Origin of the sequence: Sphingomonas zeae (assembly GCF_014197135.1) — a bacterium.
Classification (GTDB): domain Bacteria; phylum Pseudomonadota; class Alphaproteobacteria; order Sphingomonadales; family Sphingomonadaceae; genus Sphingomonas; species Sphingomonas zeae.
Map to the genome: position 1 here is coordinate 225909 of NZ_JACIFA010000001.1, position 56394 is coordinate 282302.

50 protein-coding genes (1 of these 50 cut by a window edge) are annotated in these 56394 nt (G+C 66.7%); 27 read left to right on the plus strand and 23 right to left on the minus strand.

Annotated features, from left to right (window positions below; genetic code table 11):
- The first annotated feature begins 24 nt into the window (after positions 1–24).
- Genes GGR45_RS01070 through GGR45_RS01080 form a run of 3 tightly spaced genes read left to right on the plus strand, consistent with a single transcriptional unit; the run spans position 25 to position 3315 of the window.
- Positions 25–489 (plus strand): hypothetical protein, encoded by a 465-nt coding sequence (locus tag GGR45_RS01070; RefSeq protein WP_175313532.1) that lies wholly within the window; start codon positions 25–27, stop codon positions 487–489.
- Entirely contained in the window at positions 486–1904 is a 1419-nt protein-coding gene (locus tag GGR45_RS01075; protein WP_246357975.1) for a polysaccharide deacetylase family protein, read from the plus strand. The genes GGR45_RS01070 and GGR45_RS01075 overlap by 4 nt, the downstream gene beginning before the upstream one ends.
- Before the next feature lie 46 nt (positions 1905–1950).
- Positions 1951–3315, plus strand: coding sequence for an O-antigen ligase family protein (locus tag GGR45_RS01080; RefSeq protein ID WP_183988936.1), 1365 nt, complete (start codon positions 1951–1953; stop codon positions 3313–3315).
- Here the strand turns inward: GGR45_RS01080 and GGR45_RS01085 are convergent.
- The 6 genes from GGR45_RS01085 to GGR45_RS01110 form a co-directional block, all read right to left on the minus strand.
- Positions 3240–3905 carry a hypothetical protein gene (locus GGR45_RS01085; protein WP_175313536.1) on the minus strand — a complete coding sequence of 222 codons (666 nt, stop codon included), beginning with the start codon at positions 3903–3905 and terminating at the stop codon, positions 3240–3242. The genes GGR45_RS01080 and GGR45_RS01085 overlap by 76 nt on opposite strands.
- Positions 3883–6027, minus strand: coding sequence for a GumC family protein (locus tag GGR45_RS01090; RefSeq protein WP_175313537.1), 2145 nt, complete (start codon positions 6025–6027; stop codon positions 3883–3885). The genes GGR45_RS01085 and GGR45_RS01090 overlap by 23 nt, the downstream gene beginning before the upstream one ends.
- A 12-nt stretch (positions 6028–6039) precedes the next feature.
- On the minus strand, positions 6040–7329 hold the full coding sequence (locus GGR45_RS01095) for an outer membrane beta-barrel protein (protein ID WP_175313539.1): 1290 nt from the start codon (positions 7327–7329) through the stop codon (positions 6040–6042).
- Positions 7330–7380: 51 nt separating this feature from the next.
- Positions 7381–7854: a hypothetical protein gene (locus GGR45_RS01100; RefSeq protein ID WP_175313541.1), complete on the minus strand. Its 474-nt coding sequence runs from the start codon at positions 7852–7854 to the stop codon at positions 7381–7383.
- Positions 7855–7888: 34 nt separating this feature from the next.
- Positions 7889–8443 (minus strand): polysaccharide biosynthesis/export family protein, encoded by a 555-nt coding sequence (locus GGR45_RS01105; protein ID WP_246357976.1) that lies wholly within the window; start codon positions 8441–8443, stop codon positions 7889–7891.
- Between the two features lie 166 nt (positions 8444–8609).
- Entirely contained in the window at positions 8610–9827 is a 1218-nt protein-coding gene (locus GGR45_RS01110; RefSeq protein ID WP_175313545.1) for a glycosyltransferase family 4 protein, read from the minus strand.
- Between the two features lie 275 nt (positions 9828–10102).
- Between GGR45_RS01110 and GGR45_RS01115 the strand changes: the two genes are divergently transcribed.
- From GGR45_RS01115 to GGR45_RS01130, 4 genes are all read left to right on the plus strand, one after another.
- Entirely contained in the window at positions 10103–11125 is a 1023-nt protein-coding gene (locus tag GGR45_RS01115; RefSeq protein ID WP_246357977.1) for an acyltransferase family protein, read from the plus strand.
- Positions 11122–11646: a serine O-acetyltransferase gene (locus tag GGR45_RS01120; protein ID WP_175313549.1), complete on the plus strand. Its 525-nt coding sequence runs from the start codon at positions 11122–11124 to the stop codon at positions 11644–11646. Before GGR45_RS01115 ends, GGR45_RS01120 begins: the two co-directional genes overlap by 4 nt.
- Before the next feature lie 489 nt (positions 11647–12135).
- Complete coding sequence (locus GGR45_RS01125; protein ID WP_175313551.1) at positions 12136–13662, plus strand: L,D-transpeptidase family protein; 1527 nt, start codon at positions 12136–12138, stop codon at positions 13660–13662.
- A gap of 12 nt (positions 13663–13674) precedes the next feature.
- Positions 13675–14019 (plus strand): hypothetical protein, encoded by a 345-nt coding sequence (locus tag GGR45_RS01130; RefSeq protein WP_246357978.1) that lies wholly within the window; start codon positions 13675–13677, stop codon positions 14017–14019.
- A 134-nt stretch (positions 14020–14153) separates the two neighbouring features.
- Here the strand turns inward: GGR45_RS01130 and GGR45_RS01135 are convergent, their stop codons facing one another.
- From GGR45_RS01135 to uxuA, 3 genes are read right to left on the minus strand one after another with little or no spacing between them, the layout of a single operon-like run.
- On the minus strand, positions 14154–15530 hold the full coding sequence (locus GGR45_RS01135; protein WP_285138708.1) for a mannitol dehydrogenase family protein: 1377 nt from the start codon (positions 15528–15530) through the stop codon (positions 14154–14156).
- Complete coding sequence (gene uxaC / locus GGR45_RS01140; RefSeq protein WP_175313553.1) at positions 15527–16939, minus strand: glucuronate isomerase; 1413 nt, start codon at positions 16937–16939, stop codon at positions 15527–15529. Before uxaC ends, GGR45_RS01135 begins: the two co-directional genes overlap by 4 nt.
- On the minus strand, positions 16936–18138 hold the full coding sequence (gene uxuA / locus GGR45_RS01145; RefSeq protein ID WP_246357979.1) for a mannonate dehydratase: 1203 nt from the start codon (positions 18136–18138) through the stop codon (positions 16936–16938). Before uxuA ends, uxaC begins: the two co-directional genes overlap by 4 nt.
- A gap of 137 nt (positions 18139–18275) precedes the next feature.
- Here uxuA and GGR45_RS01150 point away from each other — a divergent pair, with 137 nt between their 5' ends.
- The gene (locus tag GGR45_RS01150) at positions 18276–19175 is read left to right on the plus strand and encodes a sugar kinase (protein WP_175313555.1); all 900 of its coding nucleotides are present in this window, start codon (positions 18276–18278) and stop codon (positions 19173–19175) included.
- A gap of 366 nt (positions 19176–19541) precedes the next feature.
- On the opposite strand, the gene rplA is transcribed toward GGR45_RS01150, so the two are convergent.
- Both rplA and rplK read right to left on the minus strand, forming a co-directional pair.
- Positions 19542–20234 carry a 50S ribosomal protein L1 gene (gene rplA, locus GGR45_RS01155; RefSeq protein WP_175313557.1) on the minus strand — a complete coding sequence of 231 codons (693 nt, stop codon included), beginning with the start codon at positions 20232–20234 and terminating at the stop codon, positions 19542–19544.
- 4 nt (positions 20235–20238) lie between these two features.
- Complete coding sequence (rplK, locus tag GGR45_RS01160) at positions 20239–20670, minus strand: 50S ribosomal protein L11 (RefSeq protein WP_007407063.1); 432 nt, start codon at positions 20668–20670, stop codon at positions 20239–20241.
- A gap of 242 nt (positions 20671–20912) precedes the next feature.
- On the opposite strand from rplK, the gene GGR45_RS01165 reads away from it, so the two are divergent.
- Genes GGR45_RS01165 through GGR45_RS01175 form a run of 3 tightly spaced genes read left to right on the plus strand, consistent with a single transcriptional unit; the run spans position 20913 to position 23462 of the window.
- Positions 20913–21677 (plus strand): hypothetical protein, encoded by a 765-nt coding sequence (locus GGR45_RS01165; protein ID WP_246357980.1) that lies wholly within the window; start codon positions 20913–20915, stop codon positions 21675–21677.
- A 13-nt stretch (positions 21678–21690) separates the two neighbouring features.
- Positions 21691–22854 carry a M48 family metallopeptidase gene (locus GGR45_RS01170; protein ID WP_246357981.1) on the plus strand — a complete coding sequence of 388 codons (1164 nt, stop codon included), beginning with the start codon at positions 21691–21693 and terminating at the stop codon, positions 22852–22854.
- On the plus strand, positions 22851–23462 hold the full coding sequence (locus GGR45_RS01175; RefSeq protein ID WP_246357982.1) for a hypothetical protein: 612 nt from the start codon (positions 22851–22853) through the stop codon (positions 23460–23462). The genes GGR45_RS01170 and GGR45_RS01175 overlap by 4 nt, the downstream gene beginning before the upstream one ends.
- 56 nt (positions 23463–23518) lie before the next feature.
- On the opposite strand, the gene treF is transcribed toward GGR45_RS01175, so the two are convergent.
- The 3 genes from treF to GGR45_RS01190 are packed head-to-tail and all read right to left on the minus strand — an operon-like array spanning position 23519 to position 27121.
- Positions 23519–25087, minus strand: a complete 1569-nt coding sequence (gene treF / locus GGR45_RS01180) for an alpha,alpha-trehalase TreF (protein WP_175313559.1) — start codon at positions 25085–25087, stop codon at positions 23519–23521.
- A gap of 13 nt (positions 25088–25100) precedes the next feature.
- Positions 25101–26426, minus strand: coding sequence for a sensor histidine kinase (locus tag GGR45_RS01185; RefSeq protein ID WP_175313561.1), 1326 nt, complete (start codon positions 26424–26426; stop codon positions 25101–25103).
- A gap of 26 nt (positions 26427–26452) precedes the next feature.
- Positions 26453–27121 carry a response regulator gene (locus tag GGR45_RS01190; RefSeq protein ID WP_175313562.1) on the minus strand — a complete coding sequence of 223 codons (669 nt, stop codon included), beginning with the start codon at positions 27119–27121 and terminating at the stop codon, positions 26453–26455.
- A gap of 134 nt (positions 27122–27255) precedes the next feature.
- Here GGR45_RS01190 and GGR45_RS01195 point away from each other — a divergent pair, with 134 nt between their 5' ends.
- Together GGR45_RS01195 and GGR45_RS01200 are read left to right on the plus strand one after the other, a co-directional pair.
- A complete protein-coding gene (locus tag GGR45_RS01195; RefSeq protein ID WP_175313565.1) occupies positions 27256–27924 on the plus strand; it encodes a hypothetical protein in 669 nt (222 codons plus the stop codon).
- Between the two features lie 124 nt (positions 27925–28048).
- Positions 28049–29176 (plus strand): mechanosensitive ion channel family protein, encoded by a 1128-nt coding sequence (locus tag GGR45_RS01200; RefSeq protein WP_175313567.1) that lies wholly within the window; start codon positions 28049–28051, stop codon positions 29174–29176.
- A 54-nt stretch (positions 29177–29230) separates the two neighbouring features.
- Here GGR45_RS01200 and GGR45_RS01205 read toward each other — a convergent pair whose 3' ends face one another.
- The 6 genes from GGR45_RS01205 to sdhC form a co-directional block, all read right to left on the minus strand.
- Positions 29231–30646 carry an alpha,alpha-trehalose-phosphate synthase (UDP-forming) gene (locus GGR45_RS01205; RefSeq protein ID WP_246357983.1) on the minus strand — a complete coding sequence of 472 codons (1416 nt, stop codon included), beginning with the start codon at positions 30644–30646 and terminating at the stop codon, positions 29231–29233.
- Positions 30643–32421, minus strand: coding sequence for a glycoside hydrolase family 15 protein (locus GGR45_RS01210; protein ID WP_175313571.1), 1779 nt, complete (start codon positions 32419–32421; stop codon positions 30643–30645). The genes GGR45_RS01205 and GGR45_RS01210 overlap by 4 nt, the downstream gene beginning before the upstream one ends.
- Positions 32421–33167, minus strand: coding sequence for a trehalose-phosphatase (gene otsB / locus GGR45_RS01215; RefSeq protein WP_246357984.1), 747 nt, complete (start codon positions 33165–33167; stop codon positions 32421–32423). The genes GGR45_RS01210 and otsB overlap by 1 nt, the downstream gene beginning before the upstream one ends.
- Positions 33168–33598: 431 nt before the next feature.
- On the minus strand, positions 33599–35407 hold the full coding sequence (gene sdhA, locus GGR45_RS01220; RefSeq protein ID WP_175313573.1) for a succinate dehydrogenase flavoprotein subunit: 1809 nt from the start codon (positions 35405–35407) through the stop codon (positions 33599–33601).
- Positions 35407–35790 carry a succinate dehydrogenase, hydrophobic membrane anchor protein gene (gene sdhD / locus GGR45_RS01225; protein WP_175313574.1) on the minus strand — a complete coding sequence of 128 codons (384 nt, stop codon included), beginning with the start codon at positions 35788–35790 and terminating at the stop codon, positions 35407–35409. The genes sdhA and sdhD overlap by 1 nt, the downstream gene beginning before the upstream one ends.
- Positions 35790–36200, minus strand: a complete 411-nt coding sequence (gene sdhC / locus GGR45_RS01230) for a succinate dehydrogenase, cytochrome b556 subunit (protein WP_281394106.1) — start codon at positions 36198–36200, stop codon at positions 35790–35792. The genes sdhD and sdhC overlap by 1 nt, the downstream gene beginning before the upstream one ends.
- Before the next feature lie 216 nt (positions 36201–36416).
- Between sdhC and GGR45_RS01235 the strand changes: the two genes are divergently transcribed.
- The 9 genes from GGR45_RS01235 (at position 36417) to GGR45_RS01275 (ending at position 47947) form a co-directional block, all read left to right on the plus strand.
- Positions 36417–37775, plus strand: a complete 1359-nt coding sequence (locus GGR45_RS01235; RefSeq protein WP_175313576.1) for a methyl-accepting chemotaxis protein — start codon at positions 36417–36419, stop codon at positions 37773–37775.
- Positions 37776–37851: 76 nt separating this feature from the next.
- A complete protein-coding gene (locus GGR45_RS01240; RefSeq protein WP_175313577.1) occupies positions 37852–38547 on the plus strand; it encodes an SDR family NAD(P)-dependent oxidoreductase in 696 nt (231 codons plus the stop codon).
- Positions 38537–39469 carry a 50S ribosomal protein L11 methyltransferase gene (locus GGR45_RS01245; RefSeq protein ID WP_175313579.1) on the plus strand — a complete coding sequence of 311 codons (933 nt, stop codon included), beginning with the start codon at positions 38537–38539 and terminating at the stop codon, positions 39467–39469. Before GGR45_RS01240 ends, GGR45_RS01245 begins: the two co-directional genes overlap by 11 nt.
- Before the next feature lie 156 nt (positions 39470–39625).
- The gene (locus GGR45_RS01250; protein WP_175313581.1) at positions 39626–41152 is read left to right on the plus strand and encodes an acyl-CoA carboxylase subunit beta; all 1527 of its coding nucleotides are present in this window, start codon (positions 39626–39628) and stop codon (positions 41150–41152) included.
- A 156-nt stretch (positions 41153–41308) separates the two neighbouring features.
- The gene (mce, locus tag GGR45_RS01255) at positions 41309–41728 is read left to right on the plus strand and encodes a methylmalonyl-CoA epimerase (RefSeq protein WP_175313583.1); all 420 of its coding nucleotides are present in this window, start codon (positions 41309–41311) and stop codon (positions 41726–41728) included.
- 8 nt (positions 41729–41736) lie between these two features.
- Complete coding sequence (locus GGR45_RS01260) at positions 41737–42495, plus strand: enoyl-CoA hydratase-related protein (RefSeq protein WP_175314158.1); 759 nt, start codon at positions 41737–41739, stop codon at positions 42493–42495.
- A gap of 62 nt (positions 42496–42557) precedes the next feature.
- The gene (gene scpA, locus GGR45_RS01265) at positions 42558–44711 is read left to right on the plus strand and encodes a methylmalonyl-CoA mutase (protein ID WP_175313586.1); all 2154 of its coding nucleotides are present in this window, start codon (positions 42558–42560) and stop codon (positions 44709–44711) included.
- A 13-nt stretch (positions 44712–44724) separates the two neighbouring features.
- Positions 44725–45747 carry a biotin synthase BioB gene (gene bioB, locus GGR45_RS01270; protein WP_175313588.1) on the plus strand — a complete coding sequence of 341 codons (1023 nt, stop codon included), beginning with the start codon at positions 44725–44727 and terminating at the stop codon, positions 45745–45747.
- 202 nt (positions 45748–45949) lie between these two features.
- Positions 45950–47947, plus strand: a complete 1998-nt coding sequence (locus GGR45_RS01275) for an acetyl-CoA carboxylase biotin carboxylase subunit (RefSeq protein ID WP_175313590.1) — start codon at positions 45950–45952, stop codon at positions 47945–47947.
- A gap of 148 nt (positions 47948–48095) precedes the next feature.
- On the opposite strand, the gene GGR45_RS01280 is transcribed toward GGR45_RS01275, so the two are convergent.
- Positions 48096–48929: an HpcH/HpaI aldolase/citrate lyase family protein gene (locus GGR45_RS01280; protein ID WP_175313592.1), complete on the minus strand. Its 834-nt coding sequence runs from the start codon at positions 48927–48929 to the stop codon at positions 48096–48098.
- A 76-nt stretch (positions 48930–49005) separates the two neighbouring features.
- On the opposite strand from GGR45_RS01280, the gene GGR45_RS01285 reads away from it, so the two are divergent.
- From GGR45_RS01285 to cyoD, 5 genes are read left to right on the plus strand one after another with little or no spacing between them, the layout of a single operon-like run.
- Positions 49006–49452 (plus strand): hypothetical protein, encoded by a 447-nt coding sequence (locus GGR45_RS01285; protein WP_175313594.1) that lies wholly within the window; start codon positions 49006–49008, stop codon positions 49450–49452.
- A gap of 50 nt (positions 49453–49502) precedes the next feature.
- On the plus strand, positions 49503–50390 hold the full coding sequence (cyoA, locus tag GGR45_RS01290) for a ubiquinol oxidase subunit II (RefSeq protein ID WP_175313595.1): 888 nt from the start codon (positions 49503–49505) through the stop codon (positions 50388–50390).
- Positions 50387–52399 carry a cytochrome o ubiquinol oxidase subunit I gene (cyoB, locus tag GGR45_RS01295; RefSeq protein ID WP_175313597.1) on the plus strand — a complete coding sequence of 671 codons (2013 nt, stop codon included), beginning with the start codon at positions 50387–50389 and terminating at the stop codon, positions 52397–52399. Before cyoA ends, cyoB begins: the two co-directional genes overlap by 4 nt.
- Positions 52396–53031, plus strand: a complete 636-nt coding sequence (locus tag GGR45_RS01300) for a cytochrome (ubi)quinol oxidase subunit III (protein WP_175313598.1) — start codon at positions 52396–52398, stop codon at positions 53029–53031. The genes cyoB and GGR45_RS01300 overlap by 4 nt, the downstream gene beginning before the upstream one ends.
- Entirely contained in the window at positions 53028–53411 is a 384-nt protein-coding gene (gene cyoD / locus GGR45_RS01305) for a cytochrome o ubiquinol oxidase subunit IV (protein WP_175313600.1), read from the plus strand. Before GGR45_RS01300 ends, cyoD begins: the two co-directional genes overlap by 4 nt.
- A gap of 119 nt (positions 53412–53530) precedes the next feature.
- On the opposite strand, the gene glgX is transcribed toward cyoD, so the two are convergent.
- Complete coding sequence (glgX, locus tag GGR45_RS01310) at positions 53531–55327, minus strand: glycogen debranching protein GlgX (protein WP_175313602.1); 1797 nt, start codon at positions 55325–55327, stop codon at positions 53531–53533.
- Between the two features lie 151 nt (positions 55328–55478).
- On the minus strand, positions 55479–56394 hold the 3' portion of the coding sequence (locus GGR45_RS01315) for an alpha-D-glucose phosphate-specific phosphoglucomutase (RefSeq protein ID WP_175313604.1). 710 nt of this gene lie beyond the right edge of the window; 916 of the gene's 1626 nt are visible here — the last part of the coding sequence; its start codon lies off the right edge, out of view; its stop codon occupies positions 55479–55481.

A 56394-nucleotide genomic window follows, 5' to 3' on the forward strand; every position in this document is an offset into this window, starting at 1 on the left:
TTCCGGTCATAGGGAGGGTCGAGAATGAAGGGGATCATGCGAGGCGGCATCGCCGTGCTGGGCGGGGCGATGGCCATGGTGTCGCCGCCAGCGACGGCGCAGCAGGTGCAGGCACCGGCGGGCTATGCGCCGCTGACCGCGCCGTGTGTCGTCCAGGGGGACGGGCGCTGCATGGCGATCTCGGGGGATGCGCCGATGCCGGTGGCGTCCAAGGCCGAACGGCTGGTTCTGGCCAGCAACAACGTCGCCGCGGCGCCTGCGGCTGCGCTGGGCGGCCTCTATATCCTCAACCAGACGTGCAGCGGTTATGGCAGTGTCGTCCTGCGCTATCTGGCGGCAGACGGCAGCACGATGCTGCCGCTGGTCAGCCGCTCGGCGGGGGACGCGGGGGGCGGAACCAGCCTGTATCTCGGAGCGGGGACGGTGGTCGACGTTCAGCTGTCGGGCACGACCGGCTGCGGCGTTCAGCTCGCACGGGTGCCCGCATGATGCGGCGGCTGTTCCTCGCCTGTTTGGCGGCAGCAGTCTTGCCGCCGGCCGCCTCGCCCGCGACCGGGCAGGCGCTGACCGGTGGCCCGGGCGTGTCGCCCGCCACCGTCCTGCCCAGCCCGGATTGGGCGCAGCAGCCCGCCGATGGCGACAAGGCACCGCTGGTCGGCGGGCGGATCCACGAGCGCTATCGGATCGCTACGCCGATGGCGGTGCTGGCGTCGCTGGACCAGACGACGCGGCTGATCTCCGCCCCGCCCGAGGCGAGCGATGTGGTGAGCGACCCGCTTTATGGCGATACGCGGCTGACGCTGAGCATGGCGTCGACCAATGCGCGGCAGCTGCGTCCGCTGGCGGCGATGGCGACGCCGGTCAATGCGACGGGGCAGCTGATCCGCTTCTGGACGAAGCCGATCGCCAATGTCGAACCCAGGCTGGGCGCGTACAAGATTCGCCTCTATTCCGAAGGCTCGCCCGGGTCGCCCGGCGGCAATTACCTGGAGTTCAATGCCGCCGCGCTGATCCGAGAGGGGCAGAAGGGCGGCGAGCAGCGCTGGGGCAGCTTCACCGTGCCGGTCAGCGCCTTCACGGCGGTCGGCTCCGGGGCCAATGTCGCAGCGGTCAGCTGGGCGCTGGTCGAGGTGCAGGCCAACAGCGCCTCGCCGATGACGATCGCGGTCGGCAATGTCGAAATCGTCGCCAACGCCCTGACCAAGGCGAAGATGATCATCGGCTTCGACGATCAGTTCCCCGCCACCATCGCCTATGCCTCGCGCGCGATGGCACGCTATGGTTTTCGCGGCGTGCTGTATCTGTCGCCGGCCATCGATACCGGCAAGGCGGGCAAGCTGGCATCCGCCACGATCAAAAACCTGCACGACAATCTGGGGTGGCAGATCGCCAGCCAGGCCTGGTCGACCGAAGCGGCGACGGGGGCGGGCGGCATCGACATGATGACCGCCGATCAGCGTACCGCAGAAATGGCCAAGCTGCGCAACTGGCAGAATGCGCTGGGGGTGACCGGCGGCGGGCATGGCAGCTATTTCAGCAATGTGGGGGTCGGCGACATGATCGCATACCCCATGTTCCGCCAGCATTTCCGGTCGATGCGCGCTTATTATTTCGGTGAGTTCGCGCAAGTCGAGACCTATCCCTGGGGCGACCCGATGCGCATCCGCGCGATGGGGGCGGGGGAGTTCCAATGGGGTAACAATCCCTCCATCTATTCGACCTACTGGAAGAACCATGTCGATCGGGCGATTGCGCAAAAGGGTGTGGGATTCCTGGTCTTTCACGACGGCCTGGCGGGATCGATGTCGAACTGGCAACCGGCCTTCGACCAGTTGATGGCCTATCTCGATGCCAATCGAGCGAGTATCGACGTCGTCACGGTCGAGGATCTGGAAAACCCGTAATAGGCGATCCGCGGGTCGGGGGCAAATGAGAAGAAAGGTGGAGGGGATGATTGCAGCGGACAGGAAGGTCAGCCTTGCCGCGTCGCTGCTGACCGCCTTGCTGTTCGGCGAAGTGGCGGCGATCGGCGTCGATGGGCCGCTATTGGCGACGATCGCGGCGATGGCCGAACTGCTTGTCGGTGCAGGCGTCCTGCTGGTGCTCCGCCCGAGCATCACCTTTTGGCGCACCTTTGCCTTGCCGCTGGTGGTGGCGGTCCTGGCCTGGGCCTGGATCGCCAGCCCGACCTGGTTCGCGGTCGATCCCTTCGGGCGGCAGTGGAGCGCCCCCGACATGCTGCCCCAGGCCAGCGCCCGGTTTCTGGGTGGCATCGCGGTGCTGACGTCGGCGGCCGCGATCGGCTGGCGTCGGGGTGGCGTCCGCCTGACGATCGATCGCTGGATGCTCTGGGGACTGATCGATATCGCGCTGGCGCTGGCGCTGCGCCACTATAATTCTGACGCGGTCTGGGGGCTCGACAAGGGCGATCTGCGCGACCGCTTCACGGGCACGTTTCTGAACGCCAATGCGGCGGGCTGTTATTTCGCGGTGCTCGCGGTGCTGGCGCTGGGGCGGGGGCTCGCGCTGGCGTTCGATCGCTCGACCCCCAGCACCTTCTTGATTCAGGTGGCCACACCGATCGCCTTTCTGGGCGGGATCGGCGCGTGTGCGATTACCGGATCGCGCACCGCGCTGCTTGCGCTGGTCATCGCGATCATCCTGATGGGCGCGCAGTTCGGGCCGCAATGGATGCGCCAACAGCGTGGGAATATCCGCGCGCTGGCGATCGGGGCTGGCGCGATCGGCCTGTTGCTGGTGTTCGTCCTGCTCGGCGATGCGACCCTCGAACGGATCAGCCTGTTGGGCGAGGACTGGACCGGGCGGACCGATATGTGGAGCCTTTATGGGCGGCTCGCGGGGCAGGCGCCGCTCGGCTATGGACCCGGCGGTTTCGACGATGCCGCGCTGCACGGCTTCGCCTCCATCCATGAGGCGCATGTCGCCTGGTATGTCCATGCGCCGCACAATATCGTGCTGTCGCTGCTGATGACCGGCGGCTATCCCTATCTGGTGCTCATGGTCGCACTTGCCGGGGCGTTGCTCTTTCCCTTTTTCCGCCGCGCACATCGTCTGCGCGAGCCCGCCGTGGTCGCGGCCGTCGTGGCGCTGGGGCTGATCCTGATCTGCGCCAGCACCGATATCGCGCTCGACATGCCCGCCATCGCGGCGATCGCGGCGATGCTGGCCGGGCTGGTCTGGGGGCGCGCCTCCCGCTTCGTGGCGGGGGCGCTGTCGATTCAGGAGGAAGAGGAGGAGAGGCGGCTTCTCACCAACGGTTCGGCAGGCGAACCGGCAACCAGTCCCAGCGCATAGGCATAGGTCCGGCCCGACGCTTCGGCGAGCCAGGCGGTTTCCGACACCAGCCTGTCCTGGGTCTGCGCATCCAGCCGGGGCCAGACCGCGACGCCGAACCGGATCCGCCACGGTGCGCTGTCTCGTAGAAAGGGCGCAGCGCGGTAGCTGGCGGCCAGTGCGGCGATCGCTTGCGGCGATTCGGGACCATGGTCGAGCAACTCGACATAGGCCCGCGCGACTTCCGCCTCGCCCCAGATGGGCCGTGTGGCCAGTGCCTGGGCGACGTCGCGCCGCGCCTCGACGAGCAGGACGCGGGCATGGGCCGGATCGCTTGACGCTTCGCGGGCGCGCATGACGCCGCGGAGCAATGCCGCGCGGGCGGGCAGGGGCTCGGTCCGCGACGTCGAAGGATCGAGCACGCGCAGATCGTCCGAGGTCGCCAGGCCCGCCGCCTGACGGATCGAGGCGTCGCGCATCCGCACGACGCGGCTCTCGTCGCGTACAACCGAAATGGTGAAGATCAGTGCACCGCCCAGCGCCGCCAACGCCAGCGCGTTGACGGCTCGGGCGGCGGCCGAAGTCCGCTTACTCGGCGCGGTAATAGGCATGATATTTGGACGAGTAATAGAGCGCGCCATACGCTTCCTCGCCCGACTCGACCATCGAGAACAGCGTGCCCGCCACGGGCGCAGCGTCTTGCTGCAAGCCCGCCAGCGCGGCCTTCACCGCGTTGACCGGGGTGTCGCCCCACTTGATGACCATCACCACGGCGTCGGCCAGCGCGGCGATCGTCCGGCTGTCCGCGACGCCGAGCAGCGGCGCCGTGTCGACGACGATGCGGTCATAGCGGGCCGCCATCGCGGTCAACAGGTCGCGCATCCCGTCGCCGCTGAACAGGTCGTCGGCGCGGAAGGCGGTATCGGCGACCGGCAGCAGGTCCAGACCCGGCTGCTTGTCCGCCAGGATCGCCTGGTCGACCGGCAGTTGCTGGGTCAGCACTTCGACCAGCCCGACCAGCGGTTCGATCCCGGCCGATTCGCGCAGGCCCGCACGGCGCAGATCGGTGTCGATCAGCAGCACTCTCTCGCCCGCCAGTGCGCAGATCCGGGCGAGTGCCAGCGCGCTGCTGGTCTTGCCTTCGTCGGGCAGGCTGGAGACCAGCGCGACGATCTTGCCGTTCTTGGGCAGGCCGTGACGCAGCACGCGCAGCGTCTCGGCATAGGAGCTCATCGGCTTTTCGAGCAGCAGCGCGGGCGCGGAGCAGCGTTCGCCCGCTGCGTTACGCAGCTTGCTGGTGGCGATGCGCGGCACACTGGCCAGGACCGGCAGGCCCAGCGCCTCGACGTCGCGGATCGAGTACAGGCCGGTCGCCAGCACCTCACGCGTCACCACGCCCAGACCACCCAGCACCAGCGCGCCGAGGCCAGCGAGCGCCAGCAACAGGCGGCGATTGGGCGAGGTCGGCGCCTCGGGCGGCACCGCGCTTTCGATCACCTGCGCCTGGCTCAGCGAGCTGCGCGACACTTGGCTGACCTGCTGTGCCTGTTCGTTCAGGCTGTTGAGTGCGGCATGGGCAGCGTCCGCCTTGCGCTTGTAGCTTTCGGCGGCACCGGTCGCACGGGTGTCGCGCGACTGTTGCGCGCGCAGACGGCCCATTTCGCCGCGCAGGCTGGCGGCGCGGGCCTCGGCGGCATTGGCCTCGCTCTGCAGGCCGCCGACGATGCGATTGGCCTCGTCCTTGATCTGCGCGTCGAGCGCGGTCAGCTGTTCGTTGACCTTGATGCTTTCCGGGTGGCGGGGGCCGTAACGGGCCAGGACTTCGCCCTGACGCTGGATCAGCTGGGCGCGCTGCCCACGCAGATCGGCGATCACGTTCGAGTTAAGCACCGCCGACACCGCGTCGATCCCGCCCGAGGCGATCTGCGCGCGCGCGACGCGCAGCCGCGCCTGCGCCGCTGCCGCTTCGGATTCCGCGGTGGCGAGCTGGGTGGCGAGCGGGGTGATCTGCTGGCCGGTGACGGTCGCGTCGCCGTCGTTCACGATGCCCGACTGCGCCCGGTATTGCGCGAGCTGCGCGTCGGCTTGCGCCGCCTGCCGGTTCAGCTCGGACAGGCGCTGGTCGAGATAGCTGGTCTCGCGCGAGGCGGTGCCGCTACGCTTGCCGATGCTGTAGGCGATATATTCATTGGCGAAGGCATTGGCGACATCGGCGGCCAAGCGCGGATCGCTCGCCGTGTAACCGACATTGACGATATAGGTCATCTTGTCGCGCGCGGTGTCGAGATGACCGAGCAGGCGATCGGCCAGCTCACCCTCACGCTTATCCCGCTCGGCCGGGGTGGCGTTGGCGGGCAGGGGCTTCACCCCTTTGGTGAAGGCGGCGTTGCTGCCCAGATTCAGCTTGTCGACCACCGCTGCGGCGATGTTGCGCGAGCGCATGACGTTGACTTCGGTGTCGAAGATATTCTGGTCCGGCCGCTCGCCGCTCATCTGCCCCAGCGCGGCGTTGGGCGAGGGATCGATCTTCACCCGCGCCACGGCCTCATATTTCCACGGCATCATCAGGATGAGTGCGGTCGCCACGGTGAAGGTGACGATCGCGATCACCGCGAAGATGCGCCAGCGCCGCCGGAACATGCCGATGGTCGCGCCCCACAGCGCGCGGATCACGCCGGGGCCGGTGGGCGGCGCCAGATCGGCGTTCAGTTCGCCAAGTCGTTCGGTAAGCATGGTCTTGGCGCCTTATGGGTGGATGGAGACGCCCGCGAGCGCTCGAAATTCGGAAAGGGCCGGGCCGTTCAGCCCGACATTGTCGCTGTCGCGCCGCGAATAACCCAGGTCGAGCCGCCCGGTCAGCAAACGGCTGGCCAGATAGGAAGCCCCGCCCCCGACCTGCTTCACCCGCGCCTTGCCGGGAACACCGACAAATTCATTCTCGGCATAGCTGATATTGTAATTGAGCAGCAGGTTGCGCAGCAGTTCATGGTCGAAGCGAAGGCCGGCGCCGGTGTTGAAGAAGCCGCTGCCGCCGAAGGTCGAATCCTGAATGTCGCGGAAGGCGTTGAAGGTGACGGTGGTCAGCGCCGTCGGAAAATATTCCAGCTTCGAATCGAACGACAGGCCGCTGACATTCTGATAGATCGGGGCAGTGAAGCGGCGGTCGATATAGCCGATGCCCACCGAGCCGCGCAGCAAGGCGGTCAGGTCCAGCGACACGCCCGTCAGGACGCGGATTTCGCGCGAATCGCGATTGGCGACGTTGGGCGCGAGCTGCTGGTCATAGCTGGTGCCGGTATAGGTCACCTGGCCGAACAGGCCGGTGTCCGGCGTCAGGCCATATTCCATCTGCACCGCGCCGCGTGCGACTTCGCGGTCGCGATTGTCCTGCGAGATCAGGAAGCCGGTCAGCGTGCGGACGGGCATGAAGTTGTACTTGGCATAGTCCAGGCTGCCGACGACGCGGACGCGCGCGAAACGTGCATCGGCCATGAAGCGGGCCTGGCTCTGCTGATAGGGGGTGACGCTGCGCACATTGACCAGCGCCGCGCCCGAGAATTGCGATTCGAACCGCCGCGCGGTGTCCAGGCCCAGGGTCAGCGCGACGTCGCTGGTCGCATCGAAGCGGCCGAGCGAGCCGATCGACCAGCCATTCTGGTTGCGCGGGGTAGCCTCTGCATAGCGATAGAAATCGCCGCCGCCGGTCAGCTGCAGGCTGTGGCGCGACCAGTCCGACCGGGCGAACAGACGGGGGGCGACGCGCAGGAACGCGTCGTCGGTCTGGTTCGACGTGGTCTGATAGACGTTGTCGGTATAGCCGACCTGGGTGTCCAGCGTCGGCAACAGGGTGAAGCCACCCACCTTATAGCCGACGGGGTTGGTTTCCGGGCGGGCGCGTTCGAGCACGCTTTCGTTGCGGCCCCGATCGAACGCGATCGGTACGACCGTGTCGATCGCGTTGGAAACCTGTGCCTCGGCCGCAGCCGACACCGTCAGGGCGCCGACGGCGACGCCCATCGTCCAGAAGCGTAACATTGAACCCCCCATTGAGTTGGGGCCGGTTCTCATGACCGGCCCTGAGATTTTTTAGTTCTGGGTCGTGTAGTTGACGCCGACACCGCCGCCGCCGATGGCGGGGCCAGCGCCCAGCGTGGCGGCCGTAGTGCCTGCGCCGCCGGTACCGCCGGTCCCCGACAGGCCCCGGCGGGCCGCCGACAGCGCATTGGCCAGCGCGCTCTTCACCTTGCGGCTCTGGTTGCCCGGCTGCTTGGCGAGATAGGTCAGCGCGGCCACATTGACCGCCGCGCTCTGCCCCTGCTGCGAAACGGCGAAGCTGATCGCGGCCTCGACATCCTGCTCGCTGGCCGTGGCGGGCAGCGCGGCGATGGCGGCAGTGATCGCATCCGCGACCTTCTGCACCGCAGCCGGATCGGGTTCGTTTGTGACGGTCGCGGGGGGCGTGGCGGGCGCCTGGTTCTGAGCGGCCGCCAGCGCGGGGGCCGTAATGCCCAGCGCCATGACAGTCACGACGGCCAATGTCTTGTGTGCGATGTTCGACATATGATTTCCCCTGCTGCCCCGTCCCCTGGAGCGATCAAAAATAACGTTCGCCGACGCGTACCGTGTCGCCCGGATAGATGGTGACGCCGGAGTCGAGCTTGTATTCCCGCTCCATCGTCTCGCCGAACCGCTTGATGAAGATCTTCTTCTTGTTCGCGCGGTAGGTGAAGCCTTCGGCGCGCGCGACCGCGTTCAGCGCCGACAGGCCGTTGGAATAGGGATATTCGCCCGGCTTGCTGACTTCGCCCAGGATATAGAAGGGCCGGTAAGTCAGCACGTCCATGCTGACCCGCGGCTGGCGCAGATACCCGTCGGCGAGCTTGGCCTCGATGTCCTGGATCACCTCGCGCGGGGTACGGCCGATTGCCTTGACGTCACCGATCAGCGGCAGCGACAGCGTGCCGGAATCGCTGACCGTGAATTCACCCGAGAGGGTGTCTTCGTTGAACACGATGATGCGGACCTTGTCGGCGACGCCCAGCTTGTAATCGACGAGCGGCGCGGCGGCCGTTGCCGTATTGGTGACGGTCGTCGCGGGCGCGTCTGCCTTCGGTGCCACGCCCTGCTGGGCCGCAACGGGCGCCGCCATAGTCAGCAAGGAAAGACACAACCAAAGATCACGCATACGAATGCCCCCAAAAAACCGGCACGCTCTTTATATGTTGTGCTGCATAAGCTAACAACGATCCGTGAATAGCGGCCGGGCCGCGGCTTTCCGTTGCTACGTCCCGATTTTGGACAAGAAGCGGCGCTTCTTAGGCGATCGGGGACGGTGTTTCCCCAGACAGCAGGCGACTCAATTTGGCCGCCTCGCGCATCTGGTCATGGCGCTCGGCGACCAGTGCGCGGCCGGTGCGTCCCATCGCCGCCAGCGTCTCGCCATCGGCGATCGCGCATTCGCGGATCGCTTGCGCGATCGCTTCGATCGAGCCCGGGGTATAGAGCCAGCCGGTCTCGCCGTTGCGGACCAGGTCGGCCATCGCGGCGACATTGGTGGCCAGCACCGGGCGGCCCAGCGCCAGCGCTTCCATCACGACGATGGGCAGCCCTTCGGCAAAGCTTGCCATCACCATGGCCCGCGCGCGGTCCAGTTCGGCCCGCACCTGGCGCTCGTCGGCCCAGCCGGTGATGGTCACATGCGCGCCCAGATCATGCTGCGCGATCGCCGCCTCGATCTCGGGGCGCATCTCGCCGTCGCCGACCAGGGTCAGTGTCGCGGGTACGCCCTGTCGCCTTGCCAGCGCCAACCCCTCGATCAGCAGCAACTGCCCCTTCTGTCCGCTCAACCGGCCGATGCACACGAAATGCGCCGCCTCGGCGGGTGGGGTCAGCGGCACTTCGAGAAAGTCGGGCAGCAGGCCGCAGCGAACGACCTTGACCTTGTGCCAATCCTCCAGCCGCGCCCAACGATAGAGCTGGCTGGCGCAGAAATCGGTGATCGCGACGACATGGGCGGCGCGCGTGATCTTCAGCTGCAGCTTCGTCGACAGCGGCCGGTCGAATTCGTCCGGGCCATGAACAGTGAAGCTGTAGGTGATACCCGCCATGGTCGCACCCAGCATGGCGATCTCGGCAGCATTGGTGCCGAAATGGGCATGGAGATGCCGCACGCCCGCCGCCATCATCTCCTGGGCAAGGCGCGCGCCCTCCAGGAAGCTGACCATGTGGAGGGGGATGGAACGATCCGTGTTGCGGCACATCGCCAGGGTCAGTCGCAATGCGGCGAACCAGCGGGCGGGATGGCGGATAAGCATCGCGATCCCGGCGATCAGCAGCGGGGCGATCCCGCCGCGCAGCAGGAAGCGGGTCCGGTCGCGCTCGGCCAGGTCGACCGGATCGACCAGTTCGGCGTCCCAGCCGCGCAGCGCCCAGCGGTGGACCGTCATGCCCTGCGCTTCCAACGCCAGGATTTCACGCCGCACGAAGCTGTGGCTGACCTTCGGATATTGGTTGATGAAATAGCCGATGGCCATGGGCGTGTCCGATGCGTGAAAGGCGTAAGCGGCCTTTGGAAAGCGGACCCGACGGATGCAACGTGGCATATTGCGCTAACGTATCAATACGGGGCATTCACAATAACGGACGAGGGCGGCAGCGCTTTCACGACCCGCGACATGAACTTATACGGCATGTCATTCGGGCGGGGGGACGATGATCGCATGTATCGCAACGACGTTTCGACGCCTCGTCAGCCAGTTCGTGATTGATGGATAGGGCCGCCACCCCTTTGTCGGGAGGAAATCCCGACATGTCGTCTGGTCATCATCATCTGGCGCGGCTGGATGGTTGCCGGGCTATTGCGATCCTGACGGTGATGATGGGGCATATGCTTCCTGTGGGGCGGGCGGAATGGGGGGGCAATGTCGCTATTTCCGCAATCGGCATGGCGGTCTTCTTCGCGCTCTCCGGCTTTCTGATCGTCAGTCTGTTGCTGCGGGACGATGCGGTTGTTCCGTTCATCATCAAGCGCCTGTTCCGCATCGTGCCGCTCGCCTGGCTGTACACGCTGGTCGTGATCGCCGGCCAGGGCGCGTCCTGGGATGTGATCGGGGCCAATCTTCTGTTCTTTGCCAATGCCCAGAAGGCATGGCTGGCCTATGCACCGCATTTCTGGAGCCTGTCGGTCGAAGTGCAATTCTATGGTTTCGTCGCTTTGCTGGTGGCGATCGGCGGACGCCGCGCGCTGTGGCTCCTGCCGCCGCTGGCGACAGCGGTCACCGCATGGCGGATCGGCGATCATGCGACGTTCGGCAGCCATACCTTCGACCGGGTGGACGAGATCATGGCCGGCGGAACGCTCGCGCTGCTGGTTGCGAAGCGGTGGCAGCCGCCTCTCTGGGCGCGGAGCCCGGCCATCGTGCTTGTCCTTTTCCTGGTCCTGTTCTTCGGCATGTTGAAGCCCGTCGTCGCAGCGTTCCCCGTGATCGCCTATGCACGGCCCTATCTTGCCGCGTCGCTGGTGGGGTTGAGCCTGACCATGCATGACGGTGCGCTGGCGCGGATGCTGGGCGGGCGGGTTCTGGGCTATGTCGCGCGGATTTCCTACGCGTTGTACGTCCTGCATCCGCTGACCTATTCGGGGTGGATGGGCAGCGGGAACACGGCGGTCCGCTATACGAAGCGGATTTTCAGTGTCCTTCTCGCTTTTGCGGGGGCGCATGTGTCGACATTCTATTTCGAACAGCCCTTGACCCGGCTGGGACGGCGGATCGCGGATCGTTGGTCGCGGCCTGCCCAAGGCACGTCGCACAAGATCGCGGAGGCGGCATGAGCCATATGGGAGCATGGGCGCATATCCGGGAAGATCGGACGCTCTATCGTGAGGGCTGGCTGGCGCAGGGGCTCTGGGCGCTGGCCATTCATCGTCTGTCTGCGGGCCGGTTTGCGCGGCGGCGTGGCGTGGTGCGCAGCCTGTGGGGGGTGGCGGCCAAGCTGGCGGGAAAATGGGCCGAGTTCGCATGTGGCATTTCGTTGCCCGAGACCGCGACAATCGGGCGGCGGCTGCGCATCGAGCATTTCGGCGGCATCGTCGTCCATGGATCGACCGTGATCGGCGATGACTGCGTGCTGCGACAGAATGTGACGCTGGGCAATCGCAGCGAGGCGCGCCCGCTCGAAGCGCCGATCCTGGGCAATAGGGTTCAGATCGGCGCAGGCGCGGTGGTGCTGGGCGCGGTGCGGATCGGCGATGGCGCGATCATCGGTGCCAATGCCGTGGTGCTGAGCGACGTGCCAGCCGGAGCGATCGCGGTCGGCAATCCGGCCAGGATCATCGAGCGCGCATCGGTATGATCGTCCCCCGGCGGGGGCGGATCACGGCCGTGATGCATTGGTCGATAAGCCAGTAGGGCAGACTGACGGCGTCAGGGCAAGCGCGATGCGTCGACCGCGATGATGGCTCATGCCACGCCGATCGGCATCGCGGCAAAATGTCCGGGAAATCCACCATGACCGGGCAATCCGCCTTTGTGGCGAGTGCTGCAGACCCCCCTACGAAAAATGTCGGTCCCTATTTCGCCATTGTCATTCCTTCCGCCGCGCCGCCCCCGGCGTCTCTCCTTTCACCATGAGATGACGCCGCTTCATGTCGCCCGTCCGCCGGTGGGCCGGACTCCCGCGCGAGTGGCGGAGAAAAACAGGGGGAGGTCATGCGCGATCGCCGACCGATCAGGCGATCATCGACGGTTCGGCTGTCGATCGGTTCAGCTTGGCGTAGGGTAGTGCGAACTAAAGCGCTGGTCCGACGACGACAGGCCGACGAACAGGGGCTATCATATCCGCATGACCATATTGTCTTTCTCCGTTTCCCACTCCTCGATTGCCCGGCTGCTCGGTACGCTGGCGGCGGGGTCGATGATTGCGACGCCGCTGATGGCGCAGGTTGCGCCGCCGCCGGTGATGGTGCCCGCCGCTCCCGCGCAGACCCAGGTGCCGCCGTCCGCGGTCGTCCAGCCCTTGCCCCCAGCCGCGCCGGCCGTTTCGATGCCGACGCTGTCCGACACGCAGGCGCGTCAACTGGCGACCTTGATCGCGCAAGGCGAGGTCGCGCAGGGGCTGCGGCAGGGGCCGCCGCGCGACCTGTCCGCCCTTTCGCCCACCGCGCTGACTCGCGTGGCGCTGGATTACGCCCATGCAGTGCATGCCGGGCGACTCGACCCGGCCGATTTCACCAAGGACTGGGGCATCCGTCCGCAACCCTATGATCCGTTGCCGGGCTTTGCGGAGGCGGTGCGGCGCGATCGGCTGGCGGCATGGATCGCCTCGCTGCCCCCGCCCTATGCGGGCTATGACGCGCTCGTGAAGGGGCTTGCTCGTTATCGTGCGATGGCGGCGGCCGGGGGCTGGTCGTCCCTGCCCGGTACGACGATCAATTTCGGAACGAGCGGGCCGCAGGTGCTCGCGCTGCGCAAGCGGCTGGCGATCGAGGACCCGGCGGTCGGTGCGACCGGCGAGAAGTTCGACGATGATCTGCTGGCGGCGGTCCGGCGGGCGCAGCGTCGCTATGGCCTGAACCCGGTCGGCACCGTCGGCAGCCAGACCATCGCCGTGCTCAACGTGCCGGTGGCACAGCGCATTCGCCAGATCATGGCGAATATGGAGCGTTGGCGCTGGCTGCCGCAGCAGCTGGAGGCCAAGCGCGTCCAGGTGAACATCGCCGCCGCCGTGCTGACCGTGTTCGACGGCGACAATCCGGTCATGTCGATGAAGGCGGTCACGGGGCGTCCGGGTAACGAGACGCCGATGCTGGTGTCGACGATCCGCAGCATCGTGCTCAACCCGCCCTGGAACGTGCCCAGCTCGATCGCGAACAAGGAGCTGTGGCCCAAGGAGCGTGCCAATCCCGGCTATCTGAAGCGGGCGGGCTTCCGGGTGATCGACAATGGCGACGGCTCCAAGCGGTTGCAGCAATCGTCGGAAAAGAGTGCGCTGGGCCGGTACAAGTTCGACTTCCCCAACGACTTCGCCGTCTATCTGCACGACACGCCCGCCCAGTCGGGCTTTTCCAAGTTCGACCGGCTGGCCAGCCATGGCTGTGTCCGACTGGAAAAGCCCGCCGATCTGGCCTCGTTGATGCTGAAGACCACGCCCGAATGGCAGCAGCCGCAGATCGATGCGGTCATCGCCTCGGGCAAGACGGTGCGCGCGACCATGGCGGAGCCGGTGGCAGTCTATCTGCTCTATTGGACGGCCTTCGCCAATGCCGATGGGCAGGTGGGATTCCGCGAGGATCCCTATAGCTGGGATTCGCAACTCGCGGCCAAGATCGAGGCCCGCTCGGCCGAGCGCGCCCAGGCGACCAAGGACTAAAGGGGATATAGGATGAAGATTGCCACCAAGAGCGCCATGGCGCTGTTCGCGGCCGGGCTGTTGCTGGCGGGCTGTTCGCGCTCGTCGGAGGACCCGCCCGTGCCGGTCGAGAATGACACGGCCGTAGTCGAGGACAACATGACCGTGCCGGACGAGACTCCGGTCATGACCAACGATGCGGAGGTCGTCGCGCCGGTCAACATGGCCGCCGACACGATACCGCCGCCCCCGCCCGAGCGGACGGTCGACCAGCAGATGCTGGACGATGCCTCGGCCACCGGCATGACCTCGCGCGTCCAGCGCACGCCGAGCGGCGATGCGCCTGCGGAGGGTATCGAGCCCAAGGACGGACAGTAACATACGATCCTCCCCGGCACGGGGAGGTGGCAGGCCGCAGGGCTGACGGAGGGGGGCTTCCTCAAGGGACGTCCCTTGCGGCGATCCCCCTCCACCATCCTTCGGATGGTCCCCCTCCCCGTACCGGGGAGGATTTACTGTTCGATCTCGCGGATCAGCGCGGCACGCTGCGCCTCGGTCGGTCGCCATAGGCCCGCCATCGAACCCTGCGCCCCGAACAACGCATCGACCACGGACGCCGCATCGCCGTCGGCCCAAAGCCCGGCCAGTTCCGCCCGACGCGGATCGGGCGAGGCGTCATTGCCCGTGCGGATGAACCGCAGCCACGCCGCCAGCGCGGTCAGCGTCGCAGGCGCGTCCCCGCCATGCGCCGCCAGCGAGGACAGCCAGCGCGGGCCGACCTTTTGCGATCCGTCGCTGGCGATCTGTGACAGGCGATGTTCCAGCGTCGTGTTGGCAAAGCGCGCAAGCAGCGCATCGGCATAGGGCTCCAGCGCTTGCCCCTCGGCGGCGGTGAAGCTGGTCGCCGCCTCGGCGCGCATCAACCGTTCGACCACGGGGCGGATCTGGGGATCGGCGACCGCCTGGTGAACGAATATGTGGCCACGCTCCAGACCCAGATAGGCGAGCGCCGAATGCGCGCCGTTCAGCATCCGCAGCTTGGCGGTTTCATAAGGCGCCACATCGGCGACGAACTGCGCACCACCCGCTTCCCAGCGGGGCCGGTCCCCGGCGAAATCATCCTCGATCACCCATTGGCGGTAGGGTTCGGTGATGACGGCGGCCTCGTCGCGTAGGCCCAGCGCCGCGCCGACGCGGTCGCGGTCGGCATCGGTCACGGCGGGGACGATCCGGTCGACCATCGTATTGGGGCAGCGCCATTCCCGTTCGAACCAGTCGCGATCGGCGGTTTGCCCCTGATGGCCGAGAAAGGCGGCCAGCGCGGCGCGCAGCACCCGTCCATTGTCGGGCAGATTGTCGCAACTGACCAATGTCAGCGGATCCCGTCCGCTGGTGCGCCGCGCGACCACCGCCTGCGCCAGATAATGATAGATGCTGTTGCCGTCCGCGACGATGCCCGCCAGATCGGTCGCGCCATCGGGCCGCCGCCAATAACCCTTTTCGGTGACGGTCAGCGTCACGACGCGTGTGTCGGGCGCGGCGAGCAGGGCGGCCAGACGCGCGGGCGCCTGGGCCGCTACGGTGGTCTCTTGGATCGCGCCGATCAGCCGGACGGCCTCCCCGTCGCTCGATCGTTCGGTGACGGTGTAGAGCCCATCCTGCGACGCCATCTGGTCATGCACGCCCGCCGAGCGCAGCGAAGCCGCCGCGATCGCCCAGTCGCGGTCGCCCGCCGCCATGGCGTCGTCGGTATAGACCGCCTGATGCGCACGGTGGAACGCGCCGAGCCCAATATGAACGATGCCGATCCGCTGAGCCGCCCGGTCATAGCCGGGGCGTGCCACGCTATCGGGCAGAGTCGTGGCGGTCGCTTCGCTCAGCCGGGTCACAGCCGGTACGCCGTACGGACCAGCCCGTTGGTCAGGGCATGGGCCAGTTCGACCGCCTCATCCTCCTCAATTCGGTGCTCGGCGACGAGGCGCGCGAGGAAGCCGCAATCGATCCGCCGCGCCACGTCATGCCGCGCCGGTATCGACAGGAAGGCGCGGGTGTCGTCGTTGAAACCCACCGTGTTGTAGAAGCCCGCCGTCTCGGTCGTCATCTCGCGGAAGCGGCGCATCCCCTCCGGGCTGTCATGGAACCACCAGGCGGGGCCGAGCTTCAGGCACGGGTAATGCCCGGCCAGCGGGGCCAGCTCGCGCGCATAGACGCTTTCGTCCAGCGTAAAGAGGATGATGGTCAGGTCGCGCTCATTGCCGACGACGTCGAGCATGGGCTTGAGCGCATGGACGTAATCGGTGCGCATCGGCATGTCCGCGCCCTTGTCGCGACCATGGCTGGCGAACAGGCCCGCATTATGGTTGCGGAACGATCCGGGGTGGATTTGCATCGTCATGCCGTCCGCGACGCTCATCTTCGCCATCTCGGTCAGCATCTGCGCGCGGAACAGCTCGGCATCGGCGGGCGTCCAGCGGCCGCCGACGATGCGCGCGAACAGCGTCTCGCATTCGGCCGTGGAAAGGTTCGCAGTCGCCGCGGTGGGGTGGCCATGATCGGTCGCGGTCGCGCCCAGCGCTCGGAAGGCGGCACGGCGCTTGGCATGGGCGGCGAGATAGCCCGACCAGCTATAGACGTCCTCGCCGGTCAGCTCGGCGAAGCGCTGCATCGCGCCCGCGAACTGCTCATGCTCGACATCGATGACGCTGTCGGGGCGATAGGTGGTGATGACCCGGCCCGACCACCCTGAGTCGCGGATCGCCTGGTGATGAATCAATGGATCGTCGGCGCCTTCGGTCGTGGCCAGACACTCGATCCGGAACCGCTCGAACAGCGCACGCGGGCGGAAGGCGGGGGTGGCGAGCGCCTCGCCGATCGCGTCGAAATAGCGGTCGGCGGTCGCTTCCTCTAGCGCGACGTCGAAGCCGAACACCTCGGCGAAGACATGGTCGAGCCACATGCGCGACGGCGTGCCCCGGAACAGGTGATAGTTCGCCGCGAACAGCTTCCACGCCTCGCGCGGATCGGTCGCGGGGCGACCGCCGCGATGCGGGATGCCCAGATCGTCGAGCGCTATGCCCTGGCTGTAGAGCATGCGGAAGACATAATGGTCGGGCGCGAGCAGCAGGTCGCTGGCGTCGCGCCACGGCTCGTCGGTAGCGAACCAGCGTGGATCGGTGTGACCATGCGGGCTGATGATCGGCAGGTCGGCGATCTCGGCATAAAGCGTCCGCGCGATGCCCCGCGTCGTCGGGTCGGCGGGCAACAGCCGGTCGGGGTGCAGCTCCAGCTTGCCGGTCATGCGATCATCTCCAGCGCGGCTTCGGTCCTGGCCGCGTTCAGCCCCAGCATATGTACGATTCCCTGCTCCAGCCCGCGCAGCTCGGCTAGCCCGCGCATCCGTCCGAGCAACGAATAGCCGGGATTGGAGATGCGGTGCAGGTCGTCCATCATCCGATGGCCATGATCGGGACGCATTACGATCGCACGGCCCTGCGCGTGGGAGATTTCGACGACTGCCTGCAGGACTTCGGTCATGCGGGCATTGCCGCCCAGATGCTCGGCCTCATGGAAATTGCGCTCGCCTGCTTCCCAGCCGACCGAGCGGAGATGGAGGAAGTCGATCCGGTCGGCAAAGCGCCGGACCATGGCGGGCAGGTCGTTGTCCGGCCGCGCGCCGAACGAGCCGGTGCAGAAGCACAGTCCGTTCGCCATCGACGGTACGGCGGCATAGAGATGATCGAGGTCGTCGGCCGTGCTGACCACACGGGGCAGGCCGAAAATGGGGAAGGGCGGGTCGTCGGGATGGACGACGAGCGTAATGCCGACTTCCTCGGCGATCGGGCAGACCGCACGCAGGAAGGCGATATGGTTGGCGCGCAATGCCTCGGCGTCGATCCCGGCATAGCTGTCGATCGCGCGCAGAAAGGCGGGGGAGTCGAAGCTTTCTTCGCTGCCGGGAAGTCCTGCGATGATCGTGCGTTCGAGCTTGTAGCGTTCCTCCGGCGTCATCGCGGCGAAGCGCTCGGCGGCGGCGGCGCGAACGGCCTCCGAATAATCCGCCTCGGCGCCCGGACGGCGCAGGATATGGATGTCATAGGCCGCTACCGCCGCCCATTCGAAACGCAGCGCGGTTGCACCGTCGGGCAACTCCCAGTCCAGGTCGGTGCGCGTCCAGTCGAGCAGTGGCATGAAATTATAGGTCACGGTCCGCACGCCCTCGGCCGCCAGGTTGCGCAGACTGTCGCCATAAGCCTGAACGAGTTCGTCGGTCAGCTCGCCCCGCTTGATCGCATCGTGCACCGGCAGGCTTTCCACCGTCGACCAGCCGAGCCCGGCCGCCTCGATCATCGCGCGCCGCTCGGCGATCGCCTCGCGCGGCCACACCACGCCGTTGGGAATTTCATGGAGCGCGGTGACGACCTCGGTGGCGCCCGCTTGACGGATATGGGACAAGTCGATCGGGTCGGCGGGTCCGAACCACCGCATAGACTGGATCATCAACACGTCCGCTACCCTCGTCCCATATCGCGTTTTCGCTAGGGTTAGCGGTAGCATTCGACATTCGGATTGACCAGTTACAAATTTTGGCCTTGCCACTATGTCGGCGTGGCGGGGTAGGGCAGGAGATAGGTGGAATGCAGATCGTCGTCGTCGGTGAAGGGATGATCGAATTGTCGCGGGCCGAAGGTGGTCTTTGGCGGCTGGGTCATGGCGGCGACACGCTCAACACCGCGATCCATCTGGCGCGGATGGACCGTAGCGTCCGCTATGTGACCGCGCTGGGCGACGATCCGTTCAGCGCGACGCTGCTCCAGGACTGGGCGGCGGAGGGGATCGATACCAGTCTGACCTTGCGCGATCCGACCCGGATGCCCGGTCTGTACGCGATCACGACCGACGAGGCGGGCGAACGCAGCTTCTCCTATTGGCGCGGACAGAGCGCCGCGCGGCGCACTTTGTCCCTGCCGGGCAGCGAGGCGGTGATGGCCGAGGCCGAACAGGCCGATCTTCTGCTCTTCTCGCTCATCACCCTGGCGATCCTGGACGAGCCGAGCCGCGAGCATCTGTTTGATCTGGCGCAACGGGTCCGCGCGCGGGGCGGCCGGGTCGCGTTCGACGGCAATTACCGCCCCCGCCTGTTCGCTGCCCAAGACGAGGCGCGCGCGCTATGCCGCCGGGCGATCAGCACCTGCGACATCGGTCTGCCGACGCTGGAGGACGAGGCGATGCTGGTCGGCGCGGTCTCGGCCGAGGAGGTGCGCGATCACTGGCTGGCACTGGGCGCGGGCGAGGTCGTGGTGAAGCTGGGCGCCGATGGCTGTCTGGTCACGGGTGTCGGTATCGTTCCCCCGCCGGAGCGCCTGAGCCCTCGCGATACCAGCGGGGCGGGGGATGCGTTCAACGCGGGCTATCTGGGTGCGCGGCTGGATGGTTTGTCGCCGGCGGACGCGGCGGTGCGCGGGCATAGACTGGCCGGGTGGACGGTGATGCGTTCAGGGGCGATCCCGGCGCGGGATGATGATTTGCCGCGTTGAGGAGCGTTTTGGACTGACCAAAATTAAAGGGTCGGTCATGGCATGACCCAATTAGCCCCTCCCCTTCAGGGGAGGGGTTGGGGAGGGGCCTCACCACCAAGCGATCCGCTCGCGGAAGCGCCCCACCCCCGGCCCCTCCCCTGAAGGGGAGGGGAGTGATTTGCACATATCCCACCCCCAAACCCACCGCCGTTCGCACTGAGCGAAGCCGAAGTGCACGGCATTCGCTCGCGGCGAGGTAACGGCGTGGCTTTCGGCTTTGCTCAGGCTGAACGGCAGTAGAGGCGTCCTCGGCACCACATACGAAAAAGAGGCCGGAACCTCGGTCCCGACCCCCAATCCTGTCAGCCTGATAGCTGGCGGCGATTACGCGCCCGGGATTTCCGAGACGTTCACCTTGATGCCGCGGCCCATCGTCGACGAGACGGCGACCTTGCGGACATACTTGCCCTTCGCGCCCGACGGCTTGGCCTTGATCAGAGCGTCGACCAGCGCGTCGAAGTTGGCGCGCAGGTCTTCCGCCGGGAACGACGCCTTGCCGATGCCCGAATGGATGATGCCGGCCTTTTCGACGCGGTACTCGACCTGACCGCCCTTGGCCGCCTTGACGGCTTCGGCGACGTTCATGGTGACGGTGCCCAGCTTCGGGTTCGGCATCAGGCCCTTGGGGCCGAGAACCTTACCGAGGCGACCGACGACGCCCATCATGTCCGGGGTCGCGATGCAGCGATCGAAATCGATGGTGCCGCCCTGGATGGTTTCCATCAGGTCCTCGGCACCCACGACATCGGCGCCAGCGGCGCGCGCTTCGTCGGCCTTCGCGCCCTTGGCGAACACGCCGACGCGAACGGTCTTGCCGGTGCCCTTGGGCAGGGTGACGACGCCGCGGACCATCTGGTCGGCGTGGCGCGGGTCAACGCCCAGGTTCACGGCGACTTCGATCGTCTCGTCGAACTTCGAGGTCGCATGGGTGCGCGCCAGCGAGATCGCTTCGTCGATGCCGTGCAGCTTCTCGGCGTCGATCTGGACGGCCTTCTGCTTCTTGGTCAGCTTCGCCATGATCTTAGCCCTCCACCACTTCGAGGCCCATCGCGCGGGCGGAGCCTTCGATGATCTTGGTCGCAGCCTCGATATCGTTGGCGTTCAGGTCCTTCATCTTGACCTGGGCGATTTCCGCGAGCTTCGAGCGCGCGATCTTGCCCGCCGACACCTTGCCCGGCTCCTTCGAGCCCGACTTCAGATTGGCCGCCTTCTTGATGAGGTAGGTCGCAGGCGCGGTCTTCGTCTCGAACGAGAACGAACGATCGGCATAGACGGTGATGACGGTGGGCAGCGGGGTGCCCTTCTCGACTTCGCCGGTCTGCGCGTTGAACGCCTTGCAGAATTCCATGATGTTCACACCGCGCTGACCCAGCGCCGGGCCGATCGGCGGCGAGGGGTTGGCGGCGCCTGCAGGGACCTGCAGCTTGATATAGCCGGTAATCTTCTTTGCCATGTCACTCTCTTTTCGAGTCTAGCGGTCGTGACGGGCGCGTGGCGTACGCCAGCGCACCCTCCCGCAAGGGTTCCGTCGCATGATGCTTGGGAAGCGTGCGCCGTTACCCGAAAATGGGGGGAATGGCAAGGAGTGGATTGCGCTTGTCAGGGCCGATCCGGCCATGTCACCTTGCGTTCATGATGGACGACTCGGTCGAGGGAGCGACCGGTTCCGCCATCGCTCGAACGGGGGTTCGATACATGCGACGGGGATGGGGCGCGCTGGCCTTTGCGGCGGCGTTGACGATGACTGCGACACCGCTGACGGCGCAGGAAAAGACTGGCAACAAACCCGGTTTCACGCTGGCGCCCGGCACTGTGACCATCGTCCTGATGCGGCCCGAAATCGCGGTCGGCGCGCAGTCGACCGGTGGGGCATACGAACCCAATGCCGACTGGACCGACCAGGCGCGCGAGAATCTGGGCAAGGCGCTGGCCGAGGCGCAAGGGCAGCTGGGCAACCGGGTCGTCACCTATGTCGAGCCGGTCGGGCAGGGCGCGGCCGTGGCGCATGAATATCGTGCGCTGTTCACCGCGCTGGCCGATTCGGTCCAGACCTATCAGTTCTTCCCCGGCAATCGCCTGCCCACCAAGAAGCGCGACGACAGTTTCCTGTGGTCGATCGGGTCCGAGGTGGCCAGCCTGCCGGGCGTGCAGGGCGCGGACTATGCGCTTTTCGTGACGACCGAGGATCATTACGGCTCGACCGGGCGCAAGCTGCTTCAGGTATTCGCGGCCGCCGCAGTCGGCGTCGGCGTCAGCGCGGGCGTGCACAAGGGCTATGCCGGGCTGATCGACCTGAAGACCGGCGACCTGGTGTGGTTGAACGCCGACCTGGCCATGGGAGGCGATGTCCGCACGCCCGAGGGTGCGGCCAAGCGCGTGGCGCAGCTGCTGGAGGGGTTTCCGGGCAAGCCGGTCGAAGCGCCGGTGACGTCCGCCGCCACCAAGACCGCCGCACGCTAAAAGGAGGGGCGGCATGGCCGGATGGATGATCGCCGCCGCGCTCGCGGGCGCGGCTTTGGGCGCGGGCGCGTCCGACAGGCTGGCGCCGCTGCCGCCTTATGGCACGGCCTATACGCCGACGACCGTCGACGAGCGCGGCCTGTGGCAACAGGCGGATGAGGCGGAGCGCGACCTGCGCGACTCGCCCGCCGTGATCCGCGACGCGGCGTTGAACGCCTATATAGGCAAGGTCCTCTGCCGGTCGGTCGGCGAAGGGCGCTGCCGCGGCGTGCGAGTCTATGTGGTGCGCGCGCCCTATTTCAACGCGTTCATGGCGCCCAACGGCATGATGATCGTGTGGACCGGCGCGCTGCTCCGATTGCGCGACGAGGCGGAACTCGCGTCAGTGCTCGGCCATGAGTTCGGGCATTTCGAGATGCGCCACGAGCTGAAGACGTTTCGCCGGGGACGGACGATCGGCGACATCATCGCCTGGACGGGCGTGATCTCGCCCTACAGCACCTTGCCGGTCAGTCTGATCCAGCTTCACTTCTCCTATAGCCGCGCGCAGGAGACCGAGGCCGATCTCATGGGCCTGCGCTATCTGACGGCAGCCGGCTATCGCCCGCTGGCCGCGTCGCGCATCTGGGAGCGGCTGATGGCGGAGGAGGATGCGACCGCGCTGGGCCGCAAACGACGCGTCACCCATCACTATTCCGCAGGCTTCTTCGCCGACCATCCGACCGAACTCGCCCGTGCGACCTATCTGCGCGAAACGGCAGGCACGGATGGCGAGCGCGGTGACGAGGCGCGCGAGGCGTTCCTGACGGCGATGCGGCCGTGGCGCGCGACCTTTCTGGCCGACCAGATCAAGCGCAACGATTTCGGCGGATCGGAATATCTGCTCGGCGAACTGGCGACCGGGCACTGGACGTCCGACCTGCTGCTGACGCGCGGCGAGCTTTATCGCGAACGCGGCAATCCGCGTGACCTGGTGAGCGCGGCGCAATTCTATCAGCAAGCCATCGATGCGGGCTGCACCGATCCGATCGCCTGGCGCGGGCTGGGCCTGTCGTTGCTGCGCGGTCAGCAGGCGGCGGCGGGGCGTGCCGCGCTGAAAACCTATCTGGAAAAGGCCCCGGCGGCGAGCGACCGGGCGGCCATGGCAATGTTGATCGGGGAAGGGGGCGTGCAATGAACAAGTTTGGGAACAAGTTTGGGAACAAGTTTGGGATCGTGGCGATCGGACTGGGGCTGATCGCGGCACCGGTGGCGGCGGGCAATCGCCTGATCGTTCCGGGGCAGCCGGTGGCGGTCGCCAAGTCGATGCTGACGGTCACGCCGGCGGTGGAGTGGAACAAGCTGGGTGCGCGACCGGGCCGCAATTCGGAGACATGGACCTTCGATGGCGACGCGCTGAACGACCTGACCTTCTATGGCGGGATCGAGCCCGAACGCACGTTGTTCCGCGAGGTCAGCAAGCGCAACAAGCCGCTGCCCCGGGTCAAGGCGACGATGCTGGTGACCGACATTCCGACGCTGGTCGAGAACAGCTATCGCATCGCGCTCGACACACCGCTTTTCACCGTCGAGGGGATGGAGCCGATGGCTTTTGCGGGCAAGCCGGGCATCCGCTTCACCTATAGTTTCACCCGCCCCAACGAGGATCTGCCGCGCAAGGGCGAGGGGCGCGGGGCGATGATTGACGGCAAACTGTACCTCATCACCTTCGAGGCGCCGCGCTTGCACTATTTCGACGCCGGGGTCGCGTCGTTCCGACAGGTGGCGGACAGCGCGAAATTGTGACGGAGCGCCTCTCCCTCCTCCCGACCCTTCTCGCCCGCGGGGCGGGGAGGTGACATTCAACGGGCGCTCCGCTCTCCCAAATCCGGCCAGCGCTCCAACATCGCCGCCGTCACGCCGTTGGTCCAGCCAAAGCCGTCCTGCGTCGGATACTCGCCGCCGCCGCCCGGCCGCCGTTCCTCGACGTCATATTTCTCCAGCAGCTTACCCGTCTCGGCATAGGTGCGCGCGACGGTGGCGATCCAGCGGCGGGCGATATCCTTGGCCAGCGTCTGTTCGCCGTAACGCCCGAGCCCTTCGACCGCGACCCATTGCAGCGGCGCCCAGCCATTGGGCGCATCCCATTGTTGGCCGGTGCGGATGCCGGTGGTGCGCAGGCCCCCTTCGCCGACCAGCGTGGTGCGCGTCGTCGCGGCCACCGCGCGCGCCTGTTCCGTGCTGGCGAGCCCGGCGAACAGCGGGAAAAGCGACGCAGCGGTTCGCGCCGCCGTGGGGCGCCGGGCAATCCGGTCCCAATCGGCGAAGCGCTTCTCTCCCGCCACCCAGAGATAGCGGTCGATCGCCGCCTTGCGCCGCGCCGCCATATCGGTGAAGCGGCGCGCCGTCTCTGCATCCCCGGCGGCGGTGGCCCGCGCGGCAATGCGGGTTTCGGCCATCCACAACAGGCTGTTGAGATCGACCGGCACGATGTCGGTGGTATGGATCGTCTCCAGCCGCATCGGATCGGCCAGCCATCGCGAGCTGAAATCCCAGCCCGACTCGGCGGCCGCGCGCAGATCGCGTTGGACGACGGTGGCGGGGCGGGGGGCGGCCCTGGCGGCGGTCTCGCGATCCTCGCGCCAGCTTTCGTCGCGGGGGGTGTCGCGCGCGTCCCAGTAGCGGTTGAGCAGGCTGCCATCGGGCATCCGCACGACATGGCCACACGCGCCGCTCGCATCCAGGCAGTTCGCCCCCGCCATCCAGTAATCATGCTCACGGATCAGCGCCGCCAGCCGCCGTTTCGCCAGAACGGGATCGCGATTGTCCGACAGGTCCATCATCAGCGCGAGGAAGGGCGGCTGCGAGCGGCTGAGATAATAGGTCCGGGTGCCATTGGGGACATGGCCGTAGCGCTCGACCAGGTCGACGAAATCGGCGAGCATCGCCTCGATCAGCGGGGCCTGCCCATCGGCCTTCAGCCCCAGCATGGTGAAATAGCTGTCCCAGTAATAAATCTCCTGGAAACGATCGCCCGGCACGACATAGCCATGGTCCAGGCCCAGCGCCGACGACCCCGCGACGGCCGCGAAGGGCGCGCGGCCCAGGATCGGCCAGAGTTCGCGGATGCGTTCGCGCAACGGCGGGCGGGCCTGCGTGTCGCCGCGTACCGAGAAATGCCGGCGGACGAACGCAGCCAGCGCGGTCTTGCCGACCGGCTTTTCACGGGCATAGGCGGCCATGATCGCTTGCGGAGCCTGACGCGGCACCGCGTCGGCAAAGGTCTTGCCGTCGGGGAACACCTGCGCCTCCTGCACCGCGCCGAACAGCGGGCCGTAGATATCGGCGGGGGAGGGCGGCGCATTCTGGGCCTGGAGCAGAAACGCCAGCACGGGCAGCAGGACCAGCGGGCGCAAGCGGGTGACGATCATCTTCCTCTCCTGACTATTCGGTTCGGGCGGCGCGGGGCAATGTAACAATGGCGGACAGGCCCCCGCCCGGCGCTTCGTCCAGCATCAGCTCGCCGCCGTGCAGCGCAACCAGTTCGCGCGCGATTGCCAGCCCGAAGCCGTGCCCGTCGCCGCCTTCGTCCAGCCGCGCGCCCGCCTGCGTGGCGCGGATCCGGTCGGCTTCGGGGATGCCGGGGCCGTCATCGGTGACGCTGAGGCGGATCTGCCGCCCGTCGGCGACTGCCATGATCGCCACCGCAGTGCGGGCATGGCGTGCGGCATTGTCGATCAGATTGCCCGCGACCTCGTCCAGATCCTGTGCGTCGATCGCGACCATCAGCGCGTCCGTCATATCGGTGGTGATCGTGATTCCCCGGTCGGCGTGAATCCGCGCGATGGCATGGGCGAGATCCTCGATCGCCGGGCGGAGCGCCGTCGCGGCGCGGCTGGTGCCCAACTGAACCCGTGCGCGGGCAAGGTGGTGGCGGATGGTTGCGTCAATCCGCGCGACCTGCTCGGTGCGAGGCGGGTCGTTCGCCAGATCGAGTGCCAGCGTCGCCACCGGCGTCTTGAGCGCATGGGCGAGATTCGCCGCCGAGGCACGCGCCGCCGTGAGCGCGCGTTCGCTATCGGCGGTCAGCGCGTTCAATTCGGCGGCGAGCGGGCGAAGCTCGGTGGGCTGATCCTCGTCGACGCGGGCGCGGGTTCCGGCGCGGATATCGGCAACCTGGTCGCGCATTCGACGGAGAGGTCGCAGGCCCAGCCGAAGCTGTACCAGGCTCGCCGCCGCCAGCAGAACGCCCAATCCCGCCAGCATCGCGAGCAGCGGTACCACAGCCGCCCGGATCGGCCGCGCCACGACCGCGCGCGGCGCGGCGGCGGCGATCGTCACTGGCCCCCGCGTCGAGGCAATGGCGATCTGGCGCGCATGGATGCGGGCGCCCTGTTCGGTGCGACCCTCGGCGGGGTGGGGCGGTTCGACGGGGTTGGGGCCGGGCGGCGGACCCGGCACGGAGTTGCGCGCGATCGGATCCGGCGGATGCGGCGCAGCAAGCGGCGGGAAATCGTCCGATCCGATCACCCCGTCCGGCCCCGCGATGCGCCAGCGCCAGCCGGGTTCGGGTTCCAGCAAACCGCGTCGTTGGGCGATGCGCGTGCGATCCACCGCGCCCTGCTTGTCGACGGCGGAGGCAAGGACGGCGATCTCCGAATCGAGCCGCTGGTCGAGGCCGCGCATGACGATCCCCTCCAGCGCGCTCGCCAGTCCCCAACCTGCGAGGAGCAGCGCCAGCAGAATCGCCGCCCCCGATATCAGGATCATCCGGCCATGGATGGACCGGGGGAGTCTCACGCACGCTCTCCGGCGGTCAGCCGATAACCCAGCCCACGCACCGTCTCGATCAGGTCGGCGCCGATCTTCTTGCGCAACCGGCCGACGATCACCTCCAGGCTGTTGGAGTCGACATCGGCATCGCCCTCATAGACGCGCTCCAGCAGTTCCAGCCGGGGGATGACCGCCTCCTTGCGCAGCATCAACGCCGACAGCACCCGCCACTCGAACGCGGTGAGCTTCAGCGGCAGGCCGTCCAGCTCGAACTGACCCGTCTGGCTGTCGAAGGAAAGCGGGCCGCAGGTCAGACGCGGCTGGGCATGGCCCGCCGCGCGGCGGACCAGCGCGCGCAGCCGCATGACCAGCTCCTCGACGCGGAAGGGCTTGGTCAGATAATCGTCGGCCCCCGCCTTGAACCCCCCCACCTTGTCCGACCAGCCATCGCGCGCGGTCAGGATCAGCACGGGCAGCGCGCGCCCCGCCTCGCGCCATGCCTTCAACAGACTGATGCCGTCGCCATCGGGTAGCCCTAGGTCGAGCACGGCGGCGTCATAGATTTCGGTGTCGCCCGCATGGCCCGCATCGACGCCGCTGGCGAACAGATCGACCGCGCATTGTTCGGCGCGCAAGGCCCGAGCGATGGCGGGACCCAGCGCGGGATCATCCTCGACCAGCAGGATTCGCATGTCCGTTCGTCGTCCCCTTATCGCCCCGCAGGCCCGGCTATCGTCGCACAGCTTAAACCCAATCTGAACCGCGCGGTTCAGCGGGCATCGGGCCGAATCACCTAAAAGCGGGGCATCAACCAAGGAGATCGACAATGTCTCGCTTCAACATCCCGACCCCCCGACTGCAGGGCAAGGCACCGCTGGCCGCCGCGGCGGCTATCCTGATCGCGCTGGGCGCGGGCGGTGGCGCCGCCGCCGTCTCGATGACCCGGCCGAGCGTCACGATGGCGCCGACCATCCCGACGCCGATCGCCAAACTGTCCTCGACCAGCGGCGTCGTCACCGCAAAGGGGCGGGTGGCCGAAGTCTTCGGCGACCGCTTCGTGGTACAGGACGCGACCGGCCGCGCTATGGTCGCTACCAACCGCGATGCGATGCCCTCGGTCGGCAGCAATGTGATGGTGCAGGGTCGCTATGACGACGGCATGATGCACGCGCAGTATCTGGTCGATCCGAACGGTTCGGTCGTGCCGGTCGGCCCGCCGCCGCCGCCGGGAGGTCCGCGTGGCCCCGGCGGTCCGCGGGGTGACGGCCCGCCTCCGCCGCCGCCCGGCGGTCCGGGCGGACCGGGGATGCCGGGTGGTCCGGGCGCTCCCCTGCCGCCGCCCCCTCCGGGTGGCTGCGCACCGGGCGCGGTGCCCCCGCCTCCGCCGCCTGCGCCGGTGAGCGGTATGGCGCCACAGGATGCGCCCGTACCGCCGCCCCCGCCCGCCGGTACTCCGGCTCCTGCCCCCACGGGTGCGGTGCGTCCGGCGCGGTGATCGGGATTTGACGAAGACGCCCTCCGGTTTCGGCCGGGGGGCGTTCTTTGCTTTTGGGGGAGGGGGCGGACGAAGGGAATGGCGTAACCGAGGAACCTTCGCGCCTCCCACTCTTTAGCCCCCCATGCGCTGGCTTCGATCGCTCGACATTCCGGCCGAATGGCTGTGGCTTCAAAATGTGACGATCATTGCGGTCGCGATCCTGATCGCGGTCGTGGTGCATGCCGTCGCGATGCGGATCGCCGGCCATGCCGCGCGGCGGACGGCCAGCCAGAGCGACGATCTTGTTCTCGAACATATCCGCCAGCCGTTGCGCTGGGTGGCGATCGCCATCGCGGTCAGCTTCGCGATGCGGCTGGTGCCGATGACGAGCGACGGGCGCGACATCTGGCGGCAGGTGCTGGGTTTCGGCGTACCGGCGCTGCTGGGCTGGCTGGCGGTGTCGGCCCTCCGCGCGCTTCAGGGCGTCGTTTACCTGCGCGCCGATGTCAGCGTGGAGGATAACCTGCGCGCCCGGCGAAAGCGGACGCGGGCGCAGATATTGGGGCGGATCGGCATCTTCCTGATCGTGTTCCTGACCGTCTGCCTGATGCTGCTGAGCGTGCCGGGCATCCGCACCATCGGCGTCACGTTGATGGCCTCGGCGGGTATCGCCGGCCTGGTCGTCGGTGCCGCCGCACAGCCTGCGCTCAAGAACCTGATCGCGGGCGTGCAGATGGCCTTTACCGAGCCGATCCGCCTCGACGACGTGGTCATCATCGATAACGAATGGGGGCGGATCGAACAGATTCACCTGACCTTCGTCGTGGTGCGCATCTGGGACGAGCGGCGGCTGGTCGTGCCGGTCGCCAAGTTCCTGGAGAACAGCTTCCAGAACTGGACGCGTGAGACCAGCCAGTTGCTGGGGTCGGTCTTCTGGTATCTCGATCCGGCGGCGGATATTCCCCGCCTGCGCGAAAAGATGGGTCAGCTGGTCGAGGCGAGCCCGCGCTGGGACCGGCGGTTCTTCAACATGCAGGTGACGGACGTGAAGCCGGATTCGATCGAGGTGCGCGGGCTGATGACCGCGCGCGATGCGGCGATCGCGTTCGATCTGCGGTGCGAGATTCGCGAGGGGCTGCTGGAATATATCCGGCTGGAAATGCCCGAAGCGCTGCCCAAGCGGCGGCTGGAGCATTCGTCTCCTATTCCTCCCCTTGTAGGGGGGGCGGCAGGGCGAAGCCCTGACGGAGGGGTGTCACCCTCTCGATAGCGGGACACCCCTCCGTCGCGCCCTGCGCGACACCTCCCCTTACAGGGGAGGAATTTAAGAAGCCGCCGCCTCAATCGCCTTGGCTTCGGCCTTTACCGCATCCCCGCGCAGCGCGGTCAGGAACAGCTCGCACCACCAGAAGACATCCTCGCGCCGGACATTGTCGATCAGGCATTCCCAGCGGCGGACGCGTTCCTCGCGCGGCATGGTCAGGGCCTGCACGATGGCGTCGGACATTTCCTCGGCGCTGTAGGGGTTGATGAGGACCGCGTCCTTCAACTGCTCGGCAGCACCCGCGAAGCGCGACAGGATCAGCACGCCGGGGTCTTCGGGGTCCTGCGCCGCGACATATTCCTTGGCGACCAGGTTCATACCATCCCGCAAAGGGGTAACCAGCCCGATCCGCGCCGCGCGATAGATGCCCGCCAGTACTGGCCGGGGAAACCCCTTGTTGACGTAGCGGATCGGCACCCAGTCGATATCGGCAAATTCGCCGTTGATCCGCCCCGACAGCGAATCGAGATTGGCGCGAATCTCCTGATAGGTGTTGACCTTCTCGCGGCTGGGCGGTGCGATCTGGAGCATATAGACCAGGCCTCGCCGCTCCGGGTTCTGCGCCAGGAAGCGTTCATAGCCCAGGAAACGCTCGGCCAGCCCCTTGGAGTAATCCAGCCGGTCGACGCCGACGATCAGGCTGCGGCCGGTCGCCGACATGTACATGCGTTCGCGCGCGAAACGGGCGTCGTGGCCATTCGCCGCTTCCTCGAACTCCTTGGTCTCGATGCCGATCGGCGCGCGGATCGCCTGGATCGTCTTGCCGTTCCACGTCACTTCGCCATTGTCGCCGAGCGTGCCGCCCAGCTCCTTGGTCACATAGTCGCGGAAGCTGTCGAGCCAGTCCTCGGTATGGAAACCCACCACGTCATAGGCGAAGAGCGATTCCACCAGCTTGCGATGGCTGGGCAGCGACATCAGCAGCCGCACCGGCGGCCAGGGGATGTGCAGGAAAAAGCCGATCCGGTTCTTGAACCCGCGCTTGCGCAGGTCGCGGCCCAGCGGGATCAGGTGATAATCGTGGACCCACACCAAATCGTCGGGCTCGATCAGCGGCTGCACCGTCTCGGCGAAGCGCTCGTTGACGCGCGCATAGCCGGAATCGAAATCGCGTTCGAACTCGGTCAGGTCGATGCGATAGTGGAAGAGCGGCCACAGCGTCCGGTTGGCATAGCCGTTATAATATTCGTCGATATCCTGCTCTTCCAGGTCGATGGTCGCGGTCGTCACGCCGCCGCCCTGCTGAAAGTTGATATGGCCGCTGAATTCCTCGGTCGTCTCCCCCGACCAGCCGAACCAGATACCGCCCTGTTCGCGCAGCGCGGCCAGGAGTGCGACCGCCAGCCCGCCCTGATTTCCGCCCGGCCCGGAGGTGGGCGGCTGGACCCGGTTCGAGATGACGATCAGGCGACTCATCGCACGGCACTCCATGGTTTACTCAGCAGGACGGCGCAGTTGATCAGGCCGACCAGCGAATAGGTTTGCGGATAATTCCCCCACAGCTCGCCCGTATTCGGGTCGATGTCCTCGGACAGCAGCCCGGCGGGGGTGCAGCGCGCCACCATCTCCTCGAACAGCGCGCGGGCGTCCTCATGACGCCCGGTGACATATAACGCCTCGATCAGCCAAAAAGTGCATACATTGAAGGCGGTATGCGGCAGGCCGAAGTCATCCTCGGTCGCATAGCGCAGCATATGGCTGCCCCGGCGCAGGCCCTCCTCGACCGCGTCCAGGGTCGAGCGGAAGCGTGGATCGTCGGGCGACAGGAAGCGCAGGTCGAGCAACTGGATGATGCTGGCGTCCAGGTCGTCGCCGCCGAAGGTCGCCGACATGCGCTGGGTTTCCTCGCGCCAAGCGGCCTGCTCGATCGTCTCGCGCATCAGGTCGGCGCGCTCCTGCCAGAAGGCGCGTCGCTCCTCCAGGCCCAGCGCCTGCGCGGCATTGGCCAGCCGGTCGCACGCCGCCCAGCACATGGCGGCGGAATAGGTGTGGACATGGCTCTTGGTGCGCAGTTCCCACAGGCCCGCATCGGGCTGATCGTATTTGGCCCAGGCGCGTTCGCCGACACGTTCCAGCGAGTGGAAATCCTCCAGCCCCGACATGCGGAACAGGCGGGTGTCGAAGAACGCCTGCACGTCGGACAACACGATCTGGCCATAGGCGTCGTGCTGGATCTGTTCATAGGCCTGGTTGCCGACACGCACCGGCCCCATGCCGCGATAGCCGGGCAGCTTGTCCTCGACCCGCTCGATCAGCGTGGGCTCGCCGCCGACGCCGTAGAGCGGCTGGATATGGCCGCCTTTGGCCGCATCGACGATGTTGCGCAGATATTCGAGATACCCCTCCAGCACGTCGAGCGCGCCCAGCCGATTGAGCGCCTGCACCGTATAATAGGCGTCGCGGATCCAGCAGTAGCGATAGTCCCAGTTGCGTCCCGAATCGGCATGTTCAGGCAGCGAGGTGGTCAGCGCCGCGACGATCGCGCCGGTTTCCTCATGCTGGCAGAGTTTCAGGGTGATGGCGGCGCGGATGACAACGGCCTGCCACTCTACGGGCGTGGCGAGGCCGCGCACCCAGTGATGCCATTCATGCGTGGTGCGCTCCAGCATCGCGCGGCTGGCTTCGCTAAGCACGCCCGCGAAGCTCTCGTCCGGCCCCAGGAACATATGGATCGGCCGCTCCAGCCGGAACCATTGCTCGGCGGCGATATGGCCGACCGGCGCATCGGTGGTCAGCCGCAGCGTCTGATGCGTCATCAGATAACGGATATGGTTGGACCCCTGCGTCCGTTGGGTCGGGCTGCCCCAGTCGGTGGCGACGCGAAGCGCGATGCGGATGCGCGGCGAACCGATCGGGCGGACGATCCGCACATAGCTGGTCGGGCGATAGACGCGCCCCTCGCGCGAAAAGCGGGGGCAGAAATCGGTGATTTCGATCCCATTGCCCCGGTCGTCCATATGCGTGGTGACCAGGATCGGGGTGTTGCGTAAGTAACCTTGCGTGGTCGAAACCCGGTCTTCCAGCTCGATCGCCCAATAGCCGGTTTCCGGCGCACCATCGCCGAGCAGTGCGCAAAAGGCCGGGTCGCCATCGACGCGCGGCACGCAGCCCCAGACGAAACGGCCCAGCGAATCGATCAGCGCCGAGACCTGGCAATTGCCGATCGGCCAGAGATTCATGTCCTGTTGCATTATTCGGCATTCTCCAGCGCTCGGGCGAGCCATTGGTGGACGGCAGCGACATCGGGCAGACGGTAATGCGCGGCGGTTTCACGCATCGGACCGACCAGCACGCCCGCACCGCCCAAAGCGGCGGCGGCGGCGAAGCCGTCCTCGTCGGTCACGTCGTCGCCCAAGAAGATCGGAACGGTGCCACGCATCGCGGGCGTTTCCATCAGCGTCTCGATCGCCTGGCCCTTGTCGCCGGGCAGGCGGACCTCGACCATCATCTTGCCCGGTTGCAGGGTCAGGCCGTGGCGTTCGGCGATGGCGGCGGCTTCGCGAAGGGCCAACGGCTCCGCATCGGGGTTGCGGCGATAATGGAGGCCCGCGCCGAAGCTTTTGGTCTCGAAATACAGATCATGGGCTTGCGCGACCGCCTGCATTTCCTCGGTGGCGGTGGCCAGATGAGCAGGTCTTTCGGGCTGGCTATGCCCGTCCTCGGGGGTACGGCGCTCGGCGCCATGACTGCCCGCGAGCGTGAAATGCTGTGCCTGCGGGCCGAACAGCGCGTCGAGCTGCGCGATGGAGCGGCCGCTGACGATGGCGAGGCGGCCGGGCATATGCGCGGCCAGCGCATCCAGCCGGTCGGCGAGGGCAGCACTGACATGCACCGCCTCGGGATTGTCGGCCAGCTCAACCAGCGTGCCGTCGAAATCCAGGAACAGGCTGTCGGTCGCGGACAGGCGGGTAGGGGGCGGGGTAAGGTCGGCCGGCATGGGCGAAAGCATAGCGGATGCGGACATGCCAAGTGAACCCATCCCCGCCGCTGGCGTTCCGCTGCGCTGCCGAAATGATTACGGAAGGAGCGCATGTCTCTTGGCTATGCCCAACGGCATTCGTCCAGGCACGCCCCCTCCCGCAGGCGAGTTTCAGGTAAACGATGCGGGGCATCGTTTACCTGAAACTGGGGATGGGGGGAGGGCCCTTCTACGGGCGGCGTCGCTTGTGGCTTGCCCTCCCCCGGCCCCTCCCGCTTGCGGGAGGGGAGCAGAAGGGCGGTTCGCATCTGTGCTGACGATATATGCCAAACTCACCCCCTCCCGCCTGCGGGGGGGAGTAAGAAGGGGTGTGCTGTCATGCGCAACCCGAAAAAAAAGGGCCGGCGATCGCTCGCCAGCCCCTTCATTCCGAACCGTGAAACCGGGCCTCAGTACACCCGCTTCTTCGGCTTGATATACTCGATATCGTCGGTCAGCGTGTAGTCGTGGACCGGGCGATAGTCGATCTCGACCCCGCCGCCCTGGCCGCCCCAGCCGTCGAAGGTCGCGACGGTGTGCTTCATCCAGTTGGCGTCGTCGCGATCGGGGAAGTCCTCGTTCACATGCGCGCCGCGGCTTTCCTTGCGGTTCAGCGCCGATTCCATCGTCACGACCGCTTGGCTGATGAGGTTGTCCAGCTCCAGCGTCTCGACCAGATCGGTGTTCCAGATCAGCGAGCGATCCTTGATGCCGATGTCCTTCATCCGGTCATAGGTGGCGCGGATCATCTGGCGACCTTCGGTCAGCAGTTCGTCGGTGCGGAACACGGCGCAGTGGCGCTGCATCGTCTTCTGCATCTCGCTGCGCACCGATGCGGTGGTCGAGCTGCCAGCGGCGTTGCGGAAGTGGTCGAGGCGACCCAGCGCCAGCTCTTCCGAACCCTTGGGCAGCGGCGCGTGCGGGGTGCCGGGCTTCAGCGTGTCCTTGATGCGCAGGCCGGTCGCGCGGCCGAACACCACCAGGTCGATCAGCGAGTTGGAACCCAGGCGGTTGGCGCCGTGCACCGATACGCAGGCGGCTTCGCCGACCGCGAACAGGCCGGGGACGACCGAATCCGGGTTGCCGTCCTTCAGGCGGACGACCTCGCCGTGATAGTTGGTCGGGATACCGCCCATATTATAGTGGACGGTCGGCGTGACCGGCAGCGGCTGGCGGGTCAGGTCGACACCGGCGAAGATCTTGCCGGTCTCGGTGATGCCGGGCAGGCGCTCGGCCAGCACCTTGGGGTCGATATGGTCGAGATGGAGGTAGATATGATCCCCCTCCTTGCCGACGCCGCGCCCTTCGCGGATTTCCATCGCCATCGAACGCGACACGACGTCGCGGCTGGCGAGGTCCTTGGCCGACGGCGCGTAACGCTCCATGAAGCGCTCGCCCTCGGAGTTGGTCAGATAGCCGCCTTCACCGCGCGCACCCTCGGTGATGAGGACGCCCGCGCCGTAAATGCCGGTCGGGTGGAACTGCACGAACTCCATGTCCTGGAGCGGCAGGCCCGCACGCAGCACCATGCCGCCGCCGTCACCCGTGCAGGTGTGCGCCGAAGTGGCCGAGAAATAGCAGCGGCCATAGCCGCCGGTCGCCAGCACGACATTGTGCGCGCGGAAACGGTGGATCGAGCCGTCTTCCATGCACAAGGCGATCACGCCGCGGCAATTGCCCTGCTCGTCCATGATCAGGTCGAGCGCAAAATATTCGATGAAGAAGTCCGCGTCATACTTCAGCGACTGCTGGTACAGCGCGTGCAGCATGGCGTGGCCGGTACGGTCGGCGGCGGCGCAGGTGCGCTGCGCAGGCGGGCCTTCGCCCATATTCTGCATCATGCCGCCGAAGGGGCGCTGATAGATCTTGCCCTCTTCGGTGCGGCTGAACGGCACGCCCGCGTGCTCCAGCTCGTACACGGCGGCGGGCGCCTCGCGGCACAGATATTCGATCGCGTCCTGGTCGCCCAGCCAGTCCGACCCCTTGACGGTGTCGTACATGTGCCAGGTCCAGTGGTCGGGACCCATATTGCCGAGCGAGGCGGCGATGCCGCCCTGCGCCGCGACCGTGTGGCTGCGGGTCGGGAACACCTTGGTGATGCAGGCGGTCTTGAGCCCTGCCTCGGCGATGCCCATGGTGGCGCGCAGGCCCGAGCCGCCCGCACCCACGACGACGGCGTCATAGGTATGGTCGATGATCTTGTAGGCGGCAGCGGACATTATGCAGCGGCTCCGAAGGCGATCTTGAGGATCGAGAAGATGGCGACAGCGGCGATCGTGAAGACGAACAGGTTCATGACGACGAGGAGCGCGACCCGGTTCTGGTCCTGCTCATAATCCTCGATCACGACCTGCAGGCCGAGGCGCATGTGATAGAAGATCGAGGCGACCAGCAGCACCATCGGGATGGCGGCCCAGGGGTTGGACAGCCACAGATGCATCGATGCGTAATCGAACGAGGGCTGGCGCAGGATCGAGATCAGCAGCCAGACGACCAGCAGGAAGTTCGATCCCGCCGTCAGGCGCTGGTTCAACCAGTGATGGGTGCCCGACTTGGCCGAGCCCAGGCCACGCACGCGGCCGATCGCGGTTCCGGAACGCATCACTTGATCCCCAGATAGAGCCAGAAGGCCACCGTCATCACGACGGCGAAGACGATGGTGGCTTGCGCCTGACGCTTGTTCGACTTCAGCTCGAACCCGGCGCCGACATCCATGAACAGGTGGCGGATGCCATTGGCCATATGCTGGAACAGGCAGGCGGTCAGGCCGATGCCGACCACATAGCCGACGACGTTCAGACGGCCCGAGTCCAGGGTGAACACGTCGCGGAACGTCGCATAGCTTTCGGGACCGGCGGCCACGGCCGCCAGGAACCAGACGAGAAGCGCGGCACCCACGGTCGCCATGCCCGTACCGGTGGCACGATGCAGGATGGAGACCAGCATGTTGGGACCCCATTTCCAGATCTGGAGATGCGGGGAGAGCGGGCGTGCGGTGTTGCGGGCGGCCAAGGGCAGATCCTCGAACAGTCTAAAGTCAGGCTGGTTTGCGGATACGCCTATGATGAAGACGCCGCCAGGATGCAAGTCGCCAGCGCATCCGGCGGTGCCGCCGATACCGAATCGCGGCCTTCGCGGGCGTGGCGTCACGCCTGCATAAGCACCCTTTAACCCTTTTTGGCGAAGAAGAATGCGAAACCTTGAAGCGATTCCAGGGGGGACCCCGTCTTGAATGCCGATCTGCCGCCGTCCACCGTCATTACGGCCGACATCGACCTCGACGCCCGGGTTCGCGCTTTCGACGGGGGGGATCGCTCGCTGGTCCGACTGGCCGCCGAATTATGGCCGGTGATCGAGCCGCGCGTGGACGAGGTCGTCAACGCGTATTGGGACCACTGGCGGTACAAGAATCCGGACCAGCCCGAATGGGCGCCGCTGGACCGCGAACGCCAGCTGACGGCGGGACGGACCTATCTGCGCAACCGCTTCTGTGATCTGGCGGGCCGCGAATGGCTCGAGTCGCTCGGGCGTGCGATCGCCTCCGCCTATGCCGCTCGGGTCGCGCCGATGGACGTGCTGGCCATGTCATGCGCCAGCGACCGGGCGGCGCTGAAGATCATTCTGGAGGACATGGCCGCCGACGATCCGCGACGCGGGGTCGCGGTCGACACGTTGCTCCGGGTTTATGGCATGGAAACCGAACTCACCGTCGCGCTGTTCTCGGCGTATCGCAGCTGGAGTGACGAGCGCGAGCGCGAGCGGCTGGTCGGGGATTTCCGTAACGGCATCGCCGCGGTCGTCGAAAATGCCACGGTCGAGGGACAGGATCTGCGACGCCAGGCGCAGGATGCGTCGCTTTCGACGCGCGGGATGCTGGGTAAGTCGAGCGAGGTCGCCGCTGCCGCCGAACAGTCGGCGGTCGCGATGCGCGAGGCGGCGCAGACTGCCGCCGGGCTGATCCGCGCGATCGAGGATGCCCGGACCGAAGTCGACCAGGCCGCCGACGTCGCCAATCGCGCCGCCGATCAGGCGGGGCGGGCGGTTGGCATGTCGGAGATGCTGTCCGATCACGCCAAGTCGATCGAATCGATTTTGGGGCTCATCCGGGATATTGCCGGGCAGACCAATCTGCTCGCGCTCAACGCGACCATCGAGGCGGCGCGCGCGGGCGACGCAGGGCGGGGCTTCGCGGTCGTGGCGCAGGAGGTAAAGAGCCTCGCCAGCCAGACCGCGCGCGCAACCGACGATATCGCGACCAAGATCGCCGCGATCCAGGCGGCGACCCGGTCCACGGTCGAGACCAACGCCTCCATCAAGGCGACGGTCCATGAGGTGCAGGTGTCGGCCGAGCGAATCCGTCATGCGATGGAGGCGCAGGCCCAGACCGTCACCGCGATCACCGCCGCGGTAGATGAAACCGCGCTGGCCGCCGACTCGATGTCGCACACCATCGCCGCGATCCGCCAGGATACCGAGCATGTCGCGCAGGAAATCGATCGGGTCGGGCGCGGCTTCGACCATCTCGATACGCAACTCGGCGACCTGAAGGCCAGCGCGAGCCAGTTCGTCGCCCGCGTCGCCGCCTGACGCACCCGATCCTTCCGTGCCGGGGGGATTGATCCCGGCGGTTGACGCTTCGGCGATCGACCGGCACGGCAGTGCCATGACGACGATATTGGTAACGGGCAGCAGCCGGGGCATCGGCGCAGCCATCGCATCGACACTGGGCGATCTGCCCGGCACGCGGGTTCTGGGCCACGCCACGCGCAGCGGCATCGCGGCCGATCTTTCCGATCCGGCCGCCCCCGCGCGCCTGTGGAACGAAGCGCTCGACCAGGCGGGCGGGGCGATCGACATCCTCGTCAACAATGCCGGGATTTTCGAGGCAAGCCCGCTCGACGCCGATGACTGGTCGGACAGCTGGGCGCGGACGATGCAGGTCAACCTGACCGCCTCGGCCGAACTGTGCCGCCTCGCCGTGCTACACTGGCAGGAACGGGGTGTCGGTGGCCGGATCGTCAACGTCGCCAGCCGCGCCGCCTATCGCGGCGACAGTCCGGCGCATTGGCATTATGCCGCATCCAAGGGCGGCATGGTCGCGATGACCAAGACCATCGCCAGGGGCTATGCCGCGCAGGGGATTCTGGCCTTTGCCGTCTGCCCCGGCTTCACCATGACGGGCATGGCGGACGATTATCTCGCCAGCCGGGGGGGCGACAAGCTGCTCGCCGACATTCCGCTCGGCCGCGTCGCCTCGCCGGAGGAAGTCGCCGCCACTGTCCGTTTCCTGTGTACCGACGCGCCCCCTTCGATGACCGGCGCGGTCCTCGACGTGAATGGAGCCAGCTATGTCCGCTGACAGCTGGAAGCTGACCCTGCCCTGCACCCGCGACGAGGCGGAGGCGATCGATGCGGCCGACGATCTGGCGATCGACGCGGTCATCATGACCACCGAGGAGGTGGAGGACGACCGCGAGCATTGGCGGCTCGATGCCTATTTCGAGGCGGAACCCGATCTTGCCACGATCGAAGCGATCCGCGCGCTGGTGCCGAGCGCGGGCGACCATCCCGCCACCGTCGAGCATGTGCCCGCACAGGACTGGGTCACGATGAGCCAGGCGGGGCTCGCGCCGCTGTCGGTCGGGCGATTCTTCGTCCACACCGGCGACGAGGCGGTGCCCGAGGGTCTGCGGGGTTTCCACATCCCGGCGGGCCGCGCCTTCGGCACGGGACATCACGAGACGACCAGCGGCTGCCTCGCCATGTTGGACCGCATGGCGAAGGAGAGGGTGACGAACGCGATCGATGTCGGCACCGGCACCGGCCTGCTCGCCTTTGCCGCGCGCTACCTCTGGCCCGAGGCGAAGGTTGTCGCGACTGACATCGATCCGATCGCGATCGATGTGACGGCCGAGAATGCCGCGATCAACGGTGTCGACGGGGTGGAGCTGATCGTCGCCGACGGCGCGCTCGCTGATCCGATCATGGCAGGCGCGCCCTATGATCTGGTCATCGCCAATATCCTGGCCGGGCCGTTGATCTCGATGGCGCCCGAACTGGCGGCGATTGCCGGTCCGGAGGCGACCCTCGTGTTGGCGGGACTGCTGGAAACCCAGCGCGCGGACGTGGTCTCGGCCTATGAAGCCTGTGGCTGCACGTTCGAGACGGTCGACCGGCGCGGCGACTGGAGCGTCCTGCGTCTGCGTGCGGGGGCGGAGCGCTTCGTGCCGAACGCGCCATTCGATCCCAAGGGGCGTGACGGCTGGGCGCTCGATATCTGATTTTTTGGTGCGTTCCTTCCTTTCCCCTCCTTAAGGCGGGGGGCGCAATCCTGGCGATGATTATTGCCTTCCCCTTACGAAAACGAGAGTGCGCCCAATTGCCGTGCCCCCTGGGTCTCAGGCATAGACCGCTGAAAGACAAAAGAGGATGAGGTCATGGCATCGACGATGTTCGAACTGGAACGCCGCCGTGAAGGTGCGCGCGCCGGCGGTGGGGAGAAGCGCGTCGCCGCGCAGCACGCCAAGGGCAAGCTGACCGCGCGCGAGCGGCTCGACGTGCTGCTCGATGAGGACAGTTTCGAGGAGCTCGACATGTTCGTCGAGCACAACTGCACCGACTTCGGCATGACCGAGCAGGTCATCCCCGGCGACGGCGTGGTCACGGGTTCGGGCACGATCAACGGCCGGCTGGTCTTTGTCTTCAGTCAAGATTTCACCGTGTTCGGCGGTTCGCTGTCCGAGCGACATGCGCAGAAGATATGCAAGATCATGGACATGGCGATGAAGGTCGGCGCACCCGTCATCGGCCTGAACGACTCGGGCGGTGCGCGCATCCAGGAGGGCGTTGCCAGCCTCGGCGGCTATGCCGAGGTGTTCCAGCGCAACGTCCTGGCGAGCGGCGTGGTGCCGCAGCTCAGCCTCATCATGGGGCCTTGCGCGGGCGGTGCGGTCTATAGCCCGGCGATGACCGACTTCATCTTCATGGTGAAGGATTCGAGCTACATGTTCGTCACCGGCCCCGATGTGGTGAAGACGGTGACCAACGAGGTCGTGACCCAGGAAGCGCTGGGCGGTGCGGTGACGCACACGACCAAGACCGGCGTCGCCGACGTCGCGTTCGAGGATGACATCGAGGCGCTTCTCGCGGCGCGCGACTTCATCGACTTCCTGCCCGCCAACAATCGCGAGGGTGTGCCCGAACGGCCGACCGCCGACGCCTGGGACCGCATCGAGGAGAGCCTCGACACGCTGATCCCCGCCAGCGCCAACCAGCCCTATGACATGCACGAGCTGATTTCGAAGGTCGTCGACGAGGGCGATTTCTTCGAGGTGCAGCCCGCGCATGGCGCCAACATCATCACCGGCTTCGGCCGGATCGAGGGGCGCACCGTCGGTTTCGTCGCCAACCAGCCGATGGTGCTGGCAGGGGTGCTCGACATCAATGCCAGCCGCAAGGCCGCGCGCTTCGTGCGCTTCTGCGATGCGTTCGAGATTCCGATCGTGACCTTTGTCGACGTGCCCGGCTTCCTGCCCGGCACCGCGCAGGAGCATAACGGCATCATCAAGCACGGCGCGAAACTGCTCTTCGCCTATGCCGAGGCGACGGTGCCCAAGATCACGGTCATCACGCGCAAGGCTTATGGCGGTGCCTATGATGTCATGGCGTCCAAGCATCTGCGCGGCGACCTCAACTATGCCTGGCCGACCGCCGAGATCGCGGTGATGGGGGCCAAGGGTGCGGTCGAGATCATCTTCCGGGGCAAGACGCCCGAGGAGATCACCGAACGGACGGCCGAGTATGAGGCGCGCTTCGCCAATCCCTTCGTTGCGGCGTCAAAGGGCTTTGTGGATGAGGTGATCCAGCCGCATTCGACCCGCCGCCGGATCGCGCTGGGCCTGCGCAAGCTGCGCAACAAGGATCTCGCCAATCCCTGGAAGAAGCATGACAATCTGCCGCTTTGAGCCGGTCGCAGGCAGCGGAACCCTCCCCCATCCCCTCCCGCCTGCGGGAGGGGAGAGGCTCTGGGCGAACGCTATCCCCAAACACGCCCCTCCCGCAGGCGGGAGGGGATGGGGGAGGGCCAGCGCTCTCGTCGCACAGATCGCTCGGAGGCACGCATGACCCTCGGCCGTCTCAACCATATCGGTATCGCCACGCCTTCGATCGAGAAGACGGTCGAAACCTATCGCCACTTGCTCGGCGCGGACGCGATCGGCGAGCCGTTCGATCTGCCGCCGCAGGGCGTGCGGGTTTGCTTCATCGACGCCCCCAACACCCAGATCGAGCTGATCCAGCCGCTGGATGAAAGCTCCCCCATCGCCAATTTCCTCAAGAAGAATCCGGCGGGGGGGCAGCATCATATCTGTTTCGAGGTCGCCGACATCCCTGCCGCCGTCGCCGCGCTTCAGGCAAAGGGCGCGACCTTGCTGGGTCAGCCGCGCATCGGTGCGCATGGTACGCCCGTCGTCTTCCTCCACCCGCGCGACATGGGCGGGGTGCTGGTCGAACTTATGGAAACGCCGGGAGACGATCATTGAGCGAGACGATGCTGCGCGTCGAACGGCTGGGCGACGTGTTGGTCCTGACGCTCAACCGGCCTGAGCGGCTGAATGCCGCGCCGCCCGCGCTGTTCGATGCGATCCGCGCGGCGTTGGACGAAAGGGGCGATGCCCGCGCGGTATTGCTAGCAGGCGAGGGGCGGGCCTTTTGCTCCGGCGCGGACATTTCGGGCGGCGATGTCGGACCTGAAACCGTCCACCGCGCGCTGGTCGAGCATTACAACCCAGCCATGCTGGCGCTGGCGGATCTGCCGATTCCCGTCGTCAGCGCGGTGCGCGGGGCAGCGGCGGGTATCGGGTGCAGCCTGGCGCTCGCCGCCGATTTCTGCGTTGCGAGCGAGAATGCTTATTTCCTCCACGCTTTCGTCAATATCGGGCTGGTCCCCGATGGCGGGGCGAGCTGGATGCTGCCGCGCCTGATCGGCCGCGCCCGCGCTGCCGAGATGATGATGCTCGGTGAACGGGTCCCCGCCGCCAAGGCGCTCGACTGGGGCATGATCCACAAAGTCGTCGCCGACGATGCGCTCGACGCCGGGGCCTTGGCGCTCGCCGAACGGCTGGCGGCAGGGCCGAGCGTTGCGCTCGGCCTGATGCGGCGGGCGCTCCATGCCGGATTCGAGAGTAACTATGCCGCCGCTTTGGCGCGCGAGGCCGAGGATCAGCGCGCTGCCCGCGCGACGCAGGACGGGGAGGAAGGTGGTCGCGCCTTTTTTGAAAAACGCCCGCCGCGTTTCCTCGGGCGGTGACTTGCGCGGGTATGATAATTTCGTTCTAGTGAAACAAAATAAGTGTGGATGAGGAGTGGCCGATGGCCGAACGCCCTGACCTGTCGGACTGGGAAGCACTTGCGTCGCGCGAGGTGAAGGGCCGCGACCTCGACTGGCAGACGCCCGAGGGGATCACGGTCAAGCCGCTCTATACCGCCGCCGATGTGCGCGAAGACCCCGGCCTGCCGGGCTTCGCGCCGTTCACGCGCGGCGTGCGGGCCAGCATGTATGCGGGCCGCCCCTGGACGATCCGCCAATATGCGGGCTTTTCGACCGCCGAGGAATCCAACGCCTTTTACCGCCGCAACCTAGCGGCGGGGCAGAAGGGGCTGTCGGTCGCCTTCGACCTCGCCACGCACCGGGGCTATGACAGCGACCACCCCCGCGTGACGGGCGATGTCGGCAAGGCGGGCGTCGCGATCGACACGGTCGAGGACATGAAGATCCTGTTCGACGGCATTCCGCTGGATGCCATGTCGGTCAGCATGACGATGAACGGCGCGGTGATCCCGGTGCTGGCCTTTTTCATCGTCGCGGCCGAGGAGCAGGGCGTTCACCGCTCCAAGCTGGAAGGGACCATCCAGAACGACATCCTCAAGGAGTTCATGGTCCGCAACACCTATATCTATCCGCCCGAGCCGAGCATGCGGATCATCTCGGACATTTTCGCCTATACCTCCGCCGAGATGCCCAAGTTCAACAGCATCTCGATCAGCGGCTATCACATGCAGGAGGCCGGGGCGACGCAGCTTCAGGAGCTGGCCTTCACCATCGCCGACGGCATGGAATATGTGAAATACGGTGTCGCCAGCGGACTCGACATCGACAAGTTCGCCGGGCGGCTTTCCTTCTTCTTCGCGATCGGCATGAATTTCTTCATGGAGGTCGCCAAGCTGCGCGCCGCGCGCGTGCTGTGGCACCGGGCGATGACGCAATTGGGCGCGCAGGACGAACGCTCGAAGATGCTGCGCACGCACTGCCAGACGAGCGGCGTCTCGCTGACCGAGCAGGACCCGTATAACAACGTCATCCGCACCACGATCGAGGCGATGGCGGCGATGCTGGGCGGGACGCAATCGCTCCACACCAATGCGCTGGACGAAGCGATCGCGCTGCCCACCGACTTCTCCGCCCGGATCGCGCGCAACACGCAGATCGTGCTGCAGGAAGAGACGGGGATGACCAAGGTCGTCGATCCACTGGGCGGCAGCTATTATGTCGAGAGCCTGACCCAGTCGCTGGTCGACGGTGCGTGGGAGCTGATCGAGCGGATCGAGGCCGAGGGCGGCATGGCCAAGGCGGTCGCGGCGGGCTGGCCCAAGGCGATGATCGAAGAGGCGAGCGCGGCGCGCGCGGCCAAGGTCGACCGGGGCGAGGATGTGATCGTCGGGGTCAACAAATACCGGCTGGCCGACGAAGCGCCGGTCGAGATCCTCGACATCGACAACCATGCGGTACGGGCAGGCCAGGTGGCGCGGATCGCACGCGTGAAAGCCGAACGCGACGAAGCGGCGTGCCAAGCCGCTCTCGATGCCCTGCGCCACGCCGCTGCCACCTCCCCCGCCAGGGGAGGAATGGGAAGCAATCTCCTCGCGCTGGCCGTCGAGGCAGCGCGCGCCCGAGCAACGCTCGGCGAGATTTCCGCGGCGCTGGAGGATGTGTTCGGCCGCTACGGGACCCAGCCGACCCCGGTGTCGGGCATATATGGTGGCGCCTATGCCGAGGACGAACGCTGGGCGCGGCTGCTGCGCGGCGTCGAGGCGGTGGAGCGCCGTCTCGGCCGCAAGCCGCGGCTGTTTGTCGCCAAGATGGGCCAGGACGGGCATGACCGGGGCGCCAACCTCGTCTCATCGATGTTCGGTGATCTGGGGTTCGAGGTGGTGCCCGGGGCGTTGTTCCAGACGCCGGAGGAAGCCGCGCAGATTGCGCTCACCCGGGATGTCGATGTCGTCGGCGCTTCCAGCCTGGCGGCCGGGCATAAGACGCTGATCCCCGAATTGATCGGCCACCTCCGCGATGCAGGCCGCGCCAACATCAAGGTCATCGCGGGTGGCGTTATTCCCGCACAGGACTATCAGGCGCTTTATGATGCCGGGGTGCAGGCGATTTTCGGCCCTGGCACCAACCTTGTGAAAGCGGCCGAGGATGTGCTGAGGCTGCTGGGCCATAATATGCCGCCCGAGACGGGCGAATGACAGGACGAAGGACATGACGACGACTACTGCGCTGAGCCCCCAGGCGACCTTGCGCACCGACTGGACCCGCGCCGAGATCGCCGCGCTGTTCGACCTGCCTTTTACCGAGCTGCTGTTCCGCGCCGCCGAGGTCCACCGCGCGCATCATGCGGCGGACGAGGTGCAGCTGTGTACGCTCTGCTCGATCAAGACCGGCGGCTGCCCCGAGGATTGCGGTTATTGCTCGCAAAGCGCCTCGGCGGAGAGCGACGTGAAGGCCGAGAAGCTGATGGACGTGCAAGCCGTGCTGGCGGCGGCGGCCGAGGCCAAGGCGGCGGGTTCGCAGCGTTTCTGCATGGGTGCCGCCTGGCGCTCGCCGAAGGAGCGCGACATGGACAAGGTCGTCGCCATGGTGGAGGGCGTGAAGGCCATGGGGCTGGAGACCTGCATGACGCTGGGCATGCTCGATGCGCCCCAGGCGCAGCGGCTGGCGCAGGCGGGCCTCGATTATTACAACCATAACATCGACACCTCGCCCGAGAATTACGCCAACGTCATCACGACGCGCTGCTTCGAGGATCGGCTGGAGACGCTGTCCAACGTGCGCGAGGCGGGCATTTCGGTGTGCTGTGGCGGTATCGTCGGCATGGGCGAGACGCGCGGCGACCGGGTCGGCTTCGTCCACGCGCTCGCCACCCTGCCGCGCCATCCCGAAAGCGTGCCGGTCAATGCGCTGGTGCCGGTCAAGGGCACGGTGCTGGGCGACATGCTCGCCGACACGCCGCTGGCGCGGATCGACGACATCGAATTCGTCCGCACCGTCGCGGTCGCGCGTATCACCATGCCGATGAGCATGGTCCGCCTGTCGGCGGGCCGCGAAAGCATGTCGGCGGCGACGCAGGCGCTGTGCTTCCTGGCGGGCGCGAATTCAATCTTCACCGGCGACAAGCTGCTGACCGCAGGCAATGCGGGCGACGATGCCGACGCCGCGCTGTTCGCCAAGCTGGGCCTGAAGCCGATGGAAGGCGCCGAGCCGATGCGGGTTGCGGCGGAGTGATGACCTTACCCCTTACCGCTACCACCCCGGCGAAGGCCGGGGTCCAGTTGCGGTGAACTCTCGATGGCGCGCGCATGGGCCTCCCCCGAGGAGCCACGGCGCGCCATCGGCCAAAAGGAAACTGGACCCCGGCCTTCGCCGGGGTGGGGCTTCCGAAAAGACAGACGGCACGGACCAACGACATAAAAGGAGAGGTATCCCCGTGTTCCAGAAAATCCTGATCGCCAATCGCGGGGAAATCGCGTGCCGGGTGATCCGCACCGCGAGGGCCATGGGCATCGCGACCGTCGCGGTCTATTCGGATGCCGATGCCAGCGCGCCGCATGTCCGGCTGGCCGATGAGTCGGTCCGCCTGGGGCCAGCGCCCGCTGCCGAGAGCTATCTCAAGGCCGAGCTGATCCTCGCCGCCGCCAAGGCGACCGGCGCGGATGCGATCCATCCCGGCTATGGCTTCCTGTCCGAGCGCGAGAGCTTCGCCAAGGCCTGTGCCGAGGCCGGTGTCGCCTTTATCGGCCCGCCGCCCAACGCCATCGCCGCGATGGGCGACAAGATCGAATCGAAGAAACTCGCCAAGGCGGCGGGCGTCAATGTCGTGCCCGGTTATCTGGGCGAGATCGCCGATACCGAGGAGGCGGTGCGTATCGCTGCGGACATCGGCTTCCCCGTCATGATGAAGGCGTCCGCCGGTGGCGGCGGCAAGGGGATGAGGCTCGCCTGGTCCGAGGCGGATGTGCGCGAAGGCTTCGAGGCGACCAAGCGCGAAGGCCTCGCCAGCTTCGGTGACGACCGCGTCTTCATCGAGAAGTTCATCGAGAGCCCGCGGCATATCGAGATCCAGGTGCTGGGCGACCAGCATGGCAACATCGTCTATCTCGGCGAGCGCGAATGCTCGGTCCAGCGCCGCCATCAGAAGGTGGTCGAGGAGGCCCCGTCGCCCTTCGTCACGCCCGAGATGCGCCGCGCCATGGGCGAGCAGGCGGTCGCGCTGGCCCGCGCGGTCGGCTATTATTCGGCCGGTACCGTCGAGCTGATCGTCTCCGGCGCGGATACCACGGGCAAGAGCTTCTACTTCCTCGAGATGAACACCCGGCTCCAGGTCGAACATCCGGTGACCGAGGAGATCACCGGCCTCGATCTGGTCGAGCAGATGATCCGGGTCGCCGCCGGTGAGCCTCTGGCGTTCAAGCAGGACGATGTGACGCTGACGGGCTGGTCGATCGAGAACCGCGTCTATGCCGAGGACCCGTATCGCGGCTTCCTGCCCTCGACCGGGCGACTGGTGCGCTACAACCCGCCCGCCGAGGAGCGGGACGAAGATGTGCGCGTGCGCGTCGATGATGGCGTCGCCGAGGGTGGCGAGGTCAGTATGTTCTACGATCCGATGATCGCCAAGCTCGTCACCTGGGCGCCGACCCGCGAAGCCGCGATCGATGCCCAGATCGCCGCGCTCGACGCGTTCGAGATTGTCGGGCCGGGGACGAACATCGACTTCGTCTCCGCGCTGATGCAGCATCCGCGCTTCCGTGCGGGGACATTGTCGACCGGCTTCATCGCCGAGGAATATCCCGAAGGCTTCCAAGGCGCGCCTGCGTCTGCGGCGCTGACCCGCACGCTCGCCGCCGTGGCCGCTTTCGCCGCCACCGCCGAGGCCGATCGCGCCCGGCGGATCGACGGGCAGCTTGGCCACCGGCTGCAACCGCCCGCTAACTGGACGGCGCGGATCGAAGGCGTCGACCATGCGGTTCACGTCTCGACCGACGGGATCAGCGTCGACGGTGCGGACCTGGACCTCGCCATCGCCTATACGCCCGGCGACCGGATGATCGCGGTCGAGGATGAAACGGGCGAAACCCTCCACGTCCGCATCGCGAAAACCCGCACCGGCTTCCGGCTGACCACGCGCGGGGCGAGCCATTCGGTACGTGTCCTGCCCGCCCGCGCGGCGGCTTACGCGAAGCATCTGATCGAGAAGGTGCCCCCCGACCTGTCGAAATTCCTCATCGCGCCGATGCCCGGCCTGCTGGTCCGGTTGGACGTGGCCGAGGGGGATCAGGTCGAGGCAGGCCAGCCGCTGGCGGTCGTCGAGGCGATGAAGATGGAAAACATCCTGCGCGCCGCCAAGACCGGCACCGTCAAAGCCATTTCCGCCAAGACTGGCGACAGTCTCGCGGTCGATGCGGTGATCCTGGAGCTGGAGTAAGCAGTAGGGGGCCGACTTATTCCTCCCCTGTAAGGGGAGGTGGCGCGCGAAGCGCGTCGGAGGGGTGTCCAGCTATCGAGAGGGTGACACCCCTCCGTCAGGGCTTCGCCCTGCCACCTCCCCTAAAAGGGGAGAAATGAGAGAGAGCTCATGGCCGAGCGAGCGCCAAGATCCGCTCCGCCTCGGCCAGATGCAGACGTTCGACCATCTGCCCATCCAGCCGGATCGCGCCAAGCGCCGCTTGTGCGGGATCGGCGAAGGCTGCCACCACACGCTGCGCCCAGCTAATCTCCGCTTCGTCCGGGCCGAACCCGGCATTCGCGGCTACGATCTGGTTGGGATGGATCAGCGTCTTGCCGTCGAACCCCAGCCGCCGTCCTTCGGCGCATTCCGCCGCCAGCCGATCGGGCGCGTCGAGCGCGTTGCAGACGCCGTCCAGCGCGATCATCCCGGCGCTGCGGGCCGCGACGACGATCTGGACGCGCAAGGGGAGCAGCGCCTCGGGCGCGGGGGGCGAGGGCAGGCGCATTTCTTTTGCCAGATCGTTGGTGCCCGCGACCAAGGCCGTCAGGCCCAGCTCCGTCGCGGCCTGCGCGATCGCACCCAGCGACAGGATGCCGCGACACGTCTCGATCATCGCCCAGAGTGGCACATCTGGTCCCAACGCCGCCCGCGCGGCGGCGAGCGTCGCGATATCGTCGACCTTGGGGATCAGCACCGCCGCCGGATGCGCCTCCGCCAGCGCGGCGAGATCGTCCGCCGCATGGGGCGTATCGAGTCCGTTCGCCCGCACGACCAGCAGCCGCTCGCCAAAGCCGCCTTCGCGCACCGCCGCGACCGCCGCCTCGCGCGCGACGGATTTGGCGTCGGGGGCGACCGCGTCTTCCAGGTCCAGGATCACCGCATCGCTGGGCAAGGTCCGCGCCTTGGCGACGGCGCGAGGGTTGGAGGCGGGGAGAAACAGGGCGCTGCGGATGGTCATGCCGCGACCATAGACGCAAGCGACCTCTGGTAAAACGCCGCCGCTGCTCCATAATCCAACACATAAGGGGGGCGTCATGATGACTGCGACATTATTGCTGCTGGGCCTGACGATGCTGCTCTATGTCTGGCCGGATCTGCCGGTCAGCCGCTGGCTTGCGCCTATGCTGGTCGAGGCTCCGGCGCGGCGGCTGAACCGCGTCCGGCCGGGACATTGGGCGATGATCGTTGCCGGGGTTGCCCTGATCGGCCTCGCCATCTGGTTCGAGATCGATGAAATCCGAATGCTTGCAATGGCGGGCGGGTCGATGGGCGATCTGGTGATGATCGCCTCGACCATCGAATGGGGCGGGGTGGCCGAGCTGGGCATGGCGACGATCCTGTCCTCCTCGATGCTGGCACGCTGGCCCGTTTTCCGCCGCTGGGCGGGGCGGCTGTCCGCCGGCCGGGCAGCTCGCCCGCGCCGGGCGGAGCGGCCCGCCAATGACACCTCCGATGGCGAGGGGCGAAGACTCGCAGCCTGAAACCCGTGCGGGGTCGGAACGAAAGCGTTGGGCCACCGTTCATCGCCTGAATGTTCCGCGACCCGCGCCTCGCCAGAATTTCCGCGCGTTTCGCAGGCCTCGGCCTGTGCGTCGTCCTGGCCGCCTGTGAGCCGGGCATCCTGAATCCCGCCGGCCCGATCGCGGCGGGCGAGCGCAGCATCTTCTTCAATGCGCTGGCGGTGATGCTGGCGATCGTGGTGCCGGTGATCGTGCTGGCCTTCGCCTTTGGCTGGTGGTTCCGCGCAGGCAACACCCGCGCCAAGCATCTGCCCGAATGGGCTTATTCGGGGCGGCTGGAACTGCTGGTCTGGTCGATCCCGGCGTTGGCCATCATGTTCCTGGGCGGCATCGCCTGGATCGGCAGCCACGATCTCGATCCGCCCAAGCCGATTGCCTCGAAAGCCAAGACGATGACGGTCGAGGTCGTCGCGACCGACTGGAAATGGTTGTTCCTCTATCCCGAACAGGGGATCGCCACGATAAACCGGCTGGTCGTGCCGGTGGGCACGCCGGTGAAGTTCCGTATCACCTCGGCAGGCGTGATGAACAGCTTCTTCGTGCCGCAGCTGGGCAGCCAGATCTACGCCATGTCGGGCATGGATTCGACGCTCCATCTGCGCGCGGACAGGACGGGGCGGTATCGCGGCCTGTCGGCGCATTATAGCGGGGAGGGCTTTGCGGATATGAACTTCTTCGTAGACGCGGTGCCGCAGGGCGCGTTCGACCGCTTCGTCGCGACCGCCAAGGCCGGGCAGGGCAAGACGCTCGACTGGAATGAGTTCGTCGCGATGGCGCGCCCCAGCCGCAATGTCCGCCCCGCCAGCTATCCCCGGCTCCAGCCCGGCCTGTACGACCGGATCGTGATGAAGAACGGCGCGCCCGAAGGCGAGCAGGCGAAGGACGGGCGCGAGCAATGAGTTTCACCGGCAAGCTGGGCTGGGACTCTATCCCGTTTCAAGAACCGCTGCCCTTGGTGTCGGCCGCGGTCATCGGCGCGGTGCTGCTCGGCGTCTTCGTCTGGGTCTGGCGGCGCGGGCATCTGCCCTATTTGTGGAAGGAGTGGATCACCAGCGTCGACCATAAGCGGATCGGCGTCATGTACTGTCTGCTCGCCGGCGTCATGCTGCTGCGCGGCTTTTCCGACGCGCTGCTGATGCGGTCGCAACAGGCGATCGCGTACGGCAATGGCGGCTATCTGCCACCCGACCATTACGACCAGATCTTCTCCGCGCATGGCACGATCATGATCTTCTTCGTGGCGATGCCGTTCATGATCGGGCTGATGAACTTCGTCGTGCCGCTGCAGCTCGGCGTGCGCGACGTGGCGTTCCCGACGCTCAATTCGGTCAGCTTCTGGCTGACCTGCAGCGGCGCGCTGCTCATCAATATGAGCCTGGTCATCGGCGAGTTCGCCAAGACCGGCTGGCTGGTCTATCCACCGCTGTCCGAGCTGCGCTTTTCGCCGGGCGTCGGCGTCGATTATTATCTCTGGGCGCTTCAGATTTCGGGGATGGGGACGCTCCTGTCCGGCGTGAACCTTGTCACCACCATCCTGAAGATGCGCGCCCCCGGCATGGGCTATAGCCGGATGCCGATGTTCACCTGGACGTCGCTGGCGTCCAACCTGCTGATCGTAGCGTCCTTTCCGGTGCTGACCGCCGTGCTCGCGATGTTGATCCTCGATCGCTATCTGGGCTTCCACTTCTTCACGCCCGAGGCGGGGGGCAACCAGATGATGTTCGTCAACCTCATCTGGGCCTGGGGCCACCCGGAAGTCTATATCCTGATCCTGCCTGCCTTCGGCGTGTTTTCGGAGATCATCTCGACTTTCTCGTCCAAGCCGCTGTTCGGCTATCGCTCGATGGTCATCGCGACCATGGTGATCTGCATCCTGTCCTTCATGGTCTGGCTGCACCATTTCTTCACCATGGGGGCCGGGGCCGATGTGAACGGTTTCTTCGGCATCACGACGATGATCATCGCGGTGCCGACCGGGGTGAAGGTCTTTAACTGGCTGTTCACCATGTATGGCGGGCGCATCCGCTATACGTCGATGATGCTGTGGTCGATCGGGTTTATCGTGACCTTCGTGATCGGCGGCATGACCGGAGTGATGCTGGCGGTGCCGCCGGCCGATTTCGTGCTCCACAACTCGCTGTTCCTGGTTGCGCATTTCCACAATGTCATCATCGGCGGCGTGCTGTTCGGGGCGTTTGCGGGCTTCACCTTCTGGTTTCCCAAAATGTTCGGCTTCACGCTGGACGAGCGCTGGGGCAAGCGCGCCTTCTGGCTGTGGCTGAGCGGTTTCTATCTCGCCTTCATGCCGCTCTATGTCCTGGGCCTGATGGGCATGACGCGGCGGATGCAGCATTATGACGTGCCAGGCTGGCATCCCTGGCTGATCGCGGCAGGCCTGGGCGCGCTGCTGATCCTGGCCGGGATCGGCTGTCAGATCATGATGCTCTATGTCTCGATCCGCACCCGCAAGGACCGCATCGACGAGAGCGGCGACCCCTGGGATGGCCGCACGCTGGAATGGATCACCACCTCGCCCCCGCCGGCCTTCAACTTCGCGGTGCTGCCCGATGTGAAGGGCGAGGAAGCCTATTGGGGCATCAAGGCCAAGGCGCGCGAGAATCGCCGTCTGTCCGATCGGCCCGATTACGAACCGATCGAGATGCCGCGCAATTCGCCGACCGGCATCGTCAGCGCCTTCTTCGCCACCGCCATGGGCTTCGCGCTGATCTGGCATATCTGGTGGCTGGTGATTCTGGGCTTTTTCGGGGCCTGGGGGACGTTCATCGTCTTCGCCTGGCGCGACAAGGCCGAGTATGAAATCCCGGTCGAAGAGGTCGAGCGGCTCGACCAGGCGCGCCGCCGCAGCAAGGCGACGCTGCTCGATTTGCCCGAAGAGGCGCTGTCATGAGCCAGACGGCCAATGCGCATGATCCCAACAAATGGGGCCGGGATAGCGAACCCAATCCCGACGGCCCCGCGCCCAAGCGGATCGTGGTGTCCTATGGCTTCTGGATTTTCCTGCTGTCGGACTTCATCCTCTTCGCCTGTTTTTTCGCCGCCTATGCGGTCCTGAAGGATGCGACGGCGGGAGGCCCGTCGGGCAAAGACCTGTTCGAGCTGAAGCTGGTCGAGGCGGAGACGGTGTTGCTGCTTCTCTCCAGCTTCGCCTGCGGAATGGCGGGCATCGGGACATTGGCGCGCGACATGCGCTGGTTCCAGATCGCGATGGCGGCGACGGGGTTGCTTGGCGCGGGGTTCCTGGCGCTGGAAGCCTATGAGTTTCTCCACCTGATCGGCGAGGGCGCGGGGCCGGGACGCAGCGCGTTCCTGTCGGCCTTTTTCGCGCTGGTCGGATGTCACGGCCTGCATGTGACGCTCGGTCTGCTCTGGCTGACGACGATGATGGCGCAGGCCTGGTCCAAGGGATTCCGCGAAGACATATTGCGTCGCATCCTCTGCTTCAGCCTGTTCTGGCACGCGCTCGACATCATCTGGGTGGCGTTGTTCACCATGATTTATCTGATGGGAGTGCGCGGATGAGCGAGCGGCCCGACGAGGAAATGGCACGCGACGAAACCGCGCCCGGCGAGGAAAGCGAACACGACTCGATCGTCGGCGGCGTGCGCAGCTATGCGGTCGGACTGGTCGCGGCGGCGATCCTGACCGCGGCGTCCTTTGCGCTGGTGCAGTTCGACATCGTCTGGGGGCCTGCCGTTCCCGCTGCCCTGGTCGCGCTGGCGATCGGACAGATGGGGGTGCATCTGGTCTTCTTCCTCCACATCACCACCGGGCCGGACAACAGCAACAATGTGCTGGCGCTGCTGTTCGGGGTGCTGATCGTGGCGCTGGTACTGTTGGGCTCGATCTGGATCATGGGGCATCTGAACCACAATCTGATGGGACCGATGGCGACGCCATGAGCAAGGGTTAAGCCCCTCCCCTTCAGGGGAGGGGGGGGTGGGGCCTCTCCACCTGCGAACGGCTCGCGGAAGTGCCCCACCCCCGTCCCCTCCCCTGAAGGGGAGGGGAGCGTTTAAGTTCAGCTTTCCAGCATTCGGCCCCGGATGGCAGAGACGCCGCGCTTATGGTCGAAGCGCAGTATCAGGCTCTCGTCGCCGACCGGCAGGTGCAAAGCAAAACCATCGCCTTCCCAGTCTTCCGGCGTCATCGGATCACCGGACAGGTTGCGCCACTCCGCCTTATCCAGCCAGTCCGTCCAGTCGAGCGGCGTCTCCCGGCGAAAGGCGCTGAGCGCCGCAACGAAATCCTCCAGCGTCTCGTCGCGGTTTTCCCAGTCGAGCCATGTCGTTTCGTTATCCTGGGCATAGCCATTATTGTTGCCCCGCTGGCTGCGGCCGAACTCGTCCCCGGCGGTCAGCATCGGGGTGCCGCGCGACAGGAACAGCGTCGCCAGCATTGCCCGGATCGAGCGGATGCGCGCGGCGCGGATGGCAGAGTCGGTGGTCGGGCCTTCCTGCCCATGGTTCCACGATACCTCGTCGCCATGGCCGTCGCGATTGTCCTCGCCATTGGCGTGGTTGTGCCGCGCGGCATAGGCGGTCAGGTCGGCGAGGGTGAAGCCGTCATGCGCCGCGACGAAATTGACCGAGCGGCTGGCAGAGCCGGTAAAGACATCCGCCGACCCCGCGATCCGCGTCGCCAGATCGCCGCTGCGCCCGTCACCGCGCCAGAAGCGCCGCACCTGGTCGCGATAACGGTCGTTCCACTCCAGCCAATGCTCGGGAAAGTTGCCTAGCTGGTAGCCGCCCGGCCCGATGTCCCAGGGCTCGGCGATCATCACGCGGGTCGAGAGGATCGGATCGGCGGCGATCTCTGCGAAGATGGGGGCGTGGGCGTCGAAGCCCGGCCCGCGCGCCAGGACGGGTGCCAGGTCGAAGCGGAAACCGTCCACCCCCGCCCGTGCGAAGTGGCGCAGACTGTCGAGGATCATCGCGCGGACGCTGGGGCGGCTGGTGTCGAGCGTGTTGCCGGTGCCCGCATCGTTGATGAGCGTGCCGTCCGGTGTGCGGGCATAGACGTCCGGGTCCAGCCCCCGGAAGGAGAGAGTGCCGCCCTGCACGTCGCTCTCGCCCATGTGGTTGAACACGAGATCAAGGATGACGCCGATCCCCGCCTCGCGCAGGGTCGCAAGGGTGGCGACCAGTTCGGCGACGCCGCCCGGCACGCGCTCCGGGCAGAGCGCCATCGGGACGACCGGATTGTAGCCCCAGGCATTGTGCAGACCGAGCGGGGGCAGGTGGCGCTCGTCGATCGCGGCGGTGATCGGCATGAGTTCGACCGCCGCCACACCCAGCTTGTGCAGGTGATCGAGCACCGCCGGATGCGCCAGCGCCGCCAAAGTGCCGCGCTGCTCGGGCGGAACGGCGGGATGGCGCATCGAGAAGCCGCGCACATTGAGTTCGTAGATCAACGCGCCCGGCCGGAAGAGCGGCGGGGCAGGAGTGGTCGTCAGCGGCGCGACGACACGGGCACGCGGCACGAGGTCGGCGGTGTTCTCGCCATAGGTCGCGAGCCGTGGAGACTGGACGAAGGGGCGGTCAAGTTCGAGCGCATAAGGATCGACCAGCAATTTGGCGGGGTCGAACCAGAGATTGCGCATCGGGTCGTAACGTCCGTGCGCACGGTATCCGTGGAGGTGGTCGGTGCCGGGGACGGTGACGCTCCACACGTCTCCGTCGCGCGTCATGGCGATGCGGCGTTCGTCTGCGCCATCGAACAGGCAAAGCTCCACCCGCTCGGCGGTCGAACGCACGGCGAAGCGGGTGCCGCCGGGGACCGGCGTCGCGCCGAGGAGCGGGGTGGGCTGATTCGTCATAGCGCGATCACCCTAACTCAACCGGACCACCCCGGCGAAGGCCGGGGTCCAGTTGGGCCAGCCTATCGAGACTTCCACCAGCTTGGTGGCATCTGGGCCCCGGCCTTCGCCGGGGTGGAAGGGGGGGCGGTTAGCCTCTCCCCAAAGGCACTCAGGTCACCACATCGGGTTCGGTGCGGCCGGTATGCTGAGTGATCCCGGCAATCTCATCGGCCGCCGCGATGATGTCGGCGAGCATCTCGGGCGTCTCACGGTCGAGCTGGTCGGCCGAATAGCGTTCCAGATAGACCCGCAGGGTCGCGCCGCTGGTGCCGGTGCCCGACAGACGGAACACGACGCGGCTGCCGCCCTGGAACAGCACGCGGATACCCTGGTTGCGGCTGACTGACTGGTCGGTCGGGTCGGTATAGGCGAAATCGTCCGCCGTCTCGACCGTCAGTCCCGCGAACGTCTCGCCCGGCAGGGTCAGCAGCTTGGCGCGCAGGTCCGCCATCAGCGCGTCGGCACGCTCGCTCTCGACGCCCTCATAGTCATGGCGCGCATAGTAATTGCGGCCATAGGTCGCCCAGTGATCGCGCGCGATTCCGTCGACCGACTTGCCCGAGGCAGCGAGGATGTTGAGCCAGAGCAGCACCGCCCACAGCCCGTCCTTCTCGCGCACATGGTCCGATCCGGTGCCCGCGCTCTCCTCGCCGCAGATCGTCGCCATGCCTGCGTCGAGCAGATTGCCGAAGAATTTCCAGCCGGTCGGCGTCTCGTAAGCGGGGATGCCCAGCTTTTCGGCGACGCGGTCGGCGGCGGCGCTGGTCGGCATCGAGCGGGCGATACCCTTCAGGCCGCCCGCATAGGCAGGCGCCAGATGCGCATTGGCCGCCAGCATCGCCAGGCTGTCCGACGGCGTGATGAAGCGCCCGCGCCCGATGATGAGGTTGCGGTCGCCATCGCCGTCCGAAGCTGCGCCGAAATCGGGCGCGTCCGGCGCCATCATCCGGTCGTAGAGTTCCTTAGCATGGACCAGATTGGGGTCGGGATGATGGCCGCCGAAATCGGGGAGCGGCGTGCCGTTC

Excerpts from the sequence above, each read along its gene's own strand:
- GGR45_RS01070 (WP_175313532.1), top strand. The coding sequence starts at position 25 with ATGAAGGGGATCATGCGAGGCGGCATCGCCGTGCTGGGCGGGGCGATG.
- GGR45_RS01075 (WP_246357975.1), top strand. The coding sequence starts at position 486 with ATGATGCGGCGGCTGTTCCTCGCCTGTTTGGCGGCAGCAGTCTTGCCG.
- GGR45_RS01080 (WP_183988936.1), top strand. The coding sequence starts at position 1,951 with ATGATTGCAGCGGACAGGAAGGTCAGCCTTGCCGCGTCGCTGCTGACC.
- GGR45_RS01085 (WP_175313536.1), bottom strand. The coding sequence starts at position 3,905 with ATGCCTATTACCGCGCCGAGTAAGCGGACTTCGGCCGCCGCCCGAGCC.
- GGR45_RS01090 (WP_175313537.1), bottom strand. The coding sequence starts at position 6,027 with ATGCTTACCGAACGACTTGGCGAACTGAACGCCGATCTGGCGCCGCCC.
- GGR45_RS01095 (WP_175313539.1), bottom strand. The coding sequence starts at position 7,329 with ATGTTACGCTTCTGGACGATGGGCGTCGCCGTCGGCGCCCTGACGGTG.
- GGR45_RS01100 (WP_175313541.1), bottom strand. The coding sequence starts at position 7,854 with ATGTCGAACATCGCACACAAGACATTGGCCGTCGTGACTGTCATGGCG.
- GGR45_RS01105 (WP_246357976.1), bottom strand. The coding sequence starts at position 8,443 with ATGGCGGCGCCCGTTGCGGCCCAGCAGGGCGTGGCACCGAAGGCAGAC.
- GGR45_RS01110 (WP_175313545.1), bottom strand. The coding sequence starts at position 9,827 with ATGGCCATCGGCTATTTCATCAACCAATATCCGAAGGTCAGCCACAGC.
- GGR45_RS01115 (WP_246357977.1), top strand. The coding sequence starts at position 10,103 with ATGTCGTCTGGTCATCATCATCTGGCGCGGCTGGATGGTTGCCGGGCT.
- GGR45_RS01120 (WP_175313549.1), top strand. The coding sequence starts at position 11,122 with ATGAGCCATATGGGAGCATGGGCGCATATCCGGGAAGATCGGACGCTC.
- GGR45_RS01125 (WP_175313551.1), top strand. The coding sequence starts at position 12,136 with ATGACCATATTGTCTTTCTCCGTTTCCCACTCCTCGATTGCCCGGCTG.
- GGR45_RS01130 (WP_246357978.1), top strand. The coding sequence starts at position 13,675 with ATGAAGATTGCCACCAAGAGCGCCATGGCGCTGTTCGCGGCCGGGCTG.
- uxaC (WP_175313553.1), bottom strand. The coding sequence starts at position 16,939 with ATGACCGGCAAGCTGGAGCTGCACCCCGACCGGCTGTTGCCCGCCGAC.
- uxuA (WP_246357979.1), bottom strand. The coding sequence starts at position 18,138 with ATGATCCAGTCTATGCGGTGGTTCGGACCCGCCGACCCGATCGACTTG.
- GGR45_RS01150 (WP_175313555.1), top strand. The coding sequence starts at position 18,276 with ATGCAGATCGTCGTCGTCGGTGAAGGGATGATCGAATTGTCGCGGGCC.
- rplA (WP_175313557.1), bottom strand. The coding sequence starts at position 20,234 with ATGGCGAAGCTGACCAAGAAGCAGAAGGCCGTCCAGATCGACGCCGAG.
- rplK (WP_007407063.1), bottom strand. The coding sequence starts at position 20,670 with ATGGCAAAGAAGATTACCGGCTATATCAAGCTGCAGGTCCCTGCAGGC.
- GGR45_RS01165 (WP_246357980.1), top strand. The coding sequence starts at position 20,913 with ATGCGACGGGGATGGGGCGCGCTGGCCTTTGCGGCGGCGTTGACGATG.
- GGR45_RS01170 (WP_246357981.1), top strand. The coding sequence starts at position 21,691 with ATGGCCGGATGGATGATCGCCGCCGCGCTCGCGGGCGCGGCTTTGGGC.
- GGR45_RS01175 (WP_246357982.1), top strand. The coding sequence starts at position 22,851 with ATGAACAAGTTTGGGAACAAGTTTGGGAACAAGTTTGGGATCGTGGCG.
- treF (WP_175313559.1), bottom strand. The coding sequence starts at position 25,087 with ATGATCGTCACCCGCTTGCGCCCGCTGGTCCTGCTGCCCGTGCTGGCG.
- GGR45_RS01185 (WP_175313561.1), bottom strand. The coding sequence starts at position 26,426 with ATGATCCTGATATCGGGGGCGGCGATTCTGCTGGCGCTGCTCCTCGCA.
- GGR45_RS01190 (WP_175313562.1), bottom strand. The coding sequence starts at position 27,121 with ATGCGAATCCTGCTGGTCGAGGATGATCCCGCGCTGGGTCCCGCCATC.
- GGR45_RS01195 (WP_175313565.1), top strand. The coding sequence starts at position 27,256 with ATGTCTCGCTTCAACATCCCGACCCCCCGACTGCAGGGCAAGGCACCG.
- GGR45_RS01200 (WP_175313567.1), top strand. The coding sequence starts at position 28,049 with ATGCGCTGGCTTCGATCGCTCGACATTCCGGCCGAATGGCTGTGGCTT.
- GGR45_RS01205 (WP_246357983.1), bottom strand. The coding sequence starts at position 30,646 with ATGAGTCGCCTGATCGTCATCTCGAACCGGGTCCAGCCGCCCACCTCC.
- GGR45_RS01210 (WP_175313571.1), bottom strand. The coding sequence starts at position 32,421 with ATGCAACAGGACATGAATCTCTGGCCGATCGGCAATTGCCAGGTCTCG.
- otsB (WP_246357984.1), bottom strand. The coding sequence starts at position 33,167 with ATGCCGGCCGACCTTACCCCGCCCCCTACCCGCCTGTCCGCGACCGAC.
- sdhA (WP_175313573.1), bottom strand. The coding sequence starts at position 35,407 with ATGTCCGCTGCCGCCTACAAGATCATCGACCATACCTATGACGCCGTC.
- sdhD (WP_175313574.1), bottom strand. The coding sequence starts at position 35,790 with ATGCGTTCCGGAACCGCGATCGGCCGCGTGCGTGGCCTGGGCTCGGCC.
- GGR45_RS01240 (WP_175313577.1), top strand. The coding sequence starts at position 37,852 with ATGACGACGATATTGGTAACGGGCAGCAGCCGGGGCATCGGCGCAGCC.
- GGR45_RS01245 (WP_175313579.1), top strand. The coding sequence starts at position 38,537 with ATGTCCGCTGACAGCTGGAAGCTGACCCTGCCCTGCACCCGCGACGAG.
- GGR45_RS01250 (WP_175313581.1), top strand. The coding sequence starts at position 39,626 with ATGGCATCGACGATGTTCGAACTGGAACGCCGCCGTGAAGGTGCGCGC.
- mce (WP_175313583.1), top strand. The coding sequence starts at position 41,309 with ATGACCCTCGGCCGTCTCAACCATATCGGTATCGCCACGCCTTCGATC.
- GGR45_RS01260 (WP_175314158.1), top strand. The coding sequence starts at position 41,737 with ATGCTGCGCGTCGAACGGCTGGGCGACGTGTTGGTCCTGACGCTCAAC.
- scpA (WP_175313586.1), top strand. The coding sequence starts at position 42,558 with ATGGCCGAACGCCCTGACCTGTCGGACTGGGAAGCACTTGCGTCGCGC.
- bioB (WP_175313588.1), top strand. The coding sequence starts at position 44,725 with ATGACGACGACTACTGCGCTGAGCCCCCAGGCGACCTTGCGCACCGAC.
- GGR45_RS01280 (WP_175313592.1), bottom strand. The coding sequence starts at position 48,929 with ATGACCATCCGCAGCGCCCTGTTTCTCCCCGCCTCCAACCCTCGCGCC.
- GGR45_RS01285 (WP_175313594.1), top strand. The coding sequence starts at position 49,006 with ATGATGACTGCGACATTATTGCTGCTGGGCCTGACGATGCTGCTCTAT.
- cyoA (WP_175313595.1), top strand. The coding sequence starts at position 49,503 with ATGTTCCGCGACCCGCGCCTCGCCAGAATTTCCGCGCGTTTCGCAGGC.
- cyoB (WP_175313597.1), top strand. The coding sequence starts at position 50,387 with ATGAGTTTCACCGGCAAGCTGGGCTGGGACTCTATCCCGTTTCAAGAA.
- GGR45_RS01300 (WP_175313598.1), top strand. The coding sequence starts at position 52,396 with ATGAGCCAGACGGCCAATGCGCATGATCCCAACAAATGGGGCCGGGAT.
- cyoD (WP_175313600.1), top strand. The coding sequence starts at position 53,028 with ATGAGCGAGCGGCCCGACGAGGAAATGGCACGCGACGAAACCGCGCCC.
- glgX (WP_175313602.1), bottom strand. The coding sequence starts at position 55,327 with ATGACGAATCAGCCCACCCCGCTCCTCGGCGCGACGCCGGTCCCCGGC.